This window comes from Neptunomonas marina (assembly GCF_004005935.1).
In the GTDB taxonomy this organism is placed as follows: domain Bacteria; phylum Pseudomonadota; class Gammaproteobacteria; order Pseudomonadales; family Balneatricaceae; genus Neptunomonas; species Neptunomonas marina.
This window is the reverse complement of sequence record NZ_SACQ01000002.1, coordinates 455,770-513,440: the sequence shown is the minus strand read 5'-3', so window position 1 is coordinate 513,440 and position 57,671 is coordinate 455,770. Positions and strand designations below refer to the sequence as shown.

Annotated in this window: 51 protein-coding genes (2 of these 51 only partly in view); 22 read left to right on the top strand and 29 right to left on the bottom strand. The window is 52.2% G+C overall.

Going from position 1 to position 57,671, the window contains the following annotated elements; all coding sequences use genetic code 11:
* Positions 1–646, bottom strand: the 5' portion of a protein-coding gene (gene hutG, locus EOE65_RS07085; RefSeq protein ID WP_127693595.1) for a formimidoylglutamase. The gene continues 374 nt to the left of window position 1, outside the view; the window shows 646 of its 1,020 coding nt (coding positions 1–646); it begins with the start codon at positions 644–646; its stop codon lies off the left edge, out of view.
* A 203-nt stretch (positions 647–849) separates the two neighbouring features.
* Here hutG and EOE65_RS07080 point away from each other — a divergent pair, with 203 nt between their 5' ends.
* The 4 genes from EOE65_RS07080 (at position 850) to EOE65_RS07065 (ending at position 4,934) form a co-directional block, all read left to right on the top strand.
* Positions 850–1,653 (top strand): IclR family transcriptional regulator, encoded by an 804-nt coding sequence (locus EOE65_RS07080; RefSeq protein ID WP_127693594.1) that lies wholly within the window; start codon positions 850–852, stop codon positions 1,651–1,653.
* A 14-nt stretch (positions 1,654–1,667) separates the two neighbouring features.
* Positions 1,668–2,933, top strand: a complete 1,266-nt coding sequence (locus EOE65_RS07075) for an NAD(P)/FAD-dependent oxidoreductase (protein ID WP_127693593.1) — start codon at positions 1,668–1,670, stop codon at positions 2,931–2,933.
* A 21-nt stretch (positions 2,934–2,954) separates the two neighbouring features.
* On the top strand, positions 2,955–3,332 hold the full coding sequence (locus EOE65_RS07070) for a RidA family protein (protein ID WP_127693592.1): 378 nt from the start codon (positions 2,955–2,957) through the stop codon (positions 3,330–3,332).
* 312 nt (positions 3,333–3,644) lie between these two features.
* Positions 3,645–4,934, top strand: coding sequence for a DUF2254 domain-containing protein (locus tag EOE65_RS07065; RefSeq protein ID WP_127693591.1), 1,290 nt, complete (start codon positions 3,645–3,647; stop codon positions 4,932–4,934).
* Here EOE65_RS07065 and EOE65_RS07060 read toward each other — a convergent pair.
* The 11 genes from EOE65_RS07060 to glyQ form a co-directional block, all read right to left on the bottom strand.
* Positions 4,931–5,725, bottom strand: coding sequence for a metallophosphoesterase family protein (locus EOE65_RS07060; RefSeq protein WP_127693590.1), 795 nt, complete (start codon positions 5,723–5,725; stop codon positions 4,931–4,933). The genes EOE65_RS07065 and EOE65_RS07060 overlap by 4 nt on opposite strands.
* On the bottom strand, positions 5,722–6,642 hold the full coding sequence (locus EOE65_RS07055; RefSeq protein ID WP_127693589.1) for a diacylglycerol/lipid kinase family protein: 921 nt from the start codon (positions 6,640–6,642) through the stop codon (positions 5,722–5,724). The genes EOE65_RS07060 and EOE65_RS07055 overlap by 4 nt, the downstream gene beginning before the upstream one ends.
* Positions 6,643–6,647: 5 nt before the next feature.
* Complete coding sequence (locus EOE65_RS07050; protein WP_127693588.1) at positions 6,648–6,878, bottom strand: DUF2789 domain-containing protein; 231 nt, start codon at positions 6,876–6,878, stop codon at positions 6,648–6,650.
* Between the two features lie 23 nt (positions 6,879–6,901).
* Positions 6,902–7,351: a hemerythrin domain-containing protein gene (locus EOE65_RS07045; protein ID WP_127693587.1), complete on the bottom strand. Its 450-nt coding sequence runs from the start codon at positions 7,349–7,351 to the stop codon at positions 6,902–6,904.
* A gap of 93 nt (positions 7,352–7,444) precedes the next feature.
* Entirely contained in the window at positions 7,445–7,642 is a 198-nt protein-coding gene (locus tag EOE65_RS07040; protein WP_127693586.1) for a PLDc N-terminal domain-containing protein, read from the bottom strand.
* A gap of 270 nt (positions 7,643–7,912) precedes the next feature.
* Entirely contained in the window at positions 7,913–9,226 is a 1,314-nt protein-coding gene (locus tag EOE65_RS07035; protein WP_127693585.1) for a sigma-54 interaction domain-containing protein, read from the bottom strand.
* Positions 9,227–9,393: 167 nt separating this feature from the next.
* The gene (locus EOE65_RS07030) at positions 9,394–9,855 is read right to left on the bottom strand and encodes a ferritin family protein (protein ID WP_127693584.1); all 462 of its coding nucleotides are present in this window, start codon (positions 9,853–9,855) and stop codon (positions 9,394–9,396) included.
* Between the two features lie 14 nt (positions 9,856–9,869).
* On the bottom strand, positions 9,870–10,661 hold the full coding sequence (locus EOE65_RS07025; protein ID WP_164847039.1) for a BON domain-containing protein: 792 nt from the start codon (positions 10,659–10,661) through the stop codon (positions 9,870–9,872).
* A 436-nt stretch (positions 10,662–11,097) separates the two neighbouring features.
* Complete coding sequence (locus tag EOE65_RS18020) at positions 11,098–11,274, bottom strand: hypothetical protein (RefSeq protein ID WP_164847038.1); 177 nt, start codon at positions 11,272–11,274, stop codon at positions 11,098–11,100.
* 284 nt (positions 11,275–11,558) lie between these two features.
* Positions 11,559–13,640 carry a glycine--tRNA ligase subunit beta gene (gene glyS / locus EOE65_RS07020; protein WP_127693582.1) on the bottom strand — a complete coding sequence of 694 codons (2,082 nt, stop codon included), beginning with the start codon at positions 13,638–13,640 and terminating at the stop codon, positions 11,559–11,561.
* The gene (glyQ, locus tag EOE65_RS07015) at positions 13,640–14,602 is read right to left on the bottom strand and encodes a glycine--tRNA ligase subunit alpha (RefSeq protein WP_420846523.1); all 963 of its coding nucleotides are present in this window, start codon (positions 14,600–14,602) and stop codon (positions 13,640–13,642) included. Before glyQ ends, glyS begins: the two co-directional genes overlap by 1 nt.
* Before the next feature lie 242 nt (positions 14,603–14,844).
* Here glyQ and EOE65_RS07010 point away from each other — a divergent pair, with 242 nt between their 5' ends.
* Positions 14,845–15,738, top strand: a complete 894-nt coding sequence (locus tag EOE65_RS07010; RefSeq protein WP_127693580.1) for a lysophospholipid acyltransferase family protein — start codon at positions 14,845–14,847, stop codon at positions 15,736–15,738.
* Between the two features lie 15 nt (positions 15,739–15,753).
* Here EOE65_RS07010 and EOE65_RS07005 read toward each other — a convergent pair whose 3' ends face one another.
* The 5 genes from EOE65_RS07005 to def form a co-directional block, all read right to left on the bottom strand.
* Complete coding sequence (locus tag EOE65_RS07005) at positions 15,754–17,202, bottom strand: TrkH family potassium uptake protein (protein ID WP_127693579.1); 1,449 nt, start codon at positions 17,200–17,202, stop codon at positions 15,754–15,756.
* 23 nt (positions 17,203–17,225) lie between these two features.
* Complete coding sequence (gene trkA / locus EOE65_RS07000; RefSeq protein ID WP_127693578.1) at positions 17,226–18,602, bottom strand: Trk system potassium transporter TrkA; 1,377 nt, start codon at positions 18,600–18,602, stop codon at positions 17,226–17,228.
* A gap of 3 nt (positions 18,603–18,605) precedes the next feature.
* A complete protein-coding gene (rsmB, locus tag EOE65_RS06995; protein ID WP_127693577.1) occupies positions 18,606–19,910 on the bottom strand; it encodes a 16S rRNA (cytosine(967)-C(5))-methyltransferase RsmB in 1,305 nt (434 codons plus the stop codon).
* Positions 19,907–20,863, bottom strand: a complete 957-nt coding sequence (gene fmt, locus EOE65_RS06990) for a methionyl-tRNA formyltransferase (protein ID WP_127693576.1) — start codon at positions 20,861–20,863, stop codon at positions 19,907–19,909. The genes rsmB and fmt overlap by 4 nt, the downstream gene beginning before the upstream one ends.
* A 68-nt stretch (positions 20,864–20,931) precedes the next feature.
* Complete coding sequence (def, locus tag EOE65_RS06985; RefSeq protein ID WP_127693575.1) at positions 20,932–21,444, bottom strand: peptide deformylase; 513 nt, start codon at positions 21,442–21,444, stop codon at positions 20,932–20,934.
* A gap of 162 nt (positions 21,445–21,606) precedes the next feature.
* On the opposite strand from def, the gene EOE65_RS06980 reads away from it, so the two are divergent.
* The 7 genes from EOE65_RS06980 (at position 21,607) to EOE65_RS06950 (ending at position 33,692) form a co-directional block, all read left to right on the top strand.
* Complete coding sequence (locus EOE65_RS06980) at positions 21,607–22,644, top strand: LysM peptidoglycan-binding domain-containing protein (protein WP_127693574.1); 1,038 nt, start codon at positions 21,607–21,609, stop codon at positions 22,642–22,644.
* An 8-nt stretch (positions 22,645–22,652) separates the two neighbouring features.
* Complete coding sequence (gene dprA, locus EOE65_RS06975; protein ID WP_127693573.1) at positions 22,653–23,759, top strand: DNA-processing protein DprA; 1,107 nt, start codon at positions 22,653–22,655, stop codon at positions 23,757–23,759.
* Between the two features lie 57 nt (positions 23,760–23,816).
* A complete protein-coding gene (tsaC, locus tag EOE65_RS06970) occupies positions 23,817–24,377 on the top strand; it encodes an L-threonylcarbamoyladenylate synthase type 1 TsaC (protein WP_127693572.1) in 561 nt (186 codons plus the stop codon).
* A 44-nt stretch (positions 24,378–24,421) separates the two neighbouring features.
* Positions 24,422–25,339 (top strand): oxygen-dependent coproporphyrinogen oxidase, encoded by a 918-nt coding sequence (hemF, locus tag EOE65_RS06965; protein WP_127693571.1) that lies wholly within the window; start codon positions 24,422–24,424, stop codon positions 25,337–25,339.
* Positions 25,339–26,151, top strand: a complete 813-nt coding sequence (gene aroE / locus EOE65_RS06960) for a shikimate dehydrogenase (protein WP_127693570.1) — start codon at positions 25,339–25,341, stop codon at positions 26,149–26,151. The genes hemF and aroE overlap by 1 nt, the downstream gene beginning before the upstream one ends.
* 113 nt (positions 26,152–26,264) lie before the next feature.
* Positions 26,265–28,613: a Lon protease family protein gene (locus EOE65_RS06955; protein ID WP_127693569.1), complete on the top strand. Its 2,349-nt coding sequence runs from the start codon at positions 26,265–26,267 to the stop codon at positions 28,611–28,613.
* Positions 28,614–28,928: 315 nt separating this feature from the next.
* Positions 28,929–33,692, top strand: a complete 4,764-nt coding sequence (locus EOE65_RS06950; RefSeq protein WP_127693568.1) for an NAD-glutamate dehydrogenase — start codon at positions 28,929–28,931, stop codon at positions 33,690–33,692.
* Between the two features lie 96 nt (positions 33,693–33,788).
* Here EOE65_RS06950 and rep read toward each other — a convergent pair whose 3' ends face one another.
* Positions 33,789–35,801, bottom strand: a complete 2,013-nt coding sequence (gene rep, locus EOE65_RS06945) for a DNA helicase Rep (RefSeq protein WP_127693567.1) — start codon at positions 35,799–35,801, stop codon at positions 33,789–33,791.
* 198 nt (positions 35,802–35,999) lie between these two features.
* On the opposite strand from rep, the gene EOE65_RS06940 reads away from it, so the two are divergent.
* On the top strand, positions 36,000–37,697 hold the full coding sequence (locus tag EOE65_RS06940) for a putative bifunctional diguanylate cyclase/phosphodiesterase (protein WP_127693566.1): 1,698 nt from the start codon (positions 36,000–36,002) through the stop codon (positions 37,695–37,697).
* Here the strand turns inward: EOE65_RS06940 and EOE65_RS06935 are convergent.
* The 3 genes from EOE65_RS06935 to EOE65_RS06925 form a co-directional block, all read right to left on the bottom strand.
* A complete protein-coding gene (locus EOE65_RS06935; RefSeq protein ID WP_127693565.1) occupies positions 37,657–39,186 on the bottom strand; it encodes a YifB family Mg chelatase-like AAA ATPase in 1,530 nt (509 codons plus the stop codon). The two genes, EOE65_RS06940 and EOE65_RS06935, sit on opposite strands and share 41 nt — an antisense overlap.
* Before the next feature lie 108 nt (positions 39,187–39,294).
* Positions 39,295–40,854 carry an EAL domain-containing protein gene (locus EOE65_RS06930; protein ID WP_127693564.1) on the bottom strand — a complete coding sequence of 520 codons (1,560 nt, stop codon included), beginning with the start codon at positions 40,852–40,854 and terminating at the stop codon, positions 39,295–39,297.
* 60 nt (positions 40,855–40,914) lie between these two features.
* Positions 40,915–41,172, bottom strand: a complete 258-nt coding sequence (locus EOE65_RS06925; RefSeq protein ID WP_127693563.1) for an accessory factor UbiK family protein — start codon at positions 41,170–41,172, stop codon at positions 40,915–40,917.
* Between the two features lie 408 nt (positions 41,173–41,580).
* Here EOE65_RS06925 and EOE65_RS06920 point away from each other — a divergent pair, with 408 nt between their 5' ends.
* The 7 genes from EOE65_RS06920 (at position 41,581) to EOE65_RS06890 (ending at position 49,145) form a co-directional block, all read left to right on the top strand.
* On the top strand, positions 41,581–42,429 hold the full coding sequence (locus EOE65_RS06920) for a 3-hydroxybutyryl-CoA dehydrogenase (RefSeq protein WP_127693562.1): 849 nt from the start codon (positions 41,581–41,583) through the stop codon (positions 42,427–42,429).
* 11 nt (positions 42,430–42,440) lie between these two features.
* Positions 42,441–43,223, top strand: a complete 783-nt coding sequence (locus tag EOE65_RS06915; protein WP_127693561.1) for an enoyl-CoA hydratase-related protein — start codon at positions 42,441–42,443, stop codon at positions 43,221–43,223.
* Positions 43,224–43,353: 130 nt separating this feature from the next.
* Positions 43,354–44,070 carry a YebC/PmpR family DNA-binding transcriptional regulator gene (locus EOE65_RS06910; protein ID WP_127693560.1) on the top strand — a complete coding sequence of 239 codons (717 nt, stop codon included), beginning with the start codon at positions 43,354–43,356 and terminating at the stop codon, positions 44,068–44,070.
* Between the two features lie 616 nt (positions 44,071–44,686).
* Positions 44,687–45,025: a P-II family nitrogen regulator gene (locus tag EOE65_RS06905; protein WP_127693559.1), complete on the top strand. Its 339-nt coding sequence runs from the start codon at positions 44,687–44,689 to the stop codon at positions 45,023–45,025.
* Positions 45,026–45,061: 36 nt separating this feature from the next.
* Entirely contained in the window at positions 45,062–46,333 is a 1,272-nt protein-coding gene (locus EOE65_RS06900) for an ammonium transporter (protein WP_127693558.1), read from the top strand.
* Between the two features lie 199 nt (positions 46,334–46,532).
* Positions 46,533–46,871: a P-II family nitrogen regulator gene (gene glnK, locus EOE65_RS06895; protein ID WP_127693557.1), complete on the top strand. Its 339-nt coding sequence runs from the start codon at positions 46,533–46,535 to the stop codon at positions 46,869–46,871.
* A gap of 174 nt (positions 46,872–47,045) precedes the next feature.
* On the top strand, positions 47,046–49,145 hold the full coding sequence (locus EOE65_RS06890) for a putative bifunctional diguanylate cyclase/phosphodiesterase (protein WP_164847037.1): 2,100 nt from the start codon (positions 47,046–47,048) through the stop codon (positions 49,143–49,145).
* Here EOE65_RS06890 and EOE65_RS06885 read toward each other — a convergent pair.
* Together EOE65_RS06885 and EOE65_RS06880 are read right to left on the bottom strand one after the other, a co-directional pair.
* On the bottom strand, positions 49,120–50,484 hold the full coding sequence (locus tag EOE65_RS06885; protein WP_127693555.1) for a sensor histidine kinase: 1,365 nt from the start codon (positions 50,482–50,484) through the stop codon (positions 49,120–49,122). The genes EOE65_RS06890 and EOE65_RS06885 overlap by 26 nt on opposite strands.
* Before the next feature lie 2 nt (positions 50,485–50,486).
* Positions 50,487–51,185, bottom strand: coding sequence for a response regulator (locus EOE65_RS06880; RefSeq protein WP_127693554.1), 699 nt, complete (start codon positions 51,183–51,185; stop codon positions 50,487–50,489).
* A gap of 148 nt (positions 51,186–51,333) precedes the next feature.
* On the opposite strand from EOE65_RS06880, the gene EOE65_RS06875 reads away from it, so the two are divergent.
* Positions 51,334–51,798: a Spy/CpxP family protein refolding chaperone gene (locus tag EOE65_RS06875; protein WP_127693553.1), complete on the top strand. Its 465-nt coding sequence runs from the start codon at positions 51,334–51,336 to the stop codon at positions 51,796–51,798.
* A 195-nt stretch (positions 51,799–51,993) separates the two neighbouring features.
* Complete coding sequence (locus EOE65_RS06870; RefSeq protein ID WP_127693552.1) at positions 51,994–53,514, top strand: hypothetical protein; 1,521 nt, start codon at positions 51,994–51,996, stop codon at positions 53,512–53,514.
* A 395-nt stretch (positions 53,515–53,909) separates the two neighbouring features.
* On the opposite strand, the gene trmB is transcribed toward EOE65_RS06870, so the two are convergent.
* The 6 genes from trmB to ftsX form a co-directional block, all read right to left on the bottom strand.
* Positions 53,910–54,614 carry a tRNA (guanosine(46)-N7)-methyltransferase TrmB gene (trmB, locus tag EOE65_RS06865; protein ID WP_127693551.1) on the bottom strand — a complete coding sequence of 235 codons (705 nt, stop codon included), beginning with the start codon at positions 54,612–54,614 and terminating at the stop codon, positions 53,910–53,912.
* 21 nt (positions 54,615–54,635) lie between these two features.
* Complete coding sequence (locus tag EOE65_RS06860; protein ID WP_127693550.1) at positions 54,636–55,421, bottom strand: thiazole synthase; 786 nt, start codon at positions 55,419–55,421, stop codon at positions 54,636–54,638.
* Between the two features lie 48 nt (positions 55,422–55,469).
* A complete protein-coding gene (gene thiS / locus EOE65_RS06855; protein WP_127693549.1) occupies positions 55,470–55,670 on the bottom strand; it encodes a sulfur carrier protein ThiS in 201 nt (66 codons plus the stop codon).
* Complete coding sequence (locus EOE65_RS06850; protein ID WP_127693548.1) at positions 55,660–56,052, bottom strand: DUF423 domain-containing protein; 393 nt, start codon at positions 56,050–56,052, stop codon at positions 55,660–55,662. Before EOE65_RS06850 ends, thiS begins: the two co-directional genes overlap by 11 nt.
* A 107-nt stretch (positions 56,053–56,159) precedes the next feature.
* Positions 56,160–57,032 (bottom strand): RNA polymerase sigma factor RpoH, encoded by an 873-nt coding sequence (gene rpoH, locus EOE65_RS06845; RefSeq protein WP_127693547.1) that lies wholly within the window; start codon positions 57,030–57,032, stop codon positions 56,160–56,162.
* Between the two features lie 178 nt (positions 57,033–57,210).
* Positions 57,211–57,671 carry the end of a permease-like cell division protein FtsX gene (gene ftsX, locus EOE65_RS06840; protein ID WP_127693546.1) on the bottom strand. Its footprint extends 556 nt past the window's final position, so only the last 461 of its 1,017 coding nucleotides appear in the window; its start codon lies beyond the right edge, outside the window; the stop codon is at positions 57,211–57,213.

The window sequence follows — 57,671 nt, the reverse complement described above, 5'->3', positions numbered from 1 at the left end:
CAGCTCGATAGTGCACGCCCCACTCCGTCGCACGCTGGAATAGCGTTGCGGTGTTGGACTCTTGGGCGACGCCCAAACAGGTATAGAAGAAGTTATCGGCGCCGACGAGCTCGCGAATCTGATAAAACGGCGTACCGGAGGATGGCCCCTGTGCTTCGGGTTTACGTAGATCAAAGTGGGCATCTAAGTTGATGATGCCAATACGCACATCAGGGCCCAGTGCTTGATAGAGTCCGCAGAAGCTGCCCCAAGCGGTTTCATGGCCGCCACCGACCACCAACAAGCGCGAGATATCTGTGTGACTCAACACCTGTGCAACGCTGTTTGCCAGTGTTGCCTGCGCCGCCTCAAGTTCATCCCCTTCCGCGATAACATCACCAAAATCACCTAGGCGTACCGCTGTGTCGTGGCACGCAAGGTTGGCAAGCTGGCGTCTAAATGCAGCCGGACCTTCGGCGGCACCAGGACGACCATGATTGCGGCGCACTCCTGCATCACAGCAGAAGCCGATCAGGCCGTGGGTCACATCAATAGGCATGTGGGCGTCGGTTTGAATCTCAACCTGATGATGCCAGCGCTTGGCATGTTCGGGCTGATCTTGGTCATTCCGTCCCTGCCAAGGTGCAGGAGGCAGAACTCGCTTCATATAGAAATCTCTCTTTTAATTTTCTAGACATATAAACATACTTAAACGGCGCTTTAAACCGCTTTTATTACCAATAAATTTTTATATGAAAAATCAATTTATATATGTATAAAAAATGTGTTTTTTTTGGGTTTTATCGCATAGCGATAAGCCTTTGCGGCGAGCGCCATTTATAGTGAGCGCAATAAAAGGAGCACGAGAAGATGAACCGAGCGGATCCTGCCGTGATGCCAGATAGCGGCATCCAAACACTGGATCGCAGCATGTTGCTGGTGGAGCTAGTCACCCGTGCCGGACATCAGGGGATGACTGCGGCGCAGCTGGAGGCCGCAAGTGGTTTCTCTATTGCCACGGTATATCGGTTAGCGCAGGCGCTGAAGCGGTTGGGCTTACTGCGCCAGATTCGTGATCGGGGGCCTTACCTCCTTGGGCATCAGTTGATTGTGTGGGGCAGTGCTGCGGGGCAAACCCAATGTATTAAGCGTGCGGCGCGCGGCCCGTTGCGCAGCTTAGCTGACCAGTTTGATAACAGCTTTTTTCTGTTCGTGCCCGATGGCTTCAATGTGCTGTGTTTGGATATTCAAGATGGTAGCCAACCGACGCGCAGCTATGTCAGTGATTTGGGTGATCGGATTCGCCATGGCTTAGGGCAAGCATCGATCGCCATCTTGAGTCATCTAAGTCGTACCGAGTACGACCAGATACTGGCACGCAATGCGGCCACGTTGCAGCGCTCGTACGGTATCGAGCGGTTTGATATCGACCAAGCGGTTGCGATGTGTCGGCGCTTAGGTGTGACAGGCGGTGTTGAAGGTACAGAGCCTCCTGAGTTTACAGGCATAGCCAGCCCGATTATGGATCCATCTGGTGCGCCAGTGGCCGCTCTGAGCTGCAGCGTACCGCGAAAGCAAATGAATGAAACGTATTACCACGCGTTGTGTGATCAGCTGCGGCAACATGCTCAGGTGATTACACAGCGGCTATATGGCGCTATTGAAGAGCGCTAATTGAGGAGCGCGTTATGTCGACAGCTTACCCCCACTATCAGCGTCCCTGTTGCTGGCCGGACCCTGCGTTTGATGGCGCAGTCAAGCCCGCACTAACGGGGCATCAACATTTTGATGCGATCATCATTGGTGCGGGTTATACAGGGCTTGCGATCGCGCGTCGCTTGGCAGAGCGCCAGCCAAATTACCGTATTGCAGTGTTGGAAGCGGAACAGGTGGGCAGTGGCTCCCCTGGGCGTAATTCAGGCTTTGCGCTAGAAACTGCATTGAGTGCGCCTAGTGCTGCGCAAGCACAGCAGCTGCATACCCTCTATCAGCGTGCTCACACGCAACTAATAACGGCAGCGGGGTTGAGCGATACGAGCACGCAACCGGTCTTTAAAGCGGCGGCAACCTCCCGAGGTGAGCGGTACATCAAACAGCTCGAGCGTTTTATGGTCGCCAGCGGTCAACCGGCGGAGTGGTTAGATGCCGCAGCGCTGGCGCAGATCACCGGATCAACTTACTACCGCAGCGGCCTGCTGCTGCCGGGTAACCGCTTATTAAACCCGGTGCGCACGATTCGTGCCGTGGCACAGACGCTACCAGCGAACGTCACCTTATATGAGAACTCAGCGGCGCTTGAACTCGAACAGCACGCATCACGCTGGGTGGTGCGCACTGCGTCGGCGATGGCTGAGGCACCTCGCCTGTTTCTTGCGAACAACGCCTTTATTAAAGGCCTTGGCTATGGCGCGTCGCGCAGCGTCACCATCTACACCTATGCGGGGCTCACACCCATCCTCAGTGATGCGGAGCGTGCCCAGATCAATCAGCGTGGTGAGTGGGGGCTACTACCCGCTCACCGTTTAGGGACAACCTTCCGCTCCACGCAAGATGGCCGGTTACTTGTGCGTGGCATGTACGGATACGAGCAAGAGGGAGGCGACGAGGTTGAGCAAATACTACTGCGCAGCCTGCACAGCCGTTATCCAGAACTGGAAGGCGCACAGCAACTTGCCCATTGGTGGGGAGGTACAACTTCGCTGACAGCGAATGGGGCGCCGTTGTGGGGTGAGCTACGTCCCGGGCTGTTTGCTTCGGTGGGTTGCAATGGTGTGGGTTTGGTCAAGGGCTGGATGCTGGGCGGTGCGCTTGCAGACTTGGCGACCGGCGCGGCGACGATACCCGTACACGAACTTTTTGGACGGCCTAGTTGGATGCCTCCAGAGCCGTTTCGTCAGCTCGGTTTCTTAGCGGTCAGTACGCTCGAAAAACAACTTGCCGGTGGCGAGATCTAATTGACAGGACAGGAGAACAGCATGATCACAACCGTAAAAACCGACCTTTACGCATCACCCTCCCCACTTGAATGGGCAACGGTGGGCAACGGCATTCTCTTTACCGCGCAGATACCGATTAACGCCGACGGTAACGTGGTTGAAGGTGGTATTGAGGCGCAAACGCGCCAAACCATGGATAACCTGAAACACACACTAGAGAAGGCCGGTGCAGGCCTTGACCGACTCACTCAGGTGCTGATCTATGTAACGGATCGTAGCTACTTACCTGTGGTGAATAAGGTTTACGCAGAGTACCTGCAGGCCCCCTACCCAAATCGCGCGGCGATGGTGATCTCAGGTTTAGCGCGTGAAGAGATGCTAGTGGAGATGGTTGCTTACGCCGCAATTGATAAGTAAGTACTTACTCCTTTTAAAGAATATACGTTCACTTAACTATCGCTGCTGAAAAGCTATGCGGTATTCGTAGCCTCTGCTACAAGGGCGCCCTTTCTGGGTGCCCTATTTTTATCCGCTTTCCTCGTCTTATACGCTTAATCGACTCGCACTCATGCTGACTTGGGTATGTCAGCAGCTCTGCATGATGTACGATAGAGTGAGTCATATTTGTACTGCCCTGTTAATGCAGTGCCCGCGCAAGCACAGCCACTGCTGTGGATAATTTCGTGGCGGCAGTGCGCTATCGTACGGTAACGTTCATTGAGGCTATGTATGGATGCAGGAAGTATAGGTGATCGGCTAAGTTTTCTATTGGATCGTCTGCGTGAGCGTCTCTGGCTCAAACCACTGATGATCTGTAGCTTATCGGTACTTGCGGTCTTTTTGGCGAAAATTGCAGATAGCAATGCTGCCATTTTTGCCTCCTTGCCTGAAGTGAAAGCCCAGTCGCTCGATACGTTATTATCAATTATGGCGTCGAGCATGTTGGTGATCGCGACGTTTTCAGTCACCTCGATGGTATCGGCCTATGCCTCTGCGAGCAGCATGGCAACGCCGCGTTCTTTTCCTGTCATTGTTGCGGATGATGCCTCTCAGAATGCGCTATCGACCTTTGTGGGGGCCTTTATTTTCAGCATCGTGGCGCTGGTGGCGTTGCAGAATAACTATTTTCAAAAGCCAGGGCTGTTTTTGCTATTTAGCCTCACCGTTTTGGTGTTCAGCATTGTGATCTTTACGTTTGTACGCTGGGTTGACCGTATTGCTCGCCTTGGGCGGATGGGCTCGACGATCGCTAAGGTAGAGTCTGCGACAGAGAAAGCGTTGTTAAAAAACCGCTTGCAGCCATATCTTGGCGGCCAGCCCCTAGCAACACCTCTTGGAGAGGGTATCCCCGTTTACCCTGATGATGTTGGCTATATTCTGCATATCGACATGCCGCGCCTACAGCTGTGGGCGAAGCAGCATGAGGTTGATGTGAGCGTGAATACCCTTCCCGGCAAGCTGGTCTCTCCGAATCGTCCGCTGCTTTATGTGCATACACCTGATGATGACTTGGCCGCCCAAGAACGCTCACAGTTGCAAGCGGCTTTTCGAATTGGGCGCGAGCGTATCTTCAATGAAGACCCCCGCTTTGGCTTTGTGGTGTTATCTGAAATAGCCTGTCGAGCGCTATCCCCAGCGGTCAACGATCCTGGCACTGCGATTATGGTCAATGCGTCGCTGTTGCGCCTACTCAGTCGTTGGGCAGCACAAACGCGCACCGAAACTGAGCCGCAATATCCGCGGGTTGCCGTTGCCAAAATAGAAGTTGATGACCTATTCGAGGATGGCTTTGATGCGATTGCGCGTGACGGCGCAGGTACTGTTGAGGTGGCAACGCGGTTGCAGAAAGTGCTAAGTGACCTTGCCCAAAACGGTGATGAAGAGATGCAGCACGCAGCGATCACAACCGGGCGCAAGGCGCTTGAGTACGCGCGTCATGCCTTGGTTTTAGAGGCCGATCTGGCACGCGTCGTGGCGGCCGCAAATTACACAGAGGCCAAACAGTTAGGACATGCCTAGTGTTGCTGCCAGCCATCGGATTGCTTACGGAACGACTGCTGCTGGCGCAGCGCAAAGTGATCCTCTTCCCACTCTAGCGTTTGTAGTGTCAGCTGGTGGCTATCGCCTTGAATCAGATTAAAGCTATTCGGCTGCCCTTTTACCAACCGGTCTGAGATGGTCGTGCCTGCGTGGGAGATCAGCATACCGTTAACAATATTGATAAAAGGCAGATGGATATGCCCACCCAGTATGAGATCGGCGCCCGCGGCTTGAAACTGTTCCAACGCATGGCGATAGCCACCGATCAATTGGCGCCTTAGGTTAGCCGTTGGTAACCAGAACGGGTGATGTGCGACAACAACTTTTAGAGTATTGGGTTCAGCGGCTTGCAGTGCTGCGACCACTTCACTGACCTGTTGTGAGCTGATGCGTCCGCGCGACCAATCCCAATACCAGCCAAAGCGCCGCGCTGAGTTGACACCAATCACGTGCACCCCCGGCAGGCTAGTTTGAGGTTCTAGGTCGTGACTGATATAGCGACGCCACTTACGCCAAGGAAACATGAAGCGCTCTATTAAGCGGTGGGCCGAGAGGTCATGATTGCCCGGCACGATGAGGTAAGGAAACGGTAATGTGCTTAAAAAGCGTTCAGCGAGTTGGAACTCGCGGTGTCGTGCGCGTTGAGTGATATCGCCGCTAATGATCAGCAGATTGGGTGCCGCTTGGGCCAGTGCTTTACGCAGCCCCGCTATTTGGGTGGCTTGCTCGCGGCCAAAGTGTAGGTCCGAGATGTGCGCAATGGTGGTCATAGTGCTTCCTTTGGACGCAGAACCTGCAGCGCTTTGGGCAATGTCTGGTATTCAAGCGGCAGTGTTTCTTGGCTCAGCTCGCCATCACTCATAATTTGGACTTTCTTGCTGGAGCGACGAAAGCTGATGCGCACGGCGTCCGCGCTAAAGTGCAGTAGGTCGTCATCGTCTTGCCAGTCGCGGCTGAATAGTCTGAAAATCATCCGGGGTAATGACCAGACTGAACGCTCTTGAATGATGTAAATACCCAGCTTCCCTCCATCTAGGCGCTTACGCTCGGGAATTAGCCAGCTATGGGATGCCAGCGGGTTGTTACTGATGGAGATCGAGCGTGTACGCAAGATATGCACGTCGTTGCCTTGGCGAATCTGCACATCCAGTGTTGGATAAGCAAACAGATATTTGAGCATATAGCCAAACATCAGCGGCCAGCGTACCCAGCCGCTTTGTTGGCGCAGTTGCTCGCGTTGTTCGGTCAGCCGTGTCGACATGCCTAAGTTGGAGATACAAAGAAACCGACGGCCATTGACCGTAGCCATGTCGATAGGCTGTACGTCGCTGTCGTGCAGCTGCTGGAATGCTTGGGTGATATCGAGCGACATCCCGATATCGCGTGCTAGCAAATTCATGGTGCCGCAGGGAAGCACGCCAAGGGGAATGTTTAGCTCGACAGCAAGCTCGGCAACGGCGATCGCGCTGCCATCGCCCCCTGCAATCCATACTTGATCGGGCTGAATACGCAGTAGGCATGCTCGCAAAGTACCATTACGAATAGTTTCGATACTGAGTAAAGCAAGCTCGCCTTCGGGGGCTTGTTCATCCCATTGGGCCTGAAAATATTGCTCGGGATCGTCAATACCGTTTTCAATAAAGTAGCCCGACGATGGGTTGTAAATCAGTACAATGGATTGGCTCATAGCCGTTAGTCCCGCAACCGAGCATTGAGTTCGTCGATCACCTCGGCCCAATCGGCATCGGCGGCTAGACCCTCTTGTAAAAATGCGGCCTGCTGCGAGCTCCAGAACGGTGCATCGTAGATACGTGTTTGGTCGTCAATACGATGCGTACGGATAAACACTTCGATCTCTTCCGGCTCATGGGGTAATCCCAGCTGTTCAAAGAGCGTTTGTATAGAATAAGTTGGCTCAATCATAGTTAATACTCCGGTTGTGGTGGTTATGAGCTCAGCGCTTCACGCTGGGACTCCATCTCTGCTTCATAGTCTGTGCCGAGTGCGCGTTTCTCTTGCTCAGCTAATACACGCCCTCCGAGCTGAAACACCTCCTGCTCCTCCTCTTCGAGATGATGGTGCACTAGGTGCTGCAGCTTTTTGGCTTCAACAAGCCATGCAGCAGAGCTGTAGTCCAACGTCTCCAGCTTTCCAATCAGCTTGTCGATTCTGTGGTGCTCGGCAACACTGTGGCGGGACTTCTCTTGGGTCATGTCATAACCCATTAACGGAACATAGAAGTGGCGCTCCTCTGCTGTGGCATGTGCTTGAAGCTCCACTTTGATCTGCTTGAACAGCATGTCGCGAGCGTTGCTATCGCCTTCGGTTTTCACTAACGAGTCCACTAAAATGCGCTGTGTATCATGGTCCTCTCGTAATGCTTCAAAAATATTCATATTGATCTCCTTAAGGTGTGCGGCTATTCACTGCGAGGAGTAGGCTGTAGGCCAGCCTACGCGGTCGCTTTTCGTTCAGGTTGGGTGCTGTCTCTATGCCCTGATATTTTTGCTGCCGCGTGGCCCAAGGAAGAACCAGAGAATGAGTCCTGCGACCGGCAACAATAGAATCAACAGTACCCAAAGTACTTTTGATGCTGTGGTGGCAGGGCTTTGTACAGTTTGAATGATGGCCCAGATATCAAAGATTAAGACTAATAGTCCTAGAACACCGGTAATTTCAATTCCCATTTTCAATCTCCTTCTGCATGTGGCTGCACTGGTATGTTTAAATAAGCGTTAGTTGTCGGGGGTGACAACACGGCTTGCATACTCAGGAATTGCAGATGGTGTGCCAACTCTCGCTTTTCTTTATAAAACAAAGCTTTACTTGTTTTTAAAGAGAGTTAAAGGCGGAGAATTGAAGGGGGCGTTTGAAAAAACTACAGGCCAGAAGAAATAGTTACAGGTGGCGGGTAATAAGGGTAGTACGTCTTTCGGTACTACCCGGCAAAGCTATCTTTAAGCTTCATACTGCTCTAGTTTGTTATAGAGGGTTTTGACACTGATGCCCAATTGCTCGGCAGCTTGGGTTTTGTTGCCATCGCACGACTCCAGTGTGGCGAGAATCAACAGCTTTTCCGCCTCTTTAAGCGGTGTCCCAGGAGCAATGGTTTCTAAAGAGGTCTCCTCTTGCGCTTCTTGAAGTGAGGCCAGCTCACCTGCCCCTACCTGATCGAGTGCCAAGATATGTGCTTTTTCGATGGTATGCTTGAGCTGCCGAACATTCCCTGGCCATTGATATGCCATAAGAATCTCTTGCGCCTCTTCTGAAATAGTTTTGTGGCTGCCTGTCATCTCATTGCGATAGGCAAGAAAATGCTTTGCTAGCTCGACAATGTCACGGCCCCGCTTGCGTAGTGGGGGTAGCTGAATGGGAAAGTGGGCAATACGGAAGTAGATATCTTCGCGTAGGAAGCCCTCTTCGATAGCCACGAGGGGTTGGCGGTTTGTGGCGGCGATGATACGCACGTCGGTCTGGAAGACTTTGTCGCTGCCAACTCTCTTAAACTCGCCGCTTTCCAGTACGCGTAGCAGCTTGCTTTGCAGCTCTAGCGGCATCTCTGTGATCTCATCCAGGAAGAGTGTGCCACCGTTACCCTGTTCGAAGCAGCCCTCGCGGTCACTGACCGCACCCGTAAAAGCGCCCTTCACATGACCAAACAGCTCACTCTCGACCAGTTCAGGCGTCAGTGCTGCACTATTGATTGCGATAAAGGGTTTATCCGCGCGGTTGCTTTGCTCATGAATCGTACGAGCAGCCAGCTCTTTGCCCGTGCCGCTTTCGCCGATTAACATAACATTGGCATCGGTTTGGCTCACTCGGCGTATGAGTCGATACAAGCGGCGCATGATGGGGGCAGAACCCAGCAAAAGGCCAAATTGATCAAGATTGGACGAAACGGCTTTGGCTTGGCGGCTGGCCTCCTCCTCTTGGAATTCACGATAGAACTCGCGAATCGCCTCATTGATGTGTTGCGCATCCAATGGAGTACGGAAGTGATAACTCACCCCCATGGTCATGAGCTTGTCGAGGTTCGGGTTGGGCTTACCATCGCTAATTAGAATCCACTCGGCTTCATCAGCCATGGGGTGTGCTTCAAACTCGGCAAGGTCTGCGGTATCAAACTTTTGAGGCGCTAAGATCACTAAGCCACTCTCGGTAAGGCCAGCAAGTGATTCGGTGATATAAAAGTCAAAACCTGATGCTTCAAATAGTGGGGTAAGCGTCTCGACCAACTCCATTTGTTGGGTAACCAATGTAAGGCTTAACAACGTTCCTTCTCCTCATGCAGCAGCAACAGTAAGGGTTATCTATAAGGCGATGCTTATGTTGACTAATGCGACTAATACGGTGGGCATAACACAGAACCTGCAATGGCCTGTCGTCGGTCTGGAGCTAGGAGTATAACGGAAAAGGCTGTGCCGCAGCACAGCCTTTTTTAGTAGCGCCCGACGGGGCGACGCTCGGCGTCGGCTTTGAACGACTTGAGTCGGTCATTTGCGATTTGAAGCGTCGCTATCGCACGGGCGAGCTGCTCAGCCAGTTGGCTGTCTGATAGTTGGCTTACACTATTGCGTAAGGTGTTGAGCACTTGCGCTTCTGTTTGCTCTAGCCGGTCTAAAAACCAGACGTTACGGTATTGATCGGGCGTAAGAGCTAAGTTGTTGTACATATTATCAACTCTTGCCGTTACCCCTGATACCGCTGCTACCTCCTCTGGTTGCCGCTCTGAGGTACTGAGTTTCAGAGCGGCTTGTCTTCGGCTCTGTGACATCTCACGGAATAACGACGACAAAGCCACACTGGCTACCTGTTCGGACAGGCGCTGGTAGAAAGCTGCTCCTTGTCGGCAGATGTAGATGACACTGCTGACAAGGTGGCGGTCGAAAGTCCCGGACATCGCGCTATCTCGGATTACTTGGTGACGTTCAAGTTATCTTCGACAGAGGTGACGCCTTCGTAGCCACGTGCAATCTCAACCGCTAAGCTCTTCGCAGTCTCGTTGTCGACCTTTCCGGTTAGCGTCACTACGCCTTGGTTGGTGTCAACGTCAATTGCCGTCGCTTCTAACTCGCTCTGTGCCGCGTACTCGATATTCAAGCCCGCAGTGACAGCGATATCTTGCATTTTGCGGGCAAACTTACCCCCTTCAGTTGCTTGGCTGGCTTGGTAGTCTTTTTCCACACTGATATTGTTTGTCACTGAGCGAACGCCGTCGATGTCCGCAGCAATTCGTCCTGCAAGTTTTTTCTTTGCGTCGCTATCCACTTTACCCGTCAGGGTGACAGCGCCCTCGTGAACATCCGTATCGATAGCGAAGCTATTGATATCGGTATCAAACATCAGTGCTGTCTCAACACGCCCGTCAATCCAAGCATCGCGCGCTTGGCCTTCCCATGTTTCACCTTGGGGCTTCATGACAACAATCTTGTTATTTACGTCGGTGATGCCGTCAACATTCGCGGCGAGCTTACCGGCTAGCTTCTTCTCGGTGTTGTTGTCGACCTCACCGCTAAGATAGACCACACTATTTTCGACATTGGTATCGATCTCGAAGTTGTTGATTTGGCCGTTCATCATCAAGGCTGTCTCGACTTTACCGTCTAGCCATGCGTCCTTTGCCTCCCCTTTCCACGTATTTGCGAAGGCCGGTGCGGCGATCATCGTTGAAAGTGTCAGGGCCAGTAATGTCTTTTTAGTATTCATAATGAACTCCGTTATTGTTTCGGTCATGGGAGCTCTAGCGAATGGCGTGCCAGAAATAATAATTTCAATAATTTCATGTGTTTATGAATTTTATTGCGCCCTCTCTTGCAAACGTTCTGTATCTTTTACAGGGTATGTTGCAACCATTTCATACCGCGCGGGCACAGGAATTTGAAAACTGCAGCTCTGCTTTCGGGTTTACCTTTCTAATTCTCTGCCCCGGTATCTATTGATCTCCCCTGCTATATCTAAACACTACGCAATCATGCGTTCGTGTTGCTCAGTGAGCTTGGCGCTTAAGTGAATCTGGCCCTTATCAGGCGGCGAATATTCGTATTGGTCATATTGACGACCGGAGTGATTGCCTTGTGGTGAGATCCGCTCACTCCTTGAAAGGTGAGATGGTGGCTGAACGAGAGTTGATAAGGCAGCTCTTTTAAGTAATGCGAGCCACATCATCACTATGACGAATGTCAGGGTTCCTAGATATGTGTGGTAAGCGCAAACAGGCTCGTGGGATTGCTGAGAAGATCGCTGGAGATGTCTTTTTAGTCAGGCGGTTAATCGTGATGGGGTCAGTATCGATACGTACTTGGTGTGAAGCCGCCGCCACTCTAGTGCTTCCAGTATCTTTGATAATCTATAGATAGGCATACGGGTTTACTGTGGGGATCAAAAGAGCACTCCGTTTTCCTGTTTAAAAGCTTTGATATACGTCTCGGGCTGGTTGCTTCTGTGTTTATGGTGCTTTGGTGCTATTTTCGGCTTCGTAACAAGGTCAAGAGTAAACTTGAGCATCCTGATATTGAGGCCTTCTAAACCATCACTGTATCGAGAGTGTTTCACGTGAAACAAAAAAAGCCGGCGATAGCCGGCTTTTAACTTAGAGCAGAATGATTAGCTACTCAGAACAGAAATATCGGCTACCTGTAAGAACAGTGCACGTAGACGAGCGAGTAAACTAATGCGGTTTGCGCGTACTTTTTCGTCGTCCGCCATCACCATGACATTATCGAAGAAATTATCGACGCTTGCCTGCAATGCTGCTAACTCCGTCAGAGCTTCATCGTATTTGCCGGCAGCAAACAGCGGTGCGACCACTGTTTCTTTTTGCGCCAATACATCAGCAAGCTCCTTTTCTGCCGCTTCTGATAGTAAAGATGGATCGAAGTCCGCTTGAGACTCCGTCGCATTTTTAGCCAGAATGTTAGACACCCGCTTGTTCGCAGCGGCCAAAGCATCGGACGCTGCTAGCTCTTTAAAGCTGTTCACTGCACGCACGCGCTGGTCGAAATCGAGTGGTCGTGTTGGGCGCACGGCGTTTACCGCAAGGTAGCTATCGATAGCGACGCCCTTGTCTTCATACCATGCGCGGAAGCGCTCCAGCATAAAGTCTGTAACTTGTGTAACAACCGTGTCTGCAGCAGGCAGGTCGCTGTGAAGGCTAGCCGCCTTTTCCACAAGCTCTTCAAGGTCGAGGCTAAGCTCTTTTTCAACCAAGATACGCAAGATACCCAACGCCGCGCGGCGCAATGCGAACGGGTCTTTGGATCCCGTTGGCGGTTGGTTGATACCGAAAAGGCCGGTCAATGTGTCGAGCCTATCAGCCAGCGCAACGGCGATACCAGCGTTGGTCTCAGGAAGGTCGTCACCTGCATATTTAGGCAAGTACTGCTCGTAAATCGCCTTCGCAACTTCGGCATCCTCACCATCTGCCAGTGCGTAGTGGTAACCCATCAAACCCTGTAGGTCAGTGAACTCATAAACCATATCGCTAAGCAGATCAGCTTTAGATAGCAAGCCAGCACGGCTCGCTTTAGCGTTATCTTGTTCTAGGGCTTCTGCAATAAAGCCAGCTAATGCGGAGATGCGAGCGGCTTTGTCGTACACGGTGCCCAGCTGGTTTTGGAATATGATGGTTTTTAGCTTCACTACGCGGGATTCAAGCGTGACTTTTTTGTCGGTCTCGAAGAAGAACTTCGCATCCGCTAAGCGCGGGCGAATAACCTTCTCGTTCCCTTCGATCACCTGTTGTGGATCGTTGGAAGCGATGTTCGCGATTGTGATGAAGAATGGCATCAAGTTGCCCTTTTCATCATTCACGTGGAAGTACTTTTGGTGCTCCTTCATCGACGAGATCAGGGCTTCAGCTGGTACTGCCAAGAAAGCTTCTTCGAAGCCGCCTGTCAGCGCAACAGGCCATTCGTTCAGTGCGGTCACTTCATCTAGCAGGTCGTCATCGATCTGGGCGATACCGCCAATGCGCTGCCCTTCTGATTCAACTTGGCTGCGGATCTGTTCACGTCGGGTCGCGAAGTCTGCAACAACTTTACCGATGTTTAATAGCTTCTCTTCGTACTCGGCAGGTGTTGTAATCTCGATTGCCGCGTTATGGTGGAAGCGATGGCCCTGTGTTGTGCGTCCTGCTGTTAAGCCAAGGATCTCACATTCGATCACCTGATCGCCCATCAGCATCATGACCCATTTAACGGGGCGCACGAACTCGGTACGTGTTGCACCCCAGCGCATACGCTTAGGGATAGGCAATTTGCTCAAGGCGTGTGTCACGATGTCAGGTAAGGCATCAGCAACAGGCTTAGCTGGCACCTCTTGGCGCATGCACATTTTGCCATCGATATCTTCTAGCTGCTCTACCGTTGCGCCACACTTCTTCGCGAAGCCTTCCAGTGCTTTGGTTGGGTTGCCATCCGCATCAAAGGCAATACGTGCTGGCGGGCCTTGCATCAAGAAAGTTGAGCTAGGCACTTGTTCTGCAAGATCTGAGATGCGAACAGCTAAACGGCGTGGTGATGCAAAAGAGTCAACACGCATGCTTTCTAGCGCTGCGGCTGAGTCTTTATCAAACAGGTTCTTGATGCCTAAGACGACTTCGTTCTCGAGAGCCTTAGACAGGCCTTTCAGGGCTTTGGGTGGTAGCTCTTCTGTGCCAAGTTCAAACAAAAAATCTTGTGTAGCCATTATTTGCTCTCCTCTTCACACGCGGCTAGCACCTCTTGGCGGCTTCCCTCTTCTGCAAGTGGGAAGCCCAGCGCGCGGCGTGATTCAAAGTATGCGGATGCAACATCACGAGCCAGTGTACGTACACGCAGGATGTAGCGCTGACGCTCGGTGACCGATATTGCATGGCGAGCATCGAGCATGTTGAACGTGTGTGATGCTTTCAGTACTTGCTCGTACGCAGGCAATGGTAGCGGCGTTTCTAGCGTAAGCAGTTTTTGACACTCAGCTTCATGGTGATCGAAGTTAGCAAACAGCTGAGGGACATCGGCGTGCTCGAAGTTGTACGTTGATTGCTCAACTTCATTCTGGTGGAACACATCGCCATAGGTCACAACGGTGCCATCCGGGTTCTTCGCCCAAATTAGGTCATAAACGCTGTCTACGTTTTGCAGATACATCGCAATACGCTCAAGACCGTAGGTGATTTCGCCGGTTACCGGATAGCACTCTAGACCGCCGGCCTGCTGGAAGTAAGTAAACTGTGTGACCTCCATGCCGTTTAGCCACACTTCCCAACCCAGACCCCATGCGCCAAGGGTGGGTGATTCCCAGTTGTCCTCTACGAAGCGTACATCGTGAACCGATAGGTCAAGCCCCATCGCCTCAAGGGAGCCTAAGTACAGCTCTTGGATGTTGTCCGGAGAAGGCTTTAACACTACTTGGAACTGATAGTAATGTTGTAAGCGGTTTGGGTTTTCGCCATAGCGGCCATCAGTAGGACGGCGGCTAGGTTGTACGTATGCGGAGCGCCATGTCTCTGGCCCGATAGCTCGTAGGAATGTAGCTGGGTGGAATGTTCCGGCCCCAACTTCCATGTCTAACGGTTGAACAATAACGCAGCCTTGTTCGGCCCAAAACGACTGTAGCGCCAGGATGAGTCCCTGGAAGGTGCTGACGTCTGGAGTTGTAGAGTTAGTCACGATAACCACCCATTTATCACGGAATAAAATAAGCGCTAAATTATACACGAATGGTGTTTGAATGCGCCTGATAGAGGCCCTTTGCGCCACGATAGCGGCAAAAAATCTGTTCCGGTGACACATCTTAGGCGTGCAGCTGGTGCCGTTAGTAAACCGTATTTACCTAAAGGCGTAATCTTCCCCTTTAAGAAATCGACTGCGTTGCATGGTAATATTTGCTCATTCTTAATTTTGGAGTGGTTATGAAGCAGCTCAAAGCTATTGTTGCCGTGCTCTTTTTGGGCTTGTTAGCCTTGTTGCCTTTGCGCTGGGCTCAGCGTTTGGGTGGTCGAATCGGGAAGTACTTTGCTGCCCGGCCAGAGAGCAGCTTAATGCGCGTAACTCGCACCAACATCGATATTGCATTTCCGGAACAGGAAGAAGCCGAGCGTGTGGCGTTGGCTGAGCTAAGTATGATCGAGACAGGTCGCTCATTCTCAGAGATGGGGATGGCGTGGCTGTGGTCCCCAGCGCGCTCGCTGAAGAAGGTAAAAGCCGTTCATCATGAGCACCTAATCGACGAAGCGCTAGCGCAGGAGCATGGTGTTATTTTGATCGCTCCGCATCTGGGTAATTGGGAAATACTGAATCTCTATCTATCGAAGCGTTACCCGTTTACAGCCATGTACCGCCCGCCGAAACTTAAGCTCTTAGATACGCTAATTAAACGTATGCGCGCACGCCTTGGTACGCGGATGGCGCCTGCGGATGCCTCCGGTGTGCGGATGGTTATGAGCGCGCTTAAACGTACCGAAATGGTGGGTATTCTACCTGATCAGGAGCCGGTGACTGGCGGTGAGTGGGCGCCCTTTTTTGGCCATCCTGCCTATACGATGAAGTTGTTGCCGCAGCTCGTGCGCAAAACCAAAGCGCGTGTCATCTGTGGATTTGCCGAGCGCCTTCCTGGTGGAGAGGGGTTTGAAATTCACTTTAAGGCGGCCGATGAACTGATCTATAGCGCGGATTTGAACGAGGCATTATTGGGGCTGAATCGATCAGTGGAGCAGTGTGTGAAAGCGTTGCCGGCTCAATATCAGTGGGAATATAAGCGCTTCAACCACCAACCTGATGGCGTTGTCAGCCCCTACAGTCGCTAGGGGCTCAACACCGACTTAGCGTTTCCAGAATGCGGGTGTAAAGAGCACCAGCAACGTAAACACCTCAAGACGCCCTAGCAGCATCGCAAAGCATAAGATCCACTTCGCCGTATCGTTCAAGCCACCATAATGGGCAGATACATCCCCAAGCCCCGGTCCTAAGTTATTGAGCGTTGCGCCGACCGCCGACCAAGCCGTTACTTGGTCGAGGCCGGTTCCTAGTAATGCGATCAGCATCACGACAAACACCAGCAGGTACACTGAGAAAAACCCCCAGACAGCCTGTAGTACGCGATCGGAGATGGGTTTGTTGCCCAGCTTCACAGGTATAACGGCATTAGGGTGTACAAGACGCTGGATCTCTCGATAGCCCTGTTTCAAGATCAACAGAATACGGATGACCTTCATGCCGCCCCCAGTTGAGCCTGCACAGCCGCCTGCGAACGCTGCGACAAATAGTAAGAAAGGTAGCATCACGGGCCAGTGGGCGAAGTCGGCAGTACCGAAACCGGTTGTAGTGGCGACGGATACCACCATAAACACCGCTTTACGCAGTGCTTCGACAGGTGGGTAAGTCGCTGTGATGACCAGCACAAATAGCGCGAACAGGATGGTGACAAACAAAATACCAAGGTAGAACTTCACTTCTGGGTCTTCGAAATAGTGGCGGAAGGTGCGCTGGCGCCAAGCAAAGAAATGTAATCCGAAGTTGATCGCAGAGACGGTCATAAAGAAGGTGCAAATCATCTCGATAGCTGGGCTATCGAAGTAGCCGATGCTGGCATCGTGTGTTGAGAATCCACCAATCGCAACCGTGGAGAAGCTATGCCCTATCGCATCAAATGGTGTCATCCCCGCGAGCCAATAACCGACTGCACAAGCGATTGTGAGAGACAGATAGATGTACCACAGTGCCTTTGCAGTTTCGGTGATGCGGGGTGTCAGCTTGCTATCTTTAACCGGGCCGGGTGTCTCAGCACGATAGAGCTGCATTCCCCCAATGCCGAGCATGGGCAGGATGGCAACTGCTAGCACGATAATCCCCATGCCGCCAAACCATTGCAGCTGTTGGCGGTAATAGAGAATGGATTCAGGCAGTGTGTCGATACCTGTCATCACAGTAGCGCCGGTGGTTGTAAGGCCCGACAGTGACTCAAACACCGCATCGACAATGGAGAGATGCGGGCTTTCGGACAGCACAAGGGGTATGGCTCCGAACAGGCCGAGTACGGTCCAAAACAAGACGGTAACAAGGAAGCCGTCCCGCGTTCGTAAATCCTCTCTTACGCGATACACCGGCAGCCAGATAAGAAAGCCTGTCGCAAGTGTGATAACAAAAGCAGCAACGAAGATAAAGCTATGGCCATCTTCATAGAACATCGAAACGCCCACCGGGGGTAGCATCGACAAGCTGAAGACCATCAGCAGGATACCGAGAATGCGAAGGATGACGCGATAGTGCATAGTTGCCTAGCCTTTTTTAAAACCTAGAAGAAGGTCAAACCTACTTGGAAGAGCCGTTCGACATCGCCGATGCGGCGCTTATCGACCAAGAAGAGAATCACGTGATCGCCATTCTCGACAACCACATCATCGTGGGCAATGAGTACTTCATCGTTCCGTACGATTGCGCCAATGGTTGTGCCTGGTGGTAGGTCGATATCCTCAAGCGCACGTCCTACGACTTTTGAGCTGCGTTTGTCACCATGTGCCACCGCTTCGAGCGCCTCTGCGGCCCCGCGGCGTAATGAGTGAACCGCCGCCACATCGCCACGACGCACGTGGGTTAATAGCGCGCCAATCGTCGTTTGTTGAGGTGAAATGGCGATATCGATCACGCCGCCTTGGACAAGATCGACGTATGCGGGGTTATTAATTAACGTCATCACGGTGCGTGCACCGAGGCGTTTGGCAAGCATCGAGGCCATGATATTGGCCTCGTCATCGTTGGTTAGCGCACAGAATACATCGGTATCTTCGATGTTCTCTTCGAGTAATAGATCTTTTGCTGAGGCACTACCGTGCAGCACAATTGTGTTGTTTAGCTGGCGGGCCAACTGATTGCAGCGGTTGATACTGCGCTCGATGATTTTAACTTGGAAGTCGTTCTCAATCTCACCGGCAAGGCGCGCGCCGATGTTACCGCCACCGGCAATAATAATGCGCTTATAGGGCTTATCAAGGCGGCGAAGTTCGCTCATCACTGCACGAATATCTTTGCGTGCGGCGATAAAGAACACCTCGTCATCGGCTTCAATAACCGTGTTGCCTTGGGGGATGATCGGTTTGCCTTGGCGGAAAATCGCTGCCACACGGGTGTCAACCGCGGGCATATGCGTACGCAAATAGGCGATCTCGCGGCCAACGAGAGGGCCGCCATAGTAAGCGCGCACCGCCACTAATTGGGCTTTACCCTCGGCGAAGTCTAGCACCTGCAAGGCACCTGGCTGTTGGATCAAGCGTTTTATGTGTTTTGTGACGAGTTGCTCAGGGCTGATCAGTACATTGATCGGCATCTCTTCACGAGCGAACAGCATGCGGTCACGTTGCAAATAGTCTTGCTCTCGCACGCGGGCAATTTTGGTGGGGATGTTATACATCGTCTGCCCTACTTGGCAGGCCACCATGTTGACCTCATCACTGTTGGTAACCGCGATGAGCATATCGGCATCCCGTGCACCGGCCTGTTCGAGGGCGCTGGGGTGGGATGCCTTGCCTTCAACGGTACGGATATCTAACCGGTCTTGTAATTCACGTAGACGGCTATGATCCGTATCCACAACGGTAATGTCGTTTGCTTCGCTTGCGAGGTTCTCTGCGAGCGTACCGCCCACCTGCCCTGCGCCGAGTATGATTATCTTCATCGGTTAACCAAGAACTGCTTTTTCCTTAACCAGCTTTGCGTAGTAGAAGCCATCGTGGCCGTTCTCTTGCGGGAAGAGTTGGCGGCCAAATGGTCTAGCAACACCCCAAGGTGCCTCGACTGGAATTTCAGATGCGTCGTCATGTTCAGTCACGAAGCGTTCGATAATGCGCTCGTTCTCTTGGGAGAAGATCGAACAGGTCGCATAAACCAGAGTGCCCCCAGGCTTCAGCATCGTCCAGAGATTCTCTAGGATGCGCATCTGTAACTTCGCCTGTGTATGAATATCTTCGCCCTGACGCAGCATTTTAATATCAGGGTTGCGGCGGATAACACCGGTTGCGCTGCAGGGTGCATCCAGCAAAATTTTGTCGTAGAGCGATCCATCCCACCAGTCCTGTTCGGCGGCATCGCCTACCTCGAGGGCGGCATCCAGTTTTAGCCGCGTTAGATTCTCAGTTATACGCGCTGCGCGTCGCTGATCTAACTCAAGGGCTTGAATAATAGCCTTCGGTTGATGTTCCAGTAGGTGGCATAGCTTCCCTCCGGGGGCAGCGCATGCATCGAGAATTCGCTCTTCGGGCTGTGGATCTATGAGCTGGCAAGATAGCTGTGCAGCTTCGTCTTGAACGCTAAAGAGACCCTCTGCAAACCCCGGAAGGTTGGTCACGGGTACCGCTTCAGTCAAATAGATGGCGACATCTGAAAACGCTCCCGGTAGTGCGTTGATGTTTTCCGACTCAAGCATCCCGATATATGTTTCACGTGAAACATGCTGAGTATTCACGCGTATGCACATTGGCGGTTGTAGGTTGTTTTGCGCCAGTATCGATTCCCAATGGTCAGGCCAGTTGTGTTTGAGTTTCCCGATAAACCACTCAGGGTGGTTGAACAGGAAGCTTGGCTGCGCTTCTAAGGCATCCAGCACATGCTCCTGTTCGCGGGTAAACCGGCGCAGTACGGCGTTCACTAGGCCCGAGGCACGGCGCAGGCCTAAATCATGTGCTGCATCCACGGTTTCGCTAATAGCCGCGTGATCTGGGATACGGGTTTCTGAAAGCTGATACAGGCCCACCATAATCAATGCCAGCACGTCTGGATCTAGTTTGCGAATGGGGCGATCAAGCAACGCGTCTGCCAGTGTATAGAGCTTTGGGAAGTTACGTGCGGTACCGTAGCAAAGCTGTTGCAAGAGTGCGCGCTCGGTATCTTCCACCTGCATTTGGGCATTAGCCATTAAGCTGCGTAGCGAGCCCTGATTGTTGATCAGAGAGGCAATGACCTCGGTTGCGACTAAACGAGTACTCATGCGCCCAGCACCGTACCGACAGCGAAGTCATCACGACGCGAGTTAAGCAGATCTCGCGCTGCTAGAACTTTGCCACCTGGCAGTTGTAAACGGGTTAAACCGATACAGCGCCCATCGCCACACGCAACAACAATCGCGTCTTTTTCAAGCTCGGTGATCGTGCCGGCGGGAGCTTCACTGCTGTGTGTGCTTGGTGTCGAACCATGGATACGCAGTGTGGCATCGCCTAGTTGTGTAAAAGCGATCGGCCACGGTGACAGGCCGCGGATCTGGCGGTCTACTTGCTCGGCTGGTTGTGACCAGTCGATATTACCTTCTTGCTTCTCGAGCTTATGTGCGTAAGTTGCCAGGCTATCGTCTTGCTTTTCGGGTGCGAGTTTTCCATTACATAACTGGGCCAATGTTGTGAGCATGGCTTGTGCGCCTATTGCAGCGAGTCGATCATGCAGTTGGCCGCTGGTTTCAGTGGTTGAAATCGGCGTGGTTACAGTATGTAACATGTCACCGGTATCCAGACCTTCGTCCATCTGCATGATAGTTACACCTGTTTCGGTGTCACCAGCGAGTAGTGAACGATGTATGGGGGCTGCGCCACGCCAGCGCGGTAAGATCGAGGCGTGTACATTCATGCAACCAAAGCGTGGTGCTTCCAGGACCTCTTTAGGGAGGATTAATCCGTAAGCAACCACGATCATAAGATCTGCATTGAGTGCAGCAAGCTCTGCCTGAGCTTCGCTGCTGCGCAAACTCTTTGGTTGATACACTGGAATATCATGTTGTTGGGCCAGCTCTTTCACTGGGCTGGCCTTTAGTTTTTTGCCGCGCCCTGCTGGTCGGTCTGGCTGGGTATATGCAGCGATGATGTTGTGCTCGGTATTGACCAGTGCGGCAAGTGTCGCTGCGGCAAAATCTGGCGTGCCTGCAAAAATGATATTCAGTGGTTGGTTGCTCATCATGGGCCCTAAAAACAAAACAGGCTTGCATGAGCAAACCTGTGGATGTTGTCGATGGAAAGGTGCAGTTACCCTACTCGTTCCTGTTTGTGCTTCTTCTCAAGCTTGCTACGAATGCGATTACGTTTCAGCGGTGAGATATAATCAACAAACAGCTTGCCTTCTAGGTGGTCGATTTCGTGTTGCACGCACACCGCTAGCAAACCTTCCGCCTCGAATGTACGTTCATCGCCATTTTCATCTTTGGCCGTGACGCGAATATGGTTCGGGCGTGTTACGTCTTCGTAATACCCTGGTACGGACAAGCAACCTTCCTGCATGCTTTCAAGTTCCTCTTCCAGCACTTCAAAGGTTGGGTTGATCAGAACAAGCGGCTCGTCGCCCTCTTCAGAGACATCGATCGTGATAATACGACGATGGATATTCACCTGCGTTGCAGCCAGTCCAATACCCGGCGCGTCGTACATGGTCTCGAACATGTCGGCGATGGTCTGCTTGAGTTCAGCGTCGAACACTTCAACAGGGGCGGCCACAGTGCGAAGACGTGGGTCGGGAAATTCAAGAATTGGTAATAACGCCATAGTTAAGTCACAGTTTCTTTAGAAAATTACAAAGATCGCCCTAGTTTAGGCGCAAAAGAGTATTCCTACTATTATACTGACTCTGGTGCAACGATGCATTTGTCGTTTAACATGCAGTGTTAGATATTGGCTTATAGATAAGCGGTGGCAAGGGAACTGGAGATGAAAAAACTGTTGGGAGTGTGTCTGGCGTCGTGGTTGACTGTTGTAACGCCGGCGATGGCTGAAGTAAGAGCAGATCAGCTTCAGCTGCGAGAGGGATATCCGCAAGAGTATGTCGTCGTCAAAGGCGATACGCTTTGGGACATATCTGGCCACTTTCTGCAGGAGCCTTGGCGCTGGCCGCAATTGTGGGATGTGAACCCGCAGATTGATAATCCACACCTGATCTATCCTGGTGATATTCTTTACCTGACGTGGGTAAACGGACAGCCTCGCTTGAGTAAGAGCCGCGATGACCGCCTGATGCCCCGCGCTCGTGTCTCCAAGATTGAGCGGGCGATCCCTGCTATTCCTCTTAAAGATATCTACGCATTCATGAACGAAAACGTTGTGCTGGATAGCGAGATGATGGAGGTAACGCCCTACATCTTAGGTGGTCGTGATAAACGTATCATTGCCGGAGCCGGTGACCGTGTATATGCGCGTGGCCAACTACGCAGTAATAGTGATGCTCAGAACATCTATAGACCTGCCAAAGAGTATCGTGACCCTGTGACGGATGAGTTGCTCGGCTATGAGCTGACAAAAGTAGCGGATGCAACCGTTACGGCGCGCAATGACGATGTATCAACACTGGACGTTGATAAGTCTCGTTATGAGATCCGTATCCTTGACCGCGTTCTCCCTACCCCGTCTAGCCGTTTGCAGTCGCATTTTTATCCTGATGCAGCACCGGCAGGTAAAAATGGCTTAATTATCTCGGTACCTAAGGGTGTGAATAACATTGGTCGTTTTGATGCTGTCACAATCAACCTAGGGAAGCGTGAGCAAGTGAAAGCCGGTGACGTCTTCAAGATTTTCACCCGTGGTGAAACCGTGGCTGACCCCGTGACTAACGAAGTCGTCCAACTACCGATGGAGGAAGCGGGCTCTCTGATGGTGTTTAAGGCCTATGAGAAAGTTAGCTATGGCCTAGTGATGACAGCTACAAATGTGTTGGCTGTTGGGGACATAATAAAATCACCTTTTGATAAGTAGCGAATTCTATGAGCGATCCAATGGACTGGATCGCTATCAGCTTGCTGCCGGGGGTCGGACCTGCGACTCTCAAAAAACTGCACGATGGCGGCTGGACGCCCCAGCGGTTACTCGCTTCTGATAGTGACCCCTCCTCTCCTAATCTGTCGACGGCGCAAACTGATGCGCTGAACCGCTATAACACGCGCCAGGGTGCGATTTACGATGAAGTGAAGCGCATTGAGCAATACCTTGAAAGTAGCGGTACCCAGCTAATCTTTGCCGGTGATGATGATTATCCAGCGCTGTTGCACAGTAGCCCACAGGCGCCAGTTTTTCTGTTTGTTAAAGGCAGTGTCGATGCGCTGCATCTGCCCTCAGTGGCGATTGTCGGTAGTCGCAAAGCGTCAGCGGCGGGTTTGCGTCATGCGTATCAATTTGGCAAAGCGCTGTGTGCCGGTGGTTTTGTTGTGAGTAGTGGGCTGGCACTGGGCATTGATGGTGCGGCGCATCAAGCGGCTGTGGATCTTAGCAAACCAACGGTTGCCGTGATGGGGACGGGGCCAAACCGCTGCTATCCGGCGCGCCACAAACGTTTGGCGCAAGATATCCTCGATAATGGCGGAGCGTTAGTCACGGAACTATTGCCCGACAAAGGGCCTCTAGCCGCGCACTTTCCGCGCCGTAATCGCATTATTACAGGCTTTGCTGCGGGAGTGCTTGTGGTTGAGGCGGCGATAAAGAGTGGTTCCCTGATTACCGCTCGACTGGCGCTTGAAGAGGGGCGGGAGGTTTTCGCGATTCCCGGTCCTATTGATGCGCCGGGCAGCCGTGGCTGCCACCAGCTTATCCGAGAAGGCGCCACGCTCACTGAGTCGGTGACAGATATTCTGGCTGAACTGCCTGCTATGCTTGCTAGCTATCAAGAACCGGACACCTTGGCAGAGGCCACCGTGTTACCCGAGGATGATCAGCAAGCGGCATTGCTCGAACAGATCGAATATGCGACCACCTACCTTGAGCAGCTTCAGATTGCGCTAGGGTGGGACGTTGGTCAGTTGCAGCAACATTTGATGCAGCTTGAATTAGCGGGCTGGGTGGAGGCTGCAGAAGGCGGCTATCGCCGCATTCGCTAAGTTGCATAAGCAGGTAGAAACCGGTAGCGTTCAGGCTTTATTTTAAGAGCGGTGCCCATGTCTGAATCAATTTACCAAGATGCTGCGCAAGCGCTGCGCAATGGCGAGGTGATTGCCTACCCTACGGAAGCCGTTTGGGGGGTGGGGTGTGATCCTTTTAATGAACAAGCCGTGCAAAAGTTACTGGATCTTAAAAGCCGTCCGGTTGAAAAAGGCGTGATTTTGGCAGCCGGCTCAATCGAGCAGGTGGCCTTTTTGCTTGATGAGTTGAGCACACAGCAGCGTGAAACCGTGCTTGCCACGTGGCCAGGCCCTTACACATGGATTTTGCCAGACCCTAAGAATCAAATTCCTCAATGGATAAAAGGCGATAATTCAGGTGTTGCAGTAAGAGTAAGTGCTCACTCTTCGGTGAAGTCGATCTGCCAAGCGTATGGCCACCCTATCGTTTCTACATCAGCAAACCCTGCCGGTGAGCAACCTGCCAGAACACAGGGTGAAGTGAGTCGTTACTTCGCCTCAACGTCCTTATTTATCGTGCCTGGTGAGCTTGGAGGGCAGCAAAAGCCAACCGAGATTCGTGATTTGACCTCGGGTGGTTTGGTTCGTGAGTCCTAAGTGACTTTTGCTGATAATTTTTAGTTAAACACGGAGTTTCTGTTATGTCCGCACCAAACGTTGATGCTGTAAAAGCGTATTTGCTGGATCTTCAAGATCGGATTTGCCATGCGTTAGAGCAGCTGGATGGCGAACAAACTTTTGTTGAAGATGCGTGGGAGCGCCCTCAAGGTGGCGGAGGCAGAACGCGTGTCATTAGCGATGGAGCCGTGTTTGAAAAAGGCGGTGTGAACTTTTCGCACGTGCATGGTGACTCGTTGCCTGCATCGGCAACCGCGCACCGCCCGGAGTTAGCTGGCCGCAGTTTTATCGCGATGGGTGTGTCACTAGTGATGCATCCAAAAAACCCATATGTGCCTACATCTCATGCGAATGTACGGTTCTTTTACGCTGAAAAGGAAGGCGCTGAGCCGGTATGGTGGTTTGGCGGCGGCTTTGACCTGACGCCCTACTACGGTAATCCAGATGACTGCCGCCATTGGCATCAAACCGCCAAGCAGGCGTGCGATCCCTTCGGTGAAGAGGTTTATCCGCGCTTTAAGCAGTGGTGTGATGACTATTTCTATCTCAAGCACCGTGATGAGCCTCGGGGTGTGGGTGGTCTCTTCTTTGATGATCTTAACGAATTGGGCTTTGAGCAGAGTTTTGCGTTTATGCGCTCGGTGGGTGATGCATATGTGCCAGCCTATGCCCCAATTGTTGAGCGCCGCAAAGATATGGCGTTTGGCGAGCGTCAGCGTGACTTCCAGCTGCATCGTCGTGGCCGCTACGTCGAGTTCAATCTGGTCTTCGACCGAGGCACGCTCTTTGGTTTGCAATCGGGCGGGCGTACGGAATCGATCCTAATGTCGTTGCCACCTGAGGTGCGCTGGAGCTATGACTGGCACCCCGAAGCCGGCTCGGAAGAGGCGCAGCTATACGATATCTACCTCAAGCCACAGAACTGGCTGGAGGACGCTTAATGGATCGCTACGCTGTCTTTGGGAACCCGATTGGGCATTCGAAATCGCCGTTGATCCATCAGATGTTTGCTCAGCAAACCGGTGAAACACTGAGCTATGAGGCGATCTGCGCGCCGCTAGATGGGTTTGCCGCTAGCGTTGCAACGTTTTTTTCGGCGGGCTTAGGTGCCAATGTCACGGTGCCATTTAAAGAGCAAGCGTGGGAATTAACGGTGCAGCGCAGTGAACGGGCTGAGATGGCCGGTGCGGTTAATACCTTACTGCTCAACGAGCATGGCGAGATCTGCGGTGATAACACGGATGGCGTCGGGCTCGTAACCGACCTTGTGTCGAATCACCATGTGCAATTGCAAGGAAAGCGAGTGCTTGTTCTGGGTGCCGGTGGCGCGGTGCGCGGTATTCTTGGGCCGCTGCTAGCGCAGCAGCCATTGCAGGTAGTGGTGGCAAACCGTACGGTGGAAAAAGCAGAAGCGCTAGCTACGCTTTTTGCTCAGCAAGGCGCGATCAGCGCTTGTGGGTTTGCGGATATTACCGGCGAGTTTGACGTGATTATTAATGGGACGGCGGCTAGCTTGCAGGGTGAAATGCCTCCGCTACCGGCAGGTCTCGTCGCGGCTCACACGGTGTGCTACGACATGATGTATAGCGCTGAACCTACCGTCTTTAACCAGTGGGCGCAGAGCCAAGGTGCGGCACGCCAGATTGATGGTTTAGGCATGTTGGTTGAGCAAGCGGCAGAGGCGTTTTTTGTCTGGCGTGGTAAACGTCCTGATACTGGGCCGGTATTGCAGCAATTGCGCGCCGATCTGTAGCGTTTTGTACTTTAAGTTATTGAATAATCAAGCGCATTAACAACAACTCGCCTTGCATCCGGCGCACGGGAGGGTTATATATTTTATAACCTCACGCGGCTCAGGACTCTGTCATGGATAACAACAAGGCACTTCCCGTTGATGCGCTTTATAAGGTCTGCGAGACCGACTCCCTCCCCTTCCACACAACGGAAACGTTGGAAAACTACAGCGGCTTTTTTGGCCAAGAGCGTGCGCTTGAAGCGATAGGCTTTGGCGTTGGAATGCGCCGCCCCGGCTACAATCTGTTTGTAATGGGCAACCCGCACACAGGGCGTTTCTCTTTTGCCATGGAGAACCTCAAAGGCGTGGCTAAGAAAGAGAAGAAACCCAGCGACTGGTGTTATCTCAATAATTTGACGGACTCTCGTTATCCGCTCGCCATTAAGCTCCAAGCTGGTAAGGCAGAACAGTTACGGCGCGATCATAAGCGGCTAATGGAGACGATAAAAACCGAGCTTCCTGCAGCATTTGAAAACCCCTCTTATCAGCGTAAGAAGAGCCGCATCGAGCGTGATTTCAACCGCCACTATGATCAAGCGATTGACGGCGTTGAAAAGCGTGCGCGCGAGCATAGCATCGCCCTCTACCGTGATGCGGGGGCAGTTGGTTTTACGCCGGTTGCAGATGGGCAAGCGATGGATGAGGCGGTGTTTTCCCAGTTGCCGGAGGAGATTCGCGATGCGTTCCAAAAAAATATCTCCGAGCTTGAGGACTTTCTCAATGAGTCGCTGACGGGTATGCCCCAGTGGCGCCGAGAAGCGGCAGAGCGGCTTAAAGTGCTGGATCGAGATACCGCGCGGCAAACCGCCTCTCCGCTGATTCAAGCGGTCAAAGAGAAGTACAAAAATGTTGCGGGCTTGCCTGAGTACTTCAACGAGCTTGAAAGTCATATCGTTAAAAACAGCGCTGAGCTGTTAGAGGATGAGAAGCTAAACCTTGCTGAAGCGTTTGGTGTGAACCTCTTTGTGGACAACAGCAAGACCAAAGGCGCGCCGGTGGTGTTCGAGGCACACCCAAGTTACGAGAACTTATTTGGCCGGGTAGAGTACAACAGTGATATGGGCGCGATGGTCACCAACTATCGGATGATTCGCCCAGGTGCGCTACACAAAGCCAATGGCGGTTATCTCGTTCTTGAAGCGGAAAAGCTTTTAGAGCAGCCGTTTGTTTACGGGGCGCTCAAACGTGCGTTGAAAGCGCATGAAGTTCGCATCGAGAACCCCATGAGCGAGTTTTCAGGCATCAGCACCATCACCTTAAGCCCTTCGCCGATTGCGTTGAGCGTTAAAGTGGTGCTGATTGGTGGCCGCAATACCTATTATCTGCTGCAAGAGCTTGATCAGGACTTTGAGAAGATGTTCCGCGTGGTGGTCGACTTCGATGAAGAGGTCGAGCGCTCCCCTGCTACTATTCGCTCCTATGCACGCTTAATGAAAACGCTTGCCAGCGAAGAGGGGTTAGCGCCTCTAACGCGGGGCGCGGTGGCGCGCCTCGTGGAGCAAAGCTCGCGTCTGGCGGGTGATCAAACCCAGCTATCGACTCATATCGGTGAGCTGGTGGACCTGCTTTGTGAGGCGGATTACAAGCGCATTCACGCCAATGATGAGCTGATCAACGCCAAGCATGTTGAGCTGGCGCTGGAGGCGAAAGAGAAACGCACGGGGCGTTTATCACAGAAGATCCTAGAGGGCATTCTGAACGAGACGGTGTTGATCGACACCGCTGGCGAAGCGGTGGGTAAATGCAACGGCTTAACGGTGCTACAGGTGGGTGATGTGGCGTTTGGTACACCCGCTCGTATTACCGCAACCGTGCACCCTGGGAGTAGCGGTATCGTTGATATCGAGCGTGAGGTGCAACTGGGACAATCGATTCACTCCAAGGGTGTGTTGATCCTCTCTGGCTTTTTAGGCCATCAATACGCGCAAACTTTCCCACTCACATTGGCGGCGAGTATCGCGCTGGAGCAATCTTACGGCTATGTGGATGGCGATAGCGCTTCATTGGCAGAGATCTGTACGTTGATCTCCGCACTCACCCATATCCCGATCCAGCAAAGTTATGCGATCACCGGTTCCATCAACCAGTATGGCGAAGTGCAGGCTATCGGCGGCGTAAACGAAAAGATCGAGGGCTTCTTTAAACTGTGCCAAACGCGCGGCTTAACGGGCCATCAGGGGGTCATCATCCCGCAAGCAAACGCGCGTAATCTGATGCTTAAAAAAGAGGTTGTCGAGGCGGTCGCTGCGGGTGATTTTAATATCTATGCCGTCGCAACGGTTGATGAGTGCCTAGAAGTGTTGATGCAGAAGAAAGCCGGTGTACGCAAGAAAGATGGCACCTTCCCACAGCGCAGTATCAATTATTCTGTCGTGAAAAGACTGCAAGAACTACACGAAACGGTACACGCAAGAAAATAAACCATAGTAAGGCGCAATCCACCGGTAAAACGCCTGTCGTTTTGCGCCACAAACTATAGAAATTGCGCCACTGGTGTAATTATTTGCGGAAATCTTTCGTTAAGTCGACTAAAGTATCATCTGCACTGGAATGGTGCAATTCTTAGTATTTTAGTCAGGTATTAAGCGCTATCAGATCGGCCATGTTGTTTCACCGCTTTTTTCCCAACTCCCACTATACTCAGAGTTGGAAATTGCTGTTTTTTAAGCCAGATAGCGCAGCTAAACCGATAGTCAAAACTCTAATGTCAAATGCGAAAAGCGGAGTACAGCCAGATGGACAGCGAGATAGCCGGTAAGAATAAGAATAAAGTGCTGAGCAAGCTAAGGGATACGTTTAAACGCCGCCTTGGTGAAGAACAAGCGGCGGGTGTTTCTGGGTTTGCCGATCTTTTATTATCCCTAGCACCAGAAGATGAGATAGCTCAGCGCCCAGTTGAAGCGTTATATGGCGCGACCCTCTCTACATGGACCTTTATTCAACAATTTGCCTGTCAGCAGTCCAAAATTCAGGTATTTAACCCCGATCTCGAGCAGCATGGTTGGCATAGTAACCATACCGTGATTCAGATCTTGTCGGTGGACTCCCCTTTCATTGTTGACTCTGTACGTATGGAGCTGAACCGCCAAGGTATCGGTATCCATGTGATCCATAATGTTGTGATCAAAGCTGAGCGTGATGGTGAAAACCTGACCTCGCTGCAAAGCGAAGCGGGATCGCCTGAATCCATTGTGTATCTGGAAGTGGACCGTCATACGGAAGCCGACTTACTGAAGCGCCTGCATGGTGAACTAACGGCTGCAATGAATGCAGTGTCTGTCTCAGTGCGCGACTTCCCGGCAATGAAAACGCGCGCAGGTGCGTGTGCTGACTATCTCAACGAGATAGGTCACCCTGAGTACAGCTCCTTTGTTACTTGGTTGATGGATGATCATTTCACCTTCTTGGCTAGCGATGAGGTCACTTTCGCTGATGGTGAAGTTACCGTTGTTGGCGAGAGCGAACTAGGCCAGCTGACTGCCAGTGGCTTGATCAATCTCACTGAGTTCACACCGGTATGTGATGCGTTGACCATCACACGCCACAACGAGCGCTCCCGAGTGCACCGTTTAGCATACTTAAACCTGATTGTGGTTGGCCGCTTTAATGATGCGGGCGAGTGTGTTGGTGCCACGCGCTTCCTAGGTTTGTATACGTCGCCCGTTTATACCGAGCGCCCACAGCGTATCCCACTGATTCGCAGCAAAGTTGAGCGCGTACTGGCCCGCTCTGGCTTTGATCGCCACGGCCATGCGGGTAAATCGCTAACGCAGGTTCTTAACGATCTGCCTCGCGATGAGCTGCTGCTTGCCACAGACGATGAGCTGTACGGTATGGCGATGAAGGTGTTCTACCTGCAAGAACGCCGCCGTGCATGTTTAGTGGTGCGTGAGGATAAGAGCGGCCAGTTCTATACCTGCCTCTACTACGTTCCGCGTGACCTGTTTACAACCGCACTACGTTTAAACGTACAGCACCTGTTAGGTGATGTGTTTAACGCAGAAGATATCGAGTTTACCAACTGGTTTAGCGAGTCGGTGATGGCCCGTACGCACTTTGTTGTGCGTGTAAAACCAGGCCAAGAAGCACCTGATCTTGAGCAGGTTGAAGCGGATGTACAGGAGCTGTCGCGCTCTTGGAATGATGACTTATCGGCTGCCTTGATCGAAGGCTACGGTGAAGAGCTCGGTACGATCCGTGGCAACCACTACCGTGAAGCCTTCCCTGCTGCGTACCGCGAGCACTTTACCGCGCTGCATGCGGTGCATGACATCGGCAAGATGGAAGCGCTAGCAGACTCCCCGTTAACCATGAGCTTCTACCGCTTGCTTGAACAGAGCCAAACGGTCCTGCGCTTTAAACTCTTTACGGCGGAAGTGCCACTGGTGCTGTCGGACGTCATTCCTGTGCTTGAGAACCTTGGCTTGCGTGTGGTTGGTGAGCACCCTTATACGATTCGTCGCACGGATGGTTCGGTGTTCTGGATTCATGACTTCTCGCTCTCCCATGCCGGTGCTGGTGATGAGCCGCTTGATCTGGATGAAGTGAAAGAGATCTTCCAGCAAGCGTTCGCCAAAATTTGGTCTAACGAAGCTGATAACGATGAGTTCAACCGCCTCGTGCTGAGTGCAGGGCTTAGCTGGCGCGAAGTGGTTATGCTGCGTGCATACGCGCGTTACAACCAGCAGTTGCGCTTTGGCTTTAGTCAGGCCTACATTGCCGAGACGCTTGCACGCCATGTACAGGTAACGCGTTTGCTGGTGGCGCTGTTCCGGGCGCGTTTTGAGCCTGGTCGCCAAGGGCGTACCAAGCTGCAAGCGGTTATGGATCGAATCGAGAGCTCGATTCTCGATGCGCTCGATAAAGTGGATAATCTCAACGAAGATAAAATTATTCGCCGTTATCTGGAGCTGATGAAAGCTACGCTGCGCACAAACTTCTTCCAAGTGAATAGTGCAGGCGAGCCGAAGTCTTATGTTTCTTTCAAGCTGAATCCACACGCGATTGCAGAGATTCCGCGCCCGCGCCCTATGTTCGAAATTTTTGTGTACTCCTCTCGTATCGAAGGTGTGCACCTACGTGGCGGCAAAGTGGCTCGTGGTGGTCTGCGCTGGTCTGACCGACTCGAAGATTACCGCACCGAAGTGCTGGGCTTGGTAAAAGCGCAGCAGGTGAAGAACGCCGTTATCGTGCCAGTTGGCGCAAAAGGTGGCTTCGTTGCGAAATGCCTGCCAACTGAAGGTGGTCGAGATGCCTTTATGGCGGAAGGTATTGCAAGCTACAAAACCTTTATCCGCGGTCTACTGGATCTGGCTGATAATCTGCAAGGTGGCGAAGTCGTGCCGCCAGAAAACGTTGTGCGCCATGATGAAGACGATCCATACATGGTGGTGGCAGCGGATAAGGGCACGGCAACGTTCTCTGATATCGCTAACGAAATTGCTGATGAATACGGCTTCTGGCTGGGGGATGCGTTTGCCTCTGGTGGTTCGCAAGGCTACGACCACAAAGGTATGGGTATTACCGCACGTGGTGCTTGGGAGTCGGTGAAACTGCACTTCCGCGAAATGGGCATCAACACCCAAGCTGATCCATTTACCGTGGTGGGTGTGGGCGATATGGCCGGTGACGTATTCGGTAACGGTATGTTGTTATCGGATAAGATTCGTCTGGTCGCAGCCTTCAACCATATGCATATCTTTATCGACCCAACACCAGATGAGGCGAAGAGCTTTGTCGAACGTCAACGCATGTTCGAGCTGCCACGCTCAACATGGGAAGACTACGATAAGTCGCTGATCTCTGCCGGTGGTGGTGTCTTCTCACGGGCTGCGAAGTCGATTGATATCACACCAGAGATGAAAAAAGCGTTTGATATCAAAGCCGATAAACTATCGCCAAACGAGCTGATCACTGCGTTGTTGAAAGCGCCAGTGGATCTGTTCTGGAACGGTGGTATCGGTACTTACGTGAAAGCCAGTCACGAAAGCCATGCGGACGTGGGCGATAAAGCGACCGACGCGCTGCGTATTAATGGTAGCGAGCTGCGCTGTAAAGTCGTTGGCGAGGGCGGTAACTTGGGTCTGACTCAGCTCGGACGGATCGAGTACAGCCAGCACGGCGGCAAATGTAATACCGACTTTATCGATAATGCCGGTGGTGTGGACTGCTCCGACCATGAGGTCAACATCAAAATTCTGCTCAACGAGCGCGTAGCTGAAGGTGACCTAACCGTTAAGCAGCGTAACGTCTTACTGCGCGATATGACGGACACCGTTGCAGAGCAAGTACTCAAGAGCAACGACCGCCAAGCCCGCGCCCTGAGCTTGGCCCATGAGCACGCGAAGAAGTCTCAGGACGAATATGTGCGCCTGATGAACCGCCTTGAAGATGAAGGCCGTTTGGATCGTGCGCTTGAATTCTTGCCTGAAGATGATGCTCTGCAAGAGCGTTTACAACGTGGCCAGAGCCTGACGCGTCCTGAGTTATCTGTCTTGATCTCCTACACCAAGGCGGAGCTGAAAGAGGTGTTGACGCACGCTTGGATCACTGATGATCCGTATGTACGCAAAGAGATCGCCGAGGCCTTCCCTGAGCAACTTGTGGAGCGTTTCCCTGCCGCGGTTGAAGATCACCAGCTCAAGCGTGAGATTATCGCGACGCAGGTTGCTAACGCGATGGTCAACCACATGGGGATCACTTTCACAAACCGTATGATGGAGACTGCGGGCCAGTCAGCGGATCAGGTTGCGGTGGCATATCTGGTGGCACGTGATGTGTTCCAGCTGCGTGAAATCTGGGCTGAAATTGAAGCGCTAGACAACATCGTACCGGCTGAGCAGCAAAATCGTATGCTGGTGGATCTACTGCGCTTGATGCGCCGTGCGAGCTACTGGTTCCTGCGCAACGTATGCAGCCGTGGCTGCTTCTCGGTGCAAGAGGTGATCGATCGCTTTAAGCCTGCGGTAACGCAGATTCGCGAATCTATCTCTGATCTGCTAACAGGCGAGATCAAAACGGCATGGCTGGGCCAGCAGCAGAGCCTGATCGATGAGGGCATCCCAGCTGAGCTTGCTTCGCGTATCGCGTGTGCTGAGCGTCTCTACGCTGCGCTAGCGATCAGTGAAGTTGCGATGGAACAAGAGGAGTCACTGATTCAGACAGCTGAAGTGTTCTTCGTGTTGGGTGAGCGCTTGCAGTTGGATTGGGTGAGTGAGCAGATCCGTGCGATTGAGCCAGAGAACCACTGGCAGCTACTGGCTCGTGAAGGGTTTAACGAAGACCTTAATAACCAGCAGCAGGCGCTAACGCGTTCGGTGTTGGCCTCACAAAGCGAGCAGAGCGGTCTGGCACGCGCCGAGGAGTGGTTAGGCCAGAAGGAAGCGGGTCTCAAGCGTTGGGAGAGTATGTTGACCGAGTTGCGCTCTGCAACCGCCTCCGACAGCGCGACCTTTACCGTGGTTATGCGTGAGCTGAACGAGCTTTCGAAATCGCTGTAAGTTGCCCTTTAGTATGCAAAAGGCGCTCTAATTAGAGCGCCTTTTTTGTATCTTTTTCACCGGTGCAGCGCGCAGTTGTGTGCCGCATATGTAAGCTTACAGGTCGTCGAACATATTGCGTAAGCTATTCAGTGTTGCGCGGCCACGTGCTTGATTCACCCGCTCGTTTTTCTCGCCGTGGCCTTCCGTTTCTAGATCCTCTGGGGGAAGCTCGTCTAAGAAGCGGCTCGCGGTGCAGTCGATCAGTTCTCCAAACTGCTTACGTTGGCGCGCGAGCGTCATGGTAAGGGTTTTCTTGGCTCGCGTAATACCTACGTACGCGAGACGGCGCTCCTCCTCAATATCGCCGTTCTCGATGCTGTTGCGGTGCGGCAGTAGCTCCTCCTCCATGCCCATGAGGTAGACATGGGGAAACTCCAGTCCTTTCGAGGCATGTAGGGTCATGAGTTGCACGCGGTTGGAGTCGTCCTCCTCCTCTTGGCGATCCATGAGATCGAGCAAAATTAAGCGAGCAATCGCTTCCTCAATACCCGCTTCTGGATCATCCTCTTGCAGACGTTCTAAGGTGTTACGTAATGAGTCGACCAAGAAATAGACGTTCTGCATACGCTTCTCCGCCACCGACTCGCTGGAAGCGTTTTGGAACAGCCACCCTTCATAGTCGATATCTTGGATCAGCTCTTTGATCGCCTGAATCGGATCATCTTCGTAGCATTGGCGATATTTTTGGTGCAGCCAATGGGTGAAGCGGCGTAGCTTTTCAACGGCACTCTTCGAAAGATGTTGCTCAAGCCCCATCTCTTCACAGGCGTCGAATAAGCTCACATCGCGCTCTGATGCGTATTCCCCCAGCTTTTGCAGCGTGGTGGGGCCTATCTCCCGCCTTGGCAGGTTGATGATGCGCAGGAATGCGTTGTCATCGTCCCGGTTGACTAACACTTTGAGGTAACCCATGAGGTCTTTTATCTCGGCGCGCGAGAAGAACGATGTGCCCCCGGAGAGTTTATAGGGCACTTGATACGACTGCAGTTTAACCTCTAGCAAGCGGGCCTGATGGTTGCCGCGATAGAGCACTGCAAAGTCTTTAAATGGGATATTGTTGCGCAGGTGCAGATCGAGGATTTCGGTGGCAACCCGCTCACACTCAGCATCTTCATTTCGGGTATGGACAACCCGTAGCGCATCGCCAAGGCCCATCTCACTCCAGAGCGTTTTATCAAACACGTGTGGGTTGTTTGCGATCAGGGTATTAGCAGCTTTAAGGATCCGGCTGGTGGAGCGGTAATTTTGCTCTAGCTTGACCACCTTGAGGCTAGGAAAATCGACCTGCAGCTGCTCAAGGTTCTCTGGTCGGGCGCCACGCCACGCGTAGATCGACTGGTCATCATCCCCTACTACGGTGAGTGCGCCGCGGTGCCCAACGAGTTGGCGCACCAGCTTGTATTGGCTGAGGTTGGTGTCTTGATATTCGTCCACCAGTAGATAGCGAATGCGGCGCTGCCAGCGCTCTAACACGTCTGGATGATCCTCAAAAAGGCGTACCGGCGTCCAGATGAGATCATCAAAGTCGACCGCGTTGTAAGCCTTGAGGTGAGTGTTATACGCCTCGTAGGCACGTGCGGCGAGGATCTCTTGCGGGCCTACGGCACTGGCCTCTGCTTGAGCGGGCAACATCATCTCGTTTTTCCAGTTAGAGATCATGTTGCGCACGTAATCGACATGCTCGCTATCTTCGTCATTGTGCAGCAAAAGGTCTTTGATGAGGGTGCGGCTGTCCTGATCGTCGAAGATCGAAAACCCCGCCTTGAGCCCGAGTTGCTTATGCTCGCGGCGAATAATGTTCATACCAAGGTTATGGAATGTGGAGACAGTTAAACCCTTGGTTTTACCGGGTAGTAGCTGTGTAACACGCTCTTTCATCTCCCGGGCCGCTTTATTTGTAAAGGTAACGGCGGCGATATGGCGCGCTTCTATGCCGCAGGTTTCCACTAAGTACGCGATCTTGCGTGTGATAACACTGGTTTTACCTGAACCTGCTCCGGCAAGGACGAGGAGTGGGCCACTGATGTAGTGTACCGCTTCGCGTTGGCGTGGGTTAAGTTTGCTCATTAAGGTATATCACCAAGTTGTTGAAATAGGTGGAAAATCAGATACAAAAAAGTTCACGAAGAGCTGGTAAAACTGTCGCTGTTTCATGTTACAGTGGAACAAATTACATGGAGCGGCCCATTATATTACAGATCAACTCGGCATGGTGGCGAGGGTTGGTCACAATTGTCTGTCTTAGATAACGAAGTCGTTTAATTAATGCGATACTCAAAAACGCGCCCGATCAAAATACTCGTGCTAGCCGAAAGCTTGCCATCACAGCTTGCACTACAGCCGCTGCTTAATCACCCAGATCTGCAGGTCAATTTCTATCCTGAACTCTCGGCGTTGACCTCAGCTGCCACCGATATCCGACCGCATCTCATTCTGCTGCAGCAACCCCCCCATCAAGTTTTACATCATTTAGCGCGTTACCAAGGGGTTTTTGAGCTGCCTTATACGCCGCTGATTGTGATCGATCACCAAATTGATAACCAGCAGGGTGAACGGCTCTTAGAGGCGGGCTTTGCCGATTTTATCTCCTTGCAGGATCTGACCGAAGAGTCCCTGCTGCGTAGCTTCCGCTTGCTGACTCAAGCGCAAATCAAAGAGTCTGAGGTGGCTTACCTGCGCGAATCAGACCAACTGACCAAAGTGTGGAACCGTGGGGCGTTCAACCAAGCACTAGGGCAAGGCTGCTCCTCAGGAGAAGCGGTTGCGCTACTGACCATCGATGTTGACCGCTTGCGTGAGTTTAACCGCCGTTTGGGCTACTGCGCAGGCGATGCCATCATCCGCGAGCTATGTAATCGCCTGCTCGTGTGTACGCCACGCCACCCACTGTATCGCATCGGTAGCGATGAGTTTGCAATTGTTTTGAGAGCAGAAAACGCTGAGAAAGTTCGCCGCAAGGCTGACCGTATGCTCGAAGAGATGGTGGGGATGCTGCATCAAGACTTCGATATCTTAGGTGAGGTGGATGTGGTGAGTACCAGTATCGGGGTCGCCATTGGCACTGCCTGCCAACCGGATGAGCTGATTACTCAGGCTGCCCTCGCCAGTGAGAAGGCCAAACAGCTGCCCGGCTGCAGTTACACCTTTTATGAAGAGAAGCTGCCCCCTAACGAACCCCCTGCTCCCTCAGTGTTAGCGGCGGATATCTGGACTGCGTTGAAGCTGTCTCAGTTTGAGCTCTATTACCAGCCCCGTATCGATCTCGCCAGTGGTCAGATTGTGGGGGCTGAGGCGTTGATGCGCTGGAATCATCCAGAACGCGGTCTGATAATGCCAGACGATTTTATCCCTGTTTCTGAGCACACCGGCCAGATCGTACCCATGGGTTTTTGGGCCATTATGCAAGCGGGGCGTGACCTAAAAACCCTACACAGCAACGGCTTACGTTTGGAGAAGCTCGGAATTAACTTATCGTTTCGACAGTTTCAGAACGATACGCTGGCTGAAACGATCAAACGTATCGTGTCGTTGGAAAATATCGACACCAATATCCTTGAGTTTGAACTGACCGAATCATCGCTATTTAGTGATGACTTACACGTCAAACATAGCGTCGATCAACTTTGCAGTACCGGTATCGACTTTTCACTCGATGACTTTGGCACGGGTTACTCGTCGTTTTCGTTATTGCAAAAGCTCCCCGTTAGCACCCTCAAGATTGACCGCTCCTTTGTGGCGGGGCTACCCGATAACAGCGGGGATGCCGAAATCGTTCGCGCGATTATCAGTCTTGCTCGTAATATGAAAAAGCGCGTTATTGCTGAAGGGGTGGAAACCGAGCAGCAATTAGCCTTTTTACGCGAGCACCAATGCGACCAAGCACAGGGTTTTTTATACAGTAAACCGGTGCCACTACCTGCCTTTATGAAGATGCTCCGGGCGAGCGCGTCAGCCCATCTTTAAAGCCCAAGGCTTCCAGCAGGTGTTGATCGGTAACCGCTTCAGACCCTGCTAAATCCGCCAGCGTGCGAGCAACTTTTAGAATACGATGGCACGCCCGAGCCGAGAGCCCAAACTTATTTGCCGCGGTGGCTAGCAGTTGGCGCGTTTCATTGGTGAGCGCACAGATGGTATCGAGCTGCTGGGCTTGTAGGTGCGCATTACGGCATCCCTGACGTTGATGCTGGCGTTGCAGCGCTGCGGTAACGCGCTCAGCCACGGTAGCACTGGCCTCGTTCTCGCTCTGATCGAGCTGCAAGAGCGTATCGGGTGGGAGTGCAACCACGTTAACGAAAAGGTCGATACGATCCAGCAACGGTCCCGATAGCTTATCTTGATAGCGGCGTATCTGGTCTGGCGTACAGCGGCATTTGCCCGACCGGTCGCCATGGTAGCCGCAGGGGCATGGATTCATGGCGGCGATCAGTTGAAAGCGCGCGGGATACTCGGTCTGGCGTGCCGCGCGTGAGATTAAAATCTCTCCGGTTTCTAGGGGCTCACGCAGCACCTCGAGCACTTTGCGAGAAAACTCGGGCAGCTCATCTAGAAATAACACGCCCTGATGAGCGAGTGAAATTTCGCCAGGTTTGGGATGGCTACCACCGCCCACCAAGGCTGCCGCAGAGGCTGTATGGTGCGGTGCTCTAAACGGACGAATTCCGGCGCAGATGGCCTCTACCGCCATACCTGCCACCGAGTAGATCGCCGCAGTTTCGAGCCGCTCATCTTCGCTTAGGGTCGGTAGCAGTGTTGGCAAACGTGCTGCCAGCATACTCTTGCCGCTGCCGGGCACGCCGCTCATTAGCAGATTATGGCCACCGGCCGCTGCGATTTCGAGGGCTCGCTTAGCATTAAGCTGGCCCTTCACATCCGCAAGATCATGGTGATGACTCCCGCGTGCGGTGGGCTGGCAAACCTGGGCGTGGACTTCTGGAAGTGGCTGCTCCCCTTTTAACGCGGCGCAAATGTCGAGCAGATGCGAGCCCTTACGGATCTCTAAGCCTTGTACCAGTGCTGCTTCTGTCTCGTTGTCGGCGGGGATCCACAAGGCACGGGCTTCACGCTTACAGGCCACTGCGGCTGGCAGCACGCCGGTGGCACCACGTAACTCTCCGGAAAGTGCCAGCTCGCCGATGAGCTCCAGCTGATCAAGCTGCTCCGCTGGTAGCTGCTTCGAAGCGACGAGAATGCCGACCGCAATGGCCAAGTCATAGCGGCCCCCCTCTTTGGGGAGATCGGCGGGGGCTAAGTTAATGGTGATACGGCGCTTGGGGAACTCGAATCCCGAGTTGATAATAGCGCTACGCACGCGCTCTTTGCTTTCGCGTACTGCGGCTTCTGGCAGCCCCACCAAAGCTAATGCGGGTAAGCCTGCGGAGAGATGCACTTCAACGGTGACGAGGGGGCTCACAACGCCAATTTGGGCACGCGAGCGAACGATCGCTAGAGACATAATCCTTCCCTGGATATGTTGTGACTAGGAGCAACGTCATACATGGCAGGCACGTATGAAGCCGCTAATGTATTGTTAACTATCTGTATTTAATATGAATTTGGTTGTTTAGAGCTTCTCCAAGATCAGCTGCTCGATCAGCAGGTCGTTGGTGAGCAGCCCACCAAAGTAGTCGCCTTGCATCAACGAGACGCCCTGCTGTGCTAGCTGCAGCCGCTGGCCGGCCGACTGCACCCCATCTGCTGTTAGCGGGATATCAAGATCGTGAGCCATATCGGTTATGTTTTCTAATAGGGCTCGTGTTTGCGGGTGGCTCTCCATCTGCTGCACGAGATTTTCTTCCAGTTTTAGCATCTCAGGCTCCAGCTCTTTGATCTGCTGCAGGCTCGGCTGGAACTCACTGAAACCGTTAATCACGATACGAAAACCCAAGGCTTCTAAGTCAAAGAGCAGACCTTCGAACTCTTGAATCTCGACGGCATCAACCTCGAAAAACAGCAAATTTTTAGCCGCCTCAGGCCACTGCGTGTGGGCACGTAGGTGATTAATAAACTCCGGTGCTTCCAAAATCATGGCAGGAATACGCACGATAATGCCGTTAAAGCCCTTCTGGTGAGTAAGGTCGGTTAGCGGCTCTTGCAACGCATTGAGCATGTGCGCGAGGTACTGCTGGCAGAGGCTGTCAGAGCTGAGTAAATTTTGTAGCTGAGACTCGTCTTTGCCGGTACAGGGAGTGTCACGCAGCATCGGTATCAGCTGAGCTGCTTCCATCCGGTGAGAGCGTACCCCATACAGCGGCCTAAACCGGAAACTCAGGTGCTCAAAGCTCGGCTGAAGTAGCTCGGAAAGATCGCTGAGGTGCAGCGCTTTGCGTTGTCGTGCCGGGTCGTACAAACGTACGCCGCTTTGGTTGCTGCGCTTCACCGCTTGCAGTGCTTGTTTGGCTGCGCCAGTTAGCTCACCCGCATCGCTCGCTTGGGATGGCGCCAGCGCGACACCTACGGCCACATTGAGATGCAGTGCTTGGCGCTCTAGGCGGATGCCATAAAAAAGTTTCTCGAGCAGCCGGTTGGCAACTGCAACCGCGGCGGCCGAATCGCTGATATTGTTGAGCTGTATGACGAAGGTTTCTTCATCGACACGATACAGGCCATCCCCCTCACGCAGCGAGCTAGAGAGACGCTCACATACCTCGCTCAGTACCGTGGCGCTGGCTTGTGCACCATACGATGCTTCGACCCAACCCAGCTTCATGATCTCTAAACTGAGCAGCGCGACCTGCCTGCCTTGGCGTTTGGCGAGTGTGATCTGCTCATCAAGGGCGGCTTTAAAGAGCGGTGTGGTGCGGCCAAGCTGTTGTTGGCGCTCGTCAGCGGTTTGGGGCGACGGACTTACAGCGATCACGAAGTGCTCGAGTGGAGCCACCCAATGAATCTTGCAGCGATACAGCGTATCGTGTTGGAAGAGCGCCAGTGTCGTTTCGCTTTCGCCAGTGTCACGTGCGCGCGTTAACTGCTGCTGCAATTGTGCAGCGCACGCGGGCGTGTGAATATCACTGAGATGTTGGTGGTGTAGCGCGTCAGCACTGCGTGACAGGAGCGCTAAAAAACTGGGAGATGCGGTGATATAACGTGCTTGATGGTCGATCCAAGCTAGGGTGCTAGGCATTCGGCAGACCTCATTAACGGGGGCCTGCCGGTGCAGGTCAGGCCCGCTACCTAAAGCGCTTTATGATGCGCTGTTGTCCATTTTCTTTTCGAGTTCAGCAACGACTTTTTCGAGTGCTTCGACTTTTTCACGGGTGCGCATCAGGACAGCGGCTTGCGCATCAAACTCATCGCGGGTGACGAGGTCCATCTTGCCTAATGCTGATTGGATAACTGCTTTTACCTGCTGTTGTCCTGGTAGCTCGGTGCCACCATTGTTGAGGGTGTTCAACATTTGGGAAAACTGCTGGCTGATCCCGTCAATAATTTTGTCATTCATGATTTGCTGCCTTGGTCACACTGAATTTACTTTAGTTTACTGCATCCGTTGCAGACTGTCGTTGTTCTGCAGGTATACGTTCAAACTGTTGCTTTAGAGTGTCACTGTACGCAACTCAAGTCAGGGTGACGGAAAAGCACTTGCACAAAAATCCATTTGTTAAGATGATAGGTGTTTTCCCGTAATGCGGTGCAGCATTTTTATACTAATGTCTGCGGGTCATCTGCGTGCTGGCAGGTTACCTTACAGGTGTACAGCGAGGCGTAATTGGTTTTCAGTATATCTGCGCCTTGGGGAGAGTATCGGGCAGCGAATGTCGGTTCAACCGGATAGATCCATCGTCTGAGCGTATACGTTGCTGAAGCGAATTAGCGCACTTTTTTGCGCTGCAAAATAGAGGTTATCTGAATGAGTATTTCTACAGTAGGTGTCATCGGCGCAGGCCAAATGGGCAATGGTATTGCACAGAGCATGGCGATGGCAGGACTTGAGGTTATTCTGAACGATATTGACGGCGCATCCATTGAGCGTGCACTGGCAACGATCCAAAAGAGCCTGACGCGCATGGAAAGCAAAGGCAAACTGAGCGAGCCGGCAGAGCAAGTTATGGGCCGTATCAAGACCTCTACTGAGTTGAGCGCGTTGGCGCAGACGCAGTTGGTTGTTGAAGCTGTTAGTGAAAATGAAGCGCTGAAGAAAAGCTTGTTCAAGCAACTGGATGAGCTCTGCCCTGCCGAGACGATTCTTGCCAGCAACACCTCCTCTATCTCTATTACGCGCATTGCCGCAGCGACTAACCGCCCTGATCAAGTGATCGGGATGCACTTTATGAACCCTGTGCCGGTCATGAAGCTGGTGGAGGTGATCCGTGGCTTACAAACCTCTGATGAGGTGAATGACAAGATTGTCGCGCTGGTTGAGCAACTGGGCAAAGTCGCGGTGGGCTCAGAAGATCGTCCTGGTTTTATCGTGAACCGTATTTTGCTGCCAATGATCAACGAAGCAGTCTTCGCACTATATGAGGGCGTTGGTGAGGCAAAAGCGATCGATGATGCGATGAAGCTCGGCACAGCGCATCCAATGGGGCCGCTGGAGCTGGCAGATATGATCGGCTTGGATACGTGCCTAAGCATTATGGAAGTGCTATACGAAGGTTTCCGCGATTCGAAATACCGCCCATGTCCACTGTTGCGCTCCATGGTTGACGCCGGCTACCTAGGCCGTAAATCAGGCCAAGGCTTCTACAGCTACGAGTAAAGGAGCAGATCATGACAACTGAACAACCTGTACAGCTTGAGTCGTTAGGTGAGGGTATTGTACTGCTCACCTTGAGCCGCCCAAAAGCGCTGAATGCGTTAGATATGGGGCTGTTAACGGCATTGGATCAAGCGATCACCGAGATCTCGGCACAAGAAGATACTCGTGCCATCCTGATGACAGGAGCGGGTGATAAAGCGTTTGTTGCCGGTGCTGATATCCGCGCGATGAGCCAAATGAGCGCCGTAGAAGCTGAAGCGTTTGCGCGTAAAGGGCAGCAGGTTTTTCGCCGTTTAGAGGACTTGCCGATTCCGGTGATCGCGTTGGTGAACGGTTTTGCTTTAGGTGGTGGCTGCGAGCTTGCGTTGAGCTGTGACTTTATTTTGGCCGCTGAAAACGCAGTTTTTGGCCAGCCAGAGGTGTGTTTAGGGGTGACTGCAGGCTTCGGTGGCAGCCAGCGCTTACCGCGCCAGATCGGTCCCGGTATGGCGATGGAGCTGTTGCTAACTGGCCGTAACGTCAAAGCGGAAGAGGCGAAGCAGATCGGCTTGGCGAACCATATCTACCCGCAAGATCAATTGCGTGATGAGGGTATCAAGCTGGCGCAGAAGATTGTGGCGTGTGGACCAAACGCCGTGCGTCTGACCAAGCAACTGGTGATGCGTGGTATGAGCTTAGATCTTGAAAACGCATGTGTACTCGAGAGCCAAGGCTTTGGCCTGTGCTTCTCGACGGACGAGCAAACAGAAGGGATGCAGGCGTTCTTAGAAAAACGCCCCGCTAAGTTTAACTAACGACCCTCTATGTTTGGTTAACGCCTCCTTCGGGAGGCGTTTTTTATGGCGGATTCGCATGGTATTGCTGGCTTATAAAAGATGTCAGAACGGGTTAACATACGGCTTTTATTGAAAGCAGGATTGAGTAATGGGCCGAGCCTATCAAAACCGTAAAGAGTCGATGGCGAAAACCTCCGATGCAAACGCCAAGCTCTACAGTAAATACAGCCGAGAGATCTATGTTGTTGCTAAGTCAGGTGGTGTCGAGCCTGACGGAAACCTAGCACTGCGTGGCTTGATTGAACGTGCGAAAAAAGATCAGGTGCCGGGACACGTGATCGACAAAGCACTGGATAAAGCCAAAGGTGGCTCTGGTGAGGATTTTTCTGCCGCACGTTATGAAGGTATTGGCCCTGGCGGCTGCATGGTGATTGTGGAGTGCCTAACTGACAATCCAAACCGTACCTTTGGTGATGTACGCAACTGCTTTACCAAGAGTAAATCAAAGCTGGGTACGCCGGGTTGTGCGGCACATATGTTTGATCACTGCGCTATCTTTGCGTTCGCGGGTGATGATGAAGAAGCGGTACTCGATGCGCTGATGATGGCTGATGTCGATGTGACGGACATCGAATGTGAAGAGGGTAAAGTTACTGTTTTCGCACCGCACACTGAATATGCCAATGCAAAACGTGCACTGATGGAGGCATTTGGAGAGGTCGACTTTGATGTTGATGAAATCCAGTTCCTGCCGCAGACCACTTCGCCACTAGCTGAGGACGACCGTCCGATGTTCGACAAGCTGATGGAGATGCTTAACTTCCTAGATGACGTGCAAAACGTTTATCACAACGCGGAAGCTTAATGCGACGAGCAGCACTACCCAGCCCTGGCGGTAGTGCTGTTAAATCACGGAATACAGATTAACACTGGCCAACATAGCAAAATACTCAAGCTCTAGACTCGTAACAGCGCTGTGGAGCTTTGCAGGCCGCTAGTAGTAATTCAGAATCACTGACTCCCCCACCTGTGTCATGCCTATCGGCTTGTTTAAAGGGTGCTAGGCCCTGCTGCTGTCACGCGCATATCAATGGTTGCCGTACACCTCGCGTGCTCCTCTAAAGATCGAACGATTCCCCTCTCTTCTGTAAAAAATCGCCAACCATAGTTTTGATAAGCGCTGGGTCTGATGACATCACATTTGGTGAAGCAAAGAGCCTGCGATGAGCCGTATCAGCGCCCGAATTTTTGCTGCAAAAGTGTGCGCAAAAAGTGTGCATTTCTGAAAACTGTGCACCACGAGCACTCTTTAGGCGCAATATACGTGCTGGGTTTTCATGTTGTAGAGCACCTTATAATTTTCCTATCTATTTAATAAATATGGTTTTTTCTTAGTTGGCACGAAGATCGCTAAATACCTGTTGACGATTGATGGTGCATTTGCGGATGCAGATGCCACAAAACATAGCGGGAGAACACCCATGAAGCTGATTTCGGCCATTATCAAACCGTTCAAACTGGATGACGTACGTGAAGCACTTTCAGAGATCGGTGTACAAGGTATCACCGTCACCGAAGTGAAAGGCTTTGGTAGACAAAAAGGACATACAGAACTCTACCGCGGTGCGGAATATGTGGTGGATTTCTTACCGAAAGTTCGCGTAGATGTCGCTGTGGATGATGCTATTGCAGAGCAGGTTGTGGACGCGGTGCAAAGCGTCGCCCAAACCGGAAAGATTGGCGACGGTAAAATTTTCGTGATGCCAATTGAGCAAGCAATCCGCATTCGTACCGGTGAATCCGGCAACGACGCACTCTAAGCCCCGACTAACAAACTCTCGATAGAGGACTTAGCAATGGAAGAGTTACTCAAGACAACTGCCGGCGATCTGACACAGCTCAAGTACGCCGTAGATACGTTCTATTTTCTAATGTGTGGTGCGCTCGTCATGTGGATGGCAGCAGGCTTTGCAATGCTCGAAGCCGGTTTAGTACGCGCTAAGAACACCACCGAAATTTTGACCAAAAACGTCGCACTGTATGCCATCGCTTGTACCATGTACCTGCTGTGCGGTTATTTTATTATGTACAGCTCGGATGCGGGCGGCGTGATGCCAAACTTTGGCGCATTGATCGGCGATGAAAACGCTGTTGATGCTGTGCTGGCTGGTGGCGATGATGCGCCTTACTACTCAGCGCGTTCCGATTTCTTCTTCCAGGTTGTATTCGTAGCAACAGCCATGTCAATTGTATCGGGTGCTGTAGCTGAACGTATGAAACTCTGGGCTTTCCTAACCTTTGCTGTTGTGATGACGGGCTTCATCTATCCGGTATCTGGCTACTGGACATGGGGCGGAGGCTTCTTGAGCGAAGCGGGCTTCTCTGATTTCGCAGGCTCAGGCATCGTACATATGGCAGGCGCGGCTGCAGCTCTCGCGGGTGTGTTAGTACTGGGTGCACGTAAAGGCAAATATGGTAAAGATGGCTCGATCAACGCGATCCCTGGCGCTAACCTACCGTTAGCCACACTGGGTACATTTATCCTGTGGATGGGTTGGTTTGGTTTCAACGGTGGTTCGGAGCTGAAGCTATCCGACGTGGGTGAAGCAAATGCTGTTGCACAGGTTTTTGTTAATACCAATGCGGCTGCGGCAGGTGGTGTGATTGCCGCGCTCATTACGGCACGACTACTGTTCAAGAAAGCTGACCTTACCATGGCTCTGAACGGTGCGTTGGCAGGTTTAGTGGCGATCACAGCGGATCCTCTTTCACCAACAGCCTTGGCTTCTACGCTCGTCGGTGCTGTGGGCGGCACACTGGTTGTCTTCGCAATCATCTCGCTCGATAAACTGCGCATCGATGATCCTGTAGGTGCGATCTCAGTGCACGGTGTTGTGGGTATCTGGGGTCTGTTAGCGGTGCCTTTGGCGAATACAGACGCTACCTTTGGTGCTCAGCTGCTTGGTATCGTTTCAATCTTTGGCTGGGTATTCTGTGCCAGCATGGTGGTGTGGGTGATCCTCAAAGCGGTGATGGGTATCCGTATCAGCGAAGAAGAAGAGTACGAAGGTGCTGACCTTGCCGAGTGCGGTATGGAAGCTTACCCAGAGTTCAAGGTAGGTAACTAAGCTCAGATAGCGTATAGCGCGACACTGTAAATAAAAATAAGAAATAACAATAACAACGTTGTTGGGGTGCCTTAGGCACCCCTTTATACTTTTGGGTCGGAGCAATGCGTGCTATGCCGATTCACGGTATAATCCGACCCACAATCTATGAGAAGAGCTGGTACACACAGGCGTGATATCAGCCGTAAAGGAGTGAACGATGAAGCTTGTTAGTGCGGTGATCAAACCCTTTAAACTGGATGATGTACGTGAGGCGCTGTCTGACATCGGTATTCAAGGGGTGACGGTAACGGAAGTTAAGGGCTTTGGACGCCAGAAAGGTCACACCGAGCTTTATCGCGGCGCTGAGTACGTTGTAGATTTCTTGCCGAAAGTAAAAATCGAAGTGGCTATTGATGATGAACTGTTGGATCAAGTGATCGAAGCGATCAGCAAAACCGCGAATACAGGCAAGATCGGCGATGGTAAAATTTTCGTGATGCCGCTTGAGCAAGTGATCCGCATCCGTACCGGTGAGAGCGGCCCAGACGCGCTATAAGCCACACTCCAACGCTTGCTTATCGCTTGACTTAGCAGGGAAATACGGTGTATTTCTCTGCTTGTATTGTCACCTTTTGCAGACCTTTTGAATAATTGATTTAGATCATCATTCTTGCACAGTCGGTGCGAGTATAGTCGTGTGTCCGCATTTCAATGGATTTGAGTGTTGCATTTGAAAACGTCATGGGATAGCCAACACGCTCTAGACATTGAGCATATCCAGCAGTTCTTCGCCCCCTTCCGCCATGCAAAACTGGGTGTTGCCTGTGTGCGCCATGATGGATCATTTATCGAGGTTAACGACCAGTTCGCACGCGATATTGCCTGTGATCTCGAAGAACTCGCTGGACAGAGTTTGCTGCCGGCGCCGGATGATATCGACTATAAACCGGCATTGGCGCGCCGTGACGCGCTCTTCAATGGGCAGATAGAGTCCTATCAAGTACAGCGCGAAATTCGCTGCGTCGGAAAACTCCCCCTCTTGGCGTCCCTCGCCGTATCCGCTATCGAAAAAGATCAGCGTGTATTGGGTGCAGTTGTTGTCTTGACTGATGTACAGCGGGACGAGAAGCAACGCTTAGAACTGAAAAAGCTCTCGTATGCTGTCGAGAATAGCGGCAGTGCAGTGCTGATCACGGACCCCGCTGGGCGCATTGAGTATTTAAACCCGCGCTTTTCGGAGATGACCGGCTACAGCCAAGCGGAACTACTGGGTAAAACCCCGAGTGTCTTGCGTTCCGAGATGACGGCGAACGAGGTATATCGCGATCTGTGGAAATCTGTCCTGAGCAACAAGTCGTGGCGTGGTGCGCTGATCAACCGTAAGAAGGATGGCAGTCTGTACTGGGCGTATCAGTCGATTGCGCCGATCACGGATGAGAAAGGGGCGCTCGTCAATATTGTTTCGGTCAGCGACGATATTTCGCGGATTAAAGAGAAAGAGCAGCATATGGAAGCGCTGGCGTATTTCGACCCGCTCACCTCGCTGGGCAATCGCCGAAGCTTTCGGGATCGTTTAGATCAACTGATCCATACGCCGGCTGTGGAAGGCCTCAGTGCACTATTGCTGCTCGATCTTGACCATTTCAAGAAAGTGAACGATACCATCGGCCATGATGCGGGCGATGAGCTGCTGATCGCCATTGCGAATCGGCTTGTCTTTTGCACCAATGATCAGTGCTCGGTTTATCGTTTAGGTGGTGATGAGTTCACGGTATTAGTGGAGAGTGCGCCAAACCGACAAGCGCTGGAGAAACTCGCGCAAGATGTGATTAGCCTGCTAGCTCAGCCTGTTACGATTGGCCCTCAGGAGGTGATGGTTACGGTTAGTCTGGGAATCACGCTAATTCACTCCGACGGTGATGATGCCAGTGGCTTGCTGAAGAATGCGGACCTTGCGATGTATGACGCCAAGCACTTAGGCCGCAACACCTATTCGTTTTTCCGCCCCCAGATGGATATCGAGGCGAAGCGTGCCATCTCGTTGGAGTTGGATCTGCGCCATGCGATCGACCACCAAGAGCTTGAGCTCGTATTCCAGCCGCTCGTCGACCTGAAAAGTGGTGAGATCAAGGGTATCGAAGCGCTGTGCCGTTGGGAGCATCCTATTGAAGGCGCCATCAGCCCTGAAGAGTTTATTCCTAAAGCTGAAGATACCGGCCTGATCTATAGCCTAGAGCGCTGGGTGATTCATGAGGCCTGCGCGCAACTGCGCATATTGCATGCCGCGGGATTCCCTAACGTTCAGGTATTTATCAATATCTCTAAGCGCCATTTTGAAGGGGACGCGCTGTTAGAAACACTCGACAGTGCACTGAGCGAAACGCAACTCAACGCGCAATTAGTCTCCCTAGAAGTGACAGAGGGTCTAATGCTGCGCAATGCAGACGCTGTGCTCGCCACCATGCAAAAAGTGAAACAACGCGGCGTGCGTTTAGCCATCGATGACTTTGGAACAGGCTTCTCATCATTAAGCTACTTGCGCCAGATGCCCGTGGATATTGTTAAAATTGACCGCTCCTTCATCCAAGACCTGCCCAGCGATACCGAGAACATGGTGATCACTAGTACCGTGATTGCCATGGCCGAGAAACTTGGCTTAATGCCGCTGGCTGAGGGCATTGAATTGCCAGAGCAGCAGAGCTTTCTGCAAGATAACCGCTGCTACATGGGGCAGGGTTATCTCTACAGTCACCCTTTACCGATGCCTGAGCTGGTGCGTTTATTGTGCCGCAACAACGGCCAATTTATTTCGCAAACAGCGGCAGGTTAATCGTCACAGCCAGACCTTTTGCAGTATTTTCTGCACTGATAGCGCCGCCTAAGCGAGTTACCGCGCGTTTCGCGATACTCAACCCTAATCCATAGCCATTGTTGCGTTGATCTTGGCGATAGAACGGCTCGAATAGATGGGCTAACGCATCGGGTGTGACGCCGCCGCCTGCATCTGAGATCGTAATCGCTGTGCTCTTACCCAGCGGTTTCACATGGATCTCAACACCCGAGTCACTTGGCGTATGTTTGAGGATATTCCCCAAAATATTGCTCAATGCTCGGCTCATCAGTTCGCTATTACCCGCGAAGCGGTCGCCAGCGTTAGCATCCAGAGTGAGTTGGGTCTCTCGGTTAGGTGCAGTGAAGCGGAAGTCTTCCAGAGCTTGCTCAAGGATGGCACTCAAAACAAACGACTCACTTTGGCTATCAAGATGCTCAATACGCGCCAGCGATAACATCTCTTCAATGAGCCGGTCGAGGCGCTCAAACTCGGTGTGCATCCGCTGCACGAGCTTATCATCGCTACCCAAGCGCTGCTCGAGGAGGCCAGAGACCGCTTGCAGACGTGCAAGTGGTGCCCGCAGCTCATGCGAGACATCTTGCAACAAACGCTGCTGCCCCTGCAGTGTGTTTTCGACATAGGAGGCCATGTAGTCGAACTCACGGGCGAGTGCACCGATCTCATCACCACGACCCAGCAGGCGTGGCTCTAGTCGGGTACTCAGATCGCCGCTGTGCAGCTGCTGTACGTGGTCGCGTAACCGATTGATGGGGCGCACGATCATCCAACTGAGCAGTAAACTGGCGAGTGTGGCGGTGATGATAACCAGTACAGCCTGCATCGATAGCAGCAGCGCTTTGAGGCGCGCTATATGGCTTTTAACCGGCGAGATCGGCAGGCTGACCAGGTAATTTTGTCCCGCTTCTGATGTATAGGTGAAGCGGATCTCGTCGCCGCTGTAACGGGCTGGGCGGCCAAACAGTAGTGCTCCATCTGAAGTATAGATATTCAGCAGTAGAGCGGGTTTTCTTTTATAGCGATCACGATGGCTACGATGGTCATCATCCCAATCGCGATGCTCCCAATGGTCGTCATCGTAGCGGTCATGGCGGCTCTTTTGTTGGCGATAAACCAAACGGCGTGCTTTTTCCGGGTCGCGCTCGTAGAGCTCGATGGTTTTCTCCGCTTGGCGATGTGCACGAATCTCGAGAATCTCGCGTACTGAGCTGCGCTCGGTGAGTTCGCCGATCACGATAATTGTTACCAAAATGACGCTGATGCTCGCTAGCCATGAAACGGCAAAGATCTTCCAAAACAAACGGTTGAAACGGTGCATGGCTACTCCTCGCCGATAAACAGGTAACCTTCCCCGCGGACGGTTTTGATCAGCTCTTGCTCGGGCAATACTTTGCTGAGTTTCTGTCTCACTCGGCTAACATGGACGTCGATGGCGCGATCATAGGCGGTCAGCTCACGATGCAATACGCGTTCGGTGAGCTTGGCTTTACTCAACACCACGCCGGGGTTTTGCATAAACTGAGTGATCACGTTGAACTCCGCGCTGGTTAGCTCCAGCGGTGTGTCACGAAATAGCAGGGTTCGTTTTGCCAGCTGTAACGCTAGCCCCCAGTGTTGGATAACTCGCGTATCGGGCGCACTTGGAGGTGTCTGCATACGGCGCAGGACTGCGCGTATCCTCGCGAGCAGCTCCCGCGGGTTGCAGGGTTTGGATAGGTAATCATCGGCACCCATCTCTAGTCCTAAGATACGATCAATATCCCCTCCTTTGCCCGTCAGCATGATAACGGGTATCGGGTTGCTGGGGCGTACCTGTTGCAGCAGCTCTAAACCTGACATTCCGGGCATCATGATGTCGAACACAGCGAGATCGAAGCGTGCTGGCGGTGCTAGCAGCGCGAGTGCTTGCTCGGCGCTATTCGCGACGCTGATCTCGAGCCCTTCGGTGGTGAGGTAGTCGGCGAGTAGCTCGGTGAGTTCTACATCATCATCAACAAGCAATATATGGGAAGCGGTCATTGGGATACCTCGTTCATCTAATAGCCCTAGTTTAACGCGCTTTCGGTATCGGCTTGGCAGGTTTACTTTTCTTTACACACTGTTTACCCAACTTCGCAGTTTGCTCGCGCACAATGAGCATAACGAAATCGAGAACAGGAGAACGACGATGAAAAAGTTAACACTAGCTGCGCTAATGATTCCGGCATTGATGGTTGGCAATATGGCCGTTGCTGACCGTGGTGATTACGAGCGTTGTGAAGGTAAGCGCGGTGAGTACAGTGAGCATAAGAAGCATCGCGGTGAGAAGATGGCTAAACGTATCGCCAAGCGCTTGGATTTGAGCGATCAGCAAGCGGAGTCGCTGCAGGCGTTATTCGCCCAAAAACGTGATGATCGCCAAGAGCGTCGCGATCAAATGCAGCAGATGCATCAAGCAATACGTGACTTAGATCCAAACGCTGCTGACTATAAAAAGCAGCTTGAGCTAGCGAAACGTAATGCCGCAGATTTCGCGATGGCGCGTGTTGAAGAGAAGGCACAGATGCGTGTTGAGATTGCCAAGATTCTTACCGACACCCAATTAGCTGAGTTTGATCAGATGATGGAAAAGCGTAAGGGCCGTCATCACTAAGCGATTGCTTTAAAGTAAGTTCCTTAAATCACATCAGTTTGGCCATAGTTCTGCTATGGCCTTTTTTTGTTTATAGCCTGCTTCAACCGAACGACACCGCAAGGATTGTGCTAAAAAAGTGTCGCCTGATGCCGATAATCTGACTATTAAATGATCACATTTCCACCTGCTGCAAAGCAGGGGCACGGAGGCACTATGAAAATTGCTGCATCGCAGCTGGGTTTTGCCAGCCAGCACGATAAGTACGTGACGCAAGCACAGCTGGGTATATCGAAAGAGGTGGGCGCTGGTCCGAATAGCGGTGTCGGCCGTCAACTAGACTACGATGCGAGGATGAGCGCTGCGAAAACAACGGCTGTTAACGCAACGAGCGATGTCGTCACGCAGGGTAAGCTAGACCGGCATCAGCAAGCCGTGAACACCGCTTCGCTTGTCTCCACGGTGATTGGCCGTGACGTGACTATCAATACCGAGCAGCCTAACGGCTTCCTCCCTTTACAGGAAAACGCACGGCCGTTGGTTGGTGCGCAAACCTATGAAAACCTCCAAGCGCTTGAACTGAATGTAGATGAATCCGGTACCTTAACCGAGCTACAGCGCTGGGAACGACGTCAAACCCAGCCCGCACGAGTACAGGTAGAAGATATCCACATCTATCATGAACATGAGTACTTAAATGTTGCTGCACAGGGCCAAATCACCACCGCAGATGGACGAGAAATTACCTTCGCGCTCGATTTAGAGATGGAGCGTAGCTTCGATCTTGAAGAGCGTTTGGTGGAAACACGGGATGCCCGTCGGCTGATCGACCCTCTGGTGATTAATTTGCAAGGCGGCGTGGCTGGATTAACGCATAGTAGTTTTGCGTTTGATCTGGATGCTGATGGTGTTGAGGAGGAGATCTCTTTTGTCGGATCAGGCAGTGGCTTCCTTGCCCTGGATAGCAATCAAGATGGTCAAATCAACGATGGATCCGAGCTTTTTGGTACACAGGGAACTGATGGCTTTTCAGACCTTGCGCGGTTTGATAGCGACAACAATCGTTGGATCGATGAAAACGACCCTATTTTCGCAGAGTTAAAGATTTGGACGCGCGACGCAGAGGGTAACGATCAGTTGGTGGGGTTAAAAGAGGCTGGCGTTGGCGCGATCTATCTTGGCTCAACCGCATCCACTTTTGATCTGACGGATGATCAGAACAATCTGCTGGGCCAAGTTAAACGCAGTGGGGTTTTCCTCATGGAGGATGGTGCGGTTGGCAGCATCCAAGAGCTGGATTTAGCCATCCATGAAGCGCAAGCGGCACCCAAAAATGCAGTGTTAAATCGAGAACTTGATCAGCGCATTGAGGGGCCTGCACTCGCAGAAGCTGATCGGCTACCGAGCTTTATTGAACTTATGTTACCTGCAGATGATCGTTTGCCACCGGCACGGCGCGAAATACGTGAGCAGCGCACTGAAGTCACTGAACGGATAACATCAAATAGTGTGCAACGTAGCGAGTCCGGTAATGAAGAGGCGGAGGAGGAGCGCTTTTTCTTTATCGATTCTGAGCGTTTAGATGTGTTAACAAGATTACGTGAACAAACAGAGAGCGAATTTAATCCACAAGCAGATCAAGACAGTTATAGTTTCTTGAGAGCAATCATTGAAACACTGAAAACTCAGCGCGAGCAGTTGGAGGCAGAGACCGATCAGGCATTGGACAGATTATAAGCAGTTTAGTGATAGGTTCTTAGCTGTAAGTTATCCTGAGTTTTACCAAGCATATTAAAATATAAGTTATTGTTTATAAATTATTTTAATATTTTATAAACAGTTGTGCGTAACTTTTCTGGTCTTGTTTATAACTGTGGATGGGAGTTAACCTTGTAAGTATCACAAAGATATCAACAGAATATGTGAATATCTTTATCAACACGACTGTCCTATATGGTTGGTGTGTACAAATAATTGGCCTTTAACGCACGCCTACTGAATATTTCTATCCAGTAAGTTATGCACAGAAGAATCATACAGATTTGAGTGAAAAGGGATGTGAGAGGCGGAGCTGAGGGTTGGTCGTGGCGGAATAAAAAACGGCTGGTCAATGCCAGCCGTTATTCAATTAACTATTGGGTGCGTTCGAACATTAAGTCCCAAACTCCGTGTCCGAGCTTTTCGCCACGGCGCTGGAATTTCGTTACTGGGCGCCATTGCGGCTGTGGTGAAAAAGCCCCCTCCCCCGCTACGTTCTTATAGCCAGGTGCTGCGCTCATCACTTCCATCATGTGCTCAGCATAGTTTTCCCAATCAGTTGCCATATGGAAAACACCACCAACCTTTAGCTTTTTGCGTAAGCTCTCTGCCAGTTCTGGCTGCACAATACGGCGCTTGTGATGGCGTTTCTTATGCCATGGATCGGGGAAAAAGAGCTGGATGCAATCGAGGCTCTCATCTGGAATCGATTGCGCGAGCACCTCGATAGCGTCTTCACAGAACACGCGGATGTTATCCAAACCCTCTTTATCGGCGTTACTCAGCAACCGGCCTACACCGGGGCGGTGCACTTCAATGCCGATGTAGTTTTTTTCGGGCTGGTTCTTCGCCATTTCGATGAGCGAGTCACCCATGCCAAAGCCGATCTCCAGAACGACAGGTGCCTCACGACCAAACACGTCGTTTAGGTCGAGCAGGCCGTGTTCGAGAGTGAGCCCCATACGCGGCCAAACCTCGTCCATCGCCTTCTGTTGGCCTTCGGTCATACGGCCAGCACGCAGCACAAAGCTGCGCACTTTACGCATATATTTTTGATCTTCGGTGTTTTCTTCGGTCATGCAGATATCTTATTCGGTTGGTTAACCAATAACGCCTTCTAATGGTGAAGAGGCGCTGGCGTATTTCTTACGTGGCATACGGCCGGCTAGATGAGCTTCGCGGCCTGCTTCGATCGCTTTACGCATCGCTGATGCCATCAAAACAGGATTCCGTGCAGCAGCAATAGCAGTATTCATCAACACGCCTTCGCAGCCCATTTCCATCGCAACAGCAGCATCGGACGCGGTACCCACGCCGGCATCGACAATGATAGGTACGTTAGCCGCTTCCATGATGATCTGGATGTTGTGGGGGTTGAGAATGCCAAGTCCTGAGCCAATCAAGGAGCCTAGCGGCATGACGGCAACACAGCCCATCTCTTCGAGCTGCTTCGCGACGATTGGGTCATCGTTGGTGTAAACCATCACCTTAAAGCCATCTTTAACCAGAGTTTCAGCCGCTTGTAGGGTTTCAACGATGTTTGGGTATAGCGTTTTTTGATCGCCTAGGACTTCCAGTTTCACGAGGTCGTGGCCATCGAGTAGTTCACGTGCCAGTCGGCAGGTGCGTACCGCGTCAGCCGCAGTGTAGCAGCCTGCTGTGTTTGGCAAGATGGTGTACTTGTCTGGCGAGATGACATCCAGCAAGTTAGGCTCATCGGCATTTTGGCCGATGTTGGTGCGGCGAACCGCCACTGTCACGATCTCGGCGCCGCTCGCTTCAATGGCTTCACGGGTCTCATCAAGATCCTTGTATTTTCCTGTCCCTACCAGAAGGCGAGATTGGAATGTTTGGCCAGCAATTACTAATGCGTCATCTTTACTCATTCTGGGTATCCTTTTGATAGAAATTTGTAACGCGAAACAGCGTGCGGCTTAGCCGCCGCCGATGGCATGAACGACTTCAACTTTATCGCCAGCGGTGAGCATGTAGCTCGTATGCTGGCTACGAGGAATGATCTCCTCATTCACCTCGATAGCGATACGCTTACCGGCAAGGTCCATTTGGTTGATTAGGTCGGTCAGGGACGCGTTATCAGGCAGCTCAGTGGGTGCCCCGTTTAGTTCAACTTGCATCTGTATTACCTTTGTTTTGCCAACAATGAGTCGCAACCATGAACCAGCCAATAATAAAAGCTACGCCGCCAATCGGTGTGATAACACCAAGCCCGCGTATACCGGTCAAGGCGAGCAGGTAGAGGCTTCCCGAAAAGCAGAGAGTACCTACAAGAAAGGCACCAGCGCTGAGTTTAAGGAGACGCGCAGGACGTTGTTGATGCATCCAAGCGACCACTAACAAAGCGAGTGCATGATAAAACTGGTACTGGACCCCGGTATCGATAATATCGAGCTGGTAAGCCGATAGGATTGACTTCAGACCGTGGGCGGCGAAGGCACCCATCGATACGGCGATTGCAGCGGAGATAGCAGCACAGGCGGCATAGATATTGGCTGGCATATAGCGACTCTCAATACACAGGGCCGCAGTATATCATCGAATACCGGCAGATTTGAGGCAGGCAAAAAAAAACCGCCGAAGTCGGCGGTTTTTTAAAAATCGTGCATTTACACCGGGACGAGCTCGGTACCGATGGCTTGCTTGAGCTTCTTCATGGCGTTTTTTTCAAGTTGGCGAATGCGTTCAGCTGAGACGCTATATTTTGCAGCGAGCTCATGCAGTGTTGCTTTCTCTTCCATCAACCAACGCTGTGCCAAGATATCGCGGCTGCGATCATCCAGCGACTCCATGGCGCCCATCAAGCGCGCTTGGGAGTCAGCTTCCCAGTTAGCTTCTTCAAGTTGTGCAGCTGGGTCCGCTGAATGATCTTCTAAAAATTGTGATGGCGCTAGATAGCTGCTGGATTCGTCATCATCGCTGGCCGTTGCATCAAAGGCGGTATCGACAGACGCCATACGGCCTTCCATCTGGCGAACGACTTTCTCTTCAACGCCTAAGTCTTCCGCAATGGCCGCAACTTCGTCGTTATTCATCCAGCCGAGCGCTTTCTTTTGTGAGCGCAGGTTAAAGAACAACTTACGTTGTGCTTTTGTGGTAGCGACCTTAACGATACGCCAGTTACGCAGAATAAACTCGTGCATCTCAGCTTTAATCCAGTGCACAGCGAACGAGACCAAGCGGACACCCATCGTTGGGTCGAAGCGTTTAACCGCTTTCATCAGGCCCACATTGCCTTCCTGGACAAGATCGCCGAGTGGCAAACCGTATCCGGAGTAGCTGCGAGCGATGTGCACAACAAAGCGCAGATGCGACAAGACTAGCTGACGCGCAGCTTCCAGATCATTTTGATAAAACAGACGCTCAGCCAGAGAACGCTCCTCTTCGGCGCTCAGTACCGGAATCGTACTGATCGTCTGCACATATGCTTCCAGATTTTGACCTGGAGAGATGTGTTCGATGAGTTGCAAGCTTTTGCCCATTAAATCTAAACCTCTTGGTGTTATTCAGTGATGCTTGTGACATCGACACGCCTTAAAAGTTCCCTGTTTTAGGGGCTTGTGGCGTGTAAATCCAAAAAACGGACGCTAAAAGATAGCGTTGCCGTTATCAAATATCAAGATGTCTCGCGCATCAGAGTGTTGCGCTCAAAGGCACAGTCTACTGCGGCTCTATGTCACGTAGATGACGGTGCACGGCCAGTCCTGCGCCTGCCCAACCCAGTAATACGCTGCAGATAAATAGCCATAAGCTACCCATTAACCCCAAGCCCTGTAACTGATAATGGCTGCGATACAGCTGTGCTAGCTGCTCAACGGGTTGCTCCAACATAAGCCAAGCGGCTTGTATGCTAACCCAAGCCACCAGAGCTGCGATAAGCCCATACCAGAAGCCGGTGTAAAGAAATGGACGGCGTACCCACGCATCGGTCGCCCCCACCAGTTTACTGACAACAATCTCATCGCGGCGGCTCTCAATCGCGACGCGAATGGTGTTGCCAATGACCAGTAATACCGTCAAACCGAGCAGAACTCCGAGCACGTAAACGGCACGCGATGCCAGCCCCATAATCGCTTGTAAGCGTTGCAGCCATTCCATATCGAGCACCGCTTCGTCCACTT

Bases quoted from the DNA above. Each gene is read 5' to 3' on its own strand.
- EOE65_RS06885 (WP_127693555.1), bottom strand. From the start codon at position 50,484: ATGCACCGTTTCAACCGTTTGTTTTGGAAGATCTTTGCCGTTTCATGG.
- EOE65_RS07070 (WP_127693592.1), top strand. From the start codon at position 2,955: ATGATCACAACCGTAAAAACCGACCTTTACGCATCACCCTCCCCACTT.
- glyS (WP_127693582.1), bottom strand. From the start codon at position 13,640: ATGGCTACACAAGATTTTTTGTTTGAACTTGGCACAGAAGAGCTACCA.
- EOE65_RS06875 (WP_127693553.1), top strand. From the start codon at position 51,334: ATGAAAAAGTTAACACTAGCTGCGCTAATGATTCCGGCATTGATGGTT.
- trmB (WP_127693551.1), bottom strand. From the start codon at position 54,614: ATGACCGAAGAAAACACCGAAGATCAAAAATATATGCGTAAAGTGCGC.
- EOE65_RS07065 (WP_127693591.1), top strand. From the start codon at position 3,645: ATGGATGCAGGAAGTATAGGTGATCGGCTAAGTTTTCTATTGGATCGT.
- EOE65_RS06930 (WP_127693564.1), bottom strand. From the start codon at position 40,854: ATGCCTAGCACCCTAGCTTGGATCGACCATCAAGCACGTTATATCACC.
- EOE65_RS07005 (WP_127693579.1), bottom strand. From the start codon at position 17,202: ATGCACTATCGCGTCATCCTTCGCATTCTCGGTATCCTGCTGATGGTC.
- EOE65_RS07040 (WP_127693586.1), bottom strand. From the start codon at position 7,642: ATGGGAATTGAAATTACCGGTGTTCTAGGACTATTAGTCTTAATCTTT.
- thiS (WP_127693549.1), bottom strand. From the start codon at position 55,670: ATGCAAGTTGAACTAAACGGGGCACCCACTGAGCTGCCTGATAACGCG.
- EOE65_RS06980 (WP_127693574.1), top strand. From the start codon at position 21,607: ATGAAAAAACTGTTGGGAGTGTGTCTGGCGTCGTGGTTGACTGTTGTA.
- EOE65_RS07045 (WP_127693587.1), bottom strand. From the start codon at position 7,351: ATGAATATTTTTGAAGCATTACGAGAGGACCATGATACACAGCGCATT.
- rpoH (WP_127693547.1), bottom strand. From the start codon at position 57,032: ATGGGCAAAAGCTTGCAACTCATCGAACACATCTCTCCAGGTCAAAAT.
- dprA (WP_127693573.1), top strand. From the start codon at position 22,653: ATGAGCGATCCAATGGACTGGATCGCTATCAGCTTGCTGCCGGGGGTC.
- tsaC (WP_127693572.1), top strand. From the start codon at position 23,817: ATGTCTGAATCAATTTACCAAGATGCTGCGCAAGCGCTGCGCAATGGC.
- EOE65_RS06920 (WP_127693562.1), top strand. From the start codon at position 41,581: ATGAGTATTTCTACAGTAGGTGTCATCGGCGCAGGCCAAATGGGCAAT.
- hemF (WP_127693571.1), top strand. From the start codon at position 24,422: ATGTCCGCACCAAACGTTGATGCTGTAAAAGCGTATTTGCTGGATCTT.
- trkA (WP_127693578.1), bottom strand. From the start codon at position 18,602: ATGAAGATAATCATACTCGGCGCAGGGCAGGTGGGCGGTACGCTCGCA.
- EOE65_RS06915 (WP_127693561.1), top strand. From the start codon at position 42,441: ATGACAACTGAACAACCTGTACAGCTTGAGTCGTTAGGTGAGGGTATT.
- glnK (WP_127693557.1), top strand. From the start codon at position 46,533: ATGAAGCTTGTTAGTGCGGTGATCAAACCCTTTAAACTGGATGATGTA.
- EOE65_RS06880 (WP_127693554.1), bottom strand. From the start codon at position 51,185: ATGACCGCTTCCCATATATTGCTTGTTGATGATGATGTAGAACTCACC.
- EOE65_RS06900 (WP_127693558.1), top strand. From the start codon at position 45,062: ATGGAAGAGTTACTCAAGACAACTGCCGGCGATCTGACACAGCTCAAG.
- EOE65_RS07010 (WP_127693580.1), top strand. From the start codon at position 14,845: ATGAAGCAGCTCAAAGCTATTGTTGCCGTGCTCTTTTTGGGCTTGTTA.
- EOE65_RS06955 (WP_127693569.1), top strand. From the start codon at position 26,265: ATGGATAACAACAAGGCACTTCCCGTTGATGCGCTTTATAAGGTCTGC.
- rep (WP_127693567.1), bottom strand. From the start codon at position 35,801: ATGAGCAAACTTAACCCACGCCAACGCGAAGCGGTACACTACATCAGT.
- EOE65_RS06925 (WP_127693563.1), bottom strand. From the start codon at position 41,172: ATGAATGACAAAATTATTGACGGGATCAGCCAGCAGTTTTCCCAAATG.
- EOE65_RS06905 (WP_127693559.1), top strand. From the start codon at position 44,687: ATGAAGCTGATTTCGGCCATTATCAAACCGTTCAAACTGGATGACGTA.
- EOE65_RS06940 (WP_127693566.1), top strand. From the start codon at position 36,000: ATGCGATACTCAAAAACGCGCCCGATCAAAATACTCGTGCTAGCCGAA.
- EOE65_RS06870 (WP_127693552.1), top strand. From the start codon at position 51,994: ATGAAAATTGCTGCATCGCAGCTGGGTTTTGCCAGCCAGCACGATAAG.
- EOE65_RS06935 (WP_127693565.1), bottom strand. From the start codon at position 39,186: ATGTCTCTAGCGATCGTTCGCTCGCGTGCCCAAATTGGCGTTGTGAGC.
- EOE65_RS07075 (WP_127693593.1), top strand. From the start codon at position 1,668: ATGTCGACAGCTTACCCCCACTATCAGCGTCCCTGTTGCTGGCCGGAC.
- EOE65_RS07025 (WP_164847039.1), bottom strand. From the start codon at position 10,661: ATGAATACTAAAAAGACATTACTGGCCCTGACACTTTCAACGATGATC.
- fmt (WP_127693576.1), bottom strand. From the start codon at position 20,863: ATGAGCAACCAACCACTGAATATCATTTTTGCAGGCACGCCAGATTTT.
- EOE65_RS07030 (WP_127693584.1), bottom strand. From the start codon at position 9,855: ATGTCCGGGACTTTCGACCGCCACCTTGTCAGCAGTGTCATCTACATC.
- EOE65_RS07060 (WP_127693590.1), bottom strand. From the start codon at position 5,725: ATGACCACCATTGCGCACATCTCGGACCTACACTTTGGCCGCGAGCAA.
- EOE65_RS06910 (WP_127693560.1), top strand. From the start codon at position 43,354: ATGGGCCGAGCCTATCAAAACCGTAAAGAGTCGATGGCGAAAACCTCC.
- aroE (WP_127693570.1), top strand. From the start codon at position 25,339: ATGGATCGCTACGCTGTCTTTGGGAACCCGATTGGGCATTCGAAATCG.
- rsmB (WP_127693577.1), bottom strand. From the start codon at position 19,910: ATGAGTACTCGTTTAGTCGCAACCGAGGTCATTGCCTCTCTGATCAAC.
- EOE65_RS06950 (WP_127693568.1), top strand. From the start codon at position 28,929: ATGGACAGCGAGATAGCCGGTAAGAATAAGAATAAAGTGCTGAGCAAG.
- EOE65_RS07050 (WP_127693588.1), bottom strand. From the start codon at position 6,878: ATGATTGAGCCAACTTATTCTATACAAACGCTCTTTGAACAGCTGGGA.
- def (WP_127693575.1), bottom strand. From the start codon at position 21,444: ATGGCGTTATTACCAATTCTTGAATTTCCCGACCCACGTCTTCGCACT.
- EOE65_RS06860 (WP_127693550.1), bottom strand. From the start codon at position 55,421: ATGAGTAAAGATGACGCATTAGTAATTGCTGGCCAAACATTCCAATCT.
- EOE65_RS06850 (WP_127693548.1), bottom strand. From the start codon at position 56,052: ATGCCAGCCAATATCTATGCCGCCTGTGCTGCTATCTCCGCTGCAATC.
- EOE65_RS07055 (WP_127693589.1), bottom strand. From the start codon at position 6,642: ATGAGCCAATCCATTGTACTGATTTACAACCCATCGTCGGGCTACTTT.
- EOE65_RS07080 (WP_127693594.1), top strand. From the start codon at position 850: ATGAACCGAGCGGATCCTGCCGTGATGCCAGATAGCGGCATCCAAACA.